This is a genomic window from candidate division KSB1 bacterium (genome assembly GCA_016214895.1).
GTDB lineage: Bacteria > Electryoneota > RPQS01 > RPQS01 > RPQS01 > JACRMR01.
Genome location: JACRMR010000012.1, coordinates 230,686 through 288,356, shown reverse-complemented (window position 1 = coordinate 288,356; position 57,671 = coordinate 230,686). Strand labels below are relative to the sequence as shown.

Here is a 57,671-nt window from a genome sequence, read left to right as displayed (position 1 = left end):
AGGACGGCGCCGCGTTGGTCGAGAAAGCGGAAGACATTCTGCAACTGCTGGACAGCCGCTTGAATTCACGGCAGTATCAAGTCGCGCAGCAGGAGCTGAATCTGGACTTGCCCGCTTCCGAGCGCGATCTGCTGACCGCGCTGCACGTCAGTGAAGCAACGCACATCGATGTGTTGTCTGACAAATTGAGTCTGCCGGTCGGCGAAACTCTCGGTCGGCTGTTAATGCTGGAACTGAAAGGCATCGTAAAGCAATTACCGGGGAAGTACTTTGTCCGCGCATGAAATCGCCGCCCGGGTCATTGCCCCGGATCTGATTCGCGACTGCAATGTCGTGCTGTTCGAGGACCCGGCCGTTGAAACCGACCTGTTTCCGCTCGCGGTCACACGTCCCGCCTGGGAAATTCGCTCGGGGATGGGCTGCCTGCGGGAATGGGTCGTTCAATCGCTGGACTTCGGCCTCGGGCTGCGGCTGGCCCCGCGCGCTCATCTGTCCGGTATGGCAACATATCTCGCCCCGTCTGACTCGGATGATTGGGGAGAGGATTCCGATGTGCTGTTTCTGAATGGCCGGGTCATTGCCATGTGGCCGGAGGGCGAGGCGCAGACCGGGCAACTTGGAACGGTGGTCGATGAAGCAGGCTGTGCATTGTGGTCGCGCCTGCCGGCAGTACAGGCGGCGAAGTTCTTGCGCCTGCCGGGAACCGAAATTGCGACTCGCCTCGTTCAAGATTCAAGGACGACGCCGGTGACCGGAGCGGGTTATGCCATTCGCTATGCTCGCTATAGTTGGGATTACATGCGGCATAATGCCGAGCTGCTCGGGCGCCAGCTGTTGTCTCAGGGCAAGACGGCCATCGAGCTGTGCGGCGCGCATCTCTTGCGGGAACCTCCGGCCGGTGTACAGGTCACGGACAAGGTGAACGGATTCCCGGTGTACGCCGGGGCTGGCGTCAAGCTGATGCCGGGGACCGTCTTCGGGAATCAGCATGGCCCGATCTGGATCGGCGCCGGAACCGAAGTCGAGCCGCATACGTACCTTGAAGGGCCACTCTATGTCGGGCCGAACTGTCGCATCAAAGCGGGCTGTCGGTTGTATCACGGCACCAGTCTCGGCCCGGTCTGTCGCGTGGCCGGCGAGATCACGGAGTCGATCATGCAGGGCTATTCCAACAAGCAGCATGACGGGTTTCTCGGCAACAGTCATCTCGGATCATGGGTAAATCTGGGCGCGGATACGCGCACGTCCAATCTGCGCAACGATTACGGGGAAGTGAAGGTTCAAATCGGTCCCTACCGGATTCCCACGGGCCAACGCTACATTGGTCTGTTGGCCGGAGACCATGTTAAGACCGGCATCAATACGATGTTCAACACGGCGACGGTCGTGGGGCCGGCGGCCAATGTGTATGGTGCCGGCTATCCGCCGCAGTACATTGAGAGTTTCATGTGGGGCGGCAAGGACGGTCTGAAACCTGGCGCGCTGGATCGCACGCTGGCGACGGCGCGGTTCGCGATGTCACGGCGCGGAATCGAATTGACGGACTTCGAAGTGGAGTTGCTATCACGGCATTACGCCGAACGGATCACGGAAGGAACACGCGCATGAAGCGGTTGTCAACGGTCGGGTTTCTGCTGGTATTCTCACTGGGGATCGTGACCTTCATCTGGGGGCCCGATTTGTTCGCCGAGGGCGAGAATGTCGGCATGCAGCTTCAAAAGCTGAACTACATTCTCCGCACCGTACGCGATAACTATGTCGAGGATCCGGAGGAATCCAAGATTCTCGAGGGTGCGATCCGCGGCATGCTCGAGGAGTTGGATCCGCACTCCGTGTATATACCCGCCGAAGAACAGAAAAAGATCGCCGAACAGTTCAAGGGCGAGTTCGAAGGCATCGGCATTACCTTCTCCATCCAGAACAAATGGCTCACGGTCATTTCGCCGATCCCCGGCACACCGTCGGATCGCCTCGGCATTCGCGCGGGGGACAAGATTGTGAAGATCGACGGGGTATCGGCCTACGGCATCTCCAACGACGAAGTCTTCTCCAAGCTGCGCGGCAAGAAGGGGACGACGGTCAATGTCACGATCAATCGACCGGGGATTGAAGTTCCGCTGGATTTCACGATTACTCGCGATACGATTCCGATTTTCAGTGTGGGCGCGGCCTTGATGATGCCCGACAAGGAAACGGGTTACGTCAAGATCAATCAGTTTACCGGGACGACGGACAAGGAAGTCATTCACGCGCTGGACAGTTTGCAGGGCTTGGGCATGCGCCAGCTCCTGCTCGACCTGCGCGGCAATCCCGGCGGCTATCTCGATCAGGCCTGGAAGGTGGCCGATCTATTTCTCCCCCGCGAGAACATGATGATCGTTTACACGAAGGGCCGCACCCCGCGCTCCAATGCGGAGTACCGTTCCACGGGGATTGGCGGGAAGTACGATGTCCCGGTGGTCGTGCTGATCAATCATGGGAGCGCGTCGGCCTCGGAAATTGTCTCCGGTGCGATTCAGGATCATGATCGCGGCTTGGTCGTCGGCGAGCGCAGCTTCGGCAAGGGCCTGGTGCAGACGCCGTATCCGATGCCGGACGGATCGGCGGTCCGGATCACGACGGCGAAGTACTACACGCCTACGGGCCGTTGCATTCAGCGTCCGTACGACGGCAAGAGCGACCAGGACTACGTCGCGGAAGCCTATGCGGACGACCTGCTCGACCCGACGCCGGCGCACGAAGACACGGTGAAGCGCGAGACTTATAAGACGGACGGCGGTCGAGTTGTCTTTGGCGGCGGCGGCATCACGCCGGATTCCACGATTCACTCGGGGAAACTGACCGGCACCACTGCTCGCCTGCTTTCCAAGCGCGTGTACTTCGATTATGCGACGGATTTTGCGGTCCATCATCCGGACCTCGGCCAGGACTTCGACAAGTTCTTGAATGACTTTGAAGTTACCGACGCCATGCTCGGCGAGTTCCGTGCCCATGCCGCGACGGACAGTATCGAGATCAAAGAAGACGAGTGGACGAAAGACCTTGAGTTCACGAAGAACAACCTCAAGGGCGAGCTGGCCGGAGTTCTGTTCAATGACCGCGACCTGTATGTGATGGTGCGCTTGCAGACCGACGATCAGGTGGCCGCGGCCCAGCGGATGTTCGGTGTGGCCAAGGACCTTGCGGCGGGCGCCGGCCTGATGCCCAAGTAGTCCTCTGCTCAAGTTTGGAATCGCACTGTACGATTGGACCCCAGAAGGGGCAGGCTTCGGGGCCTGCCCCTTCGTGATTGTGAGGGTTCGCCGGTGATTCCGCACAATTCGCCCCGATGCAAGCACTTAGAGCCGGGCGAATTGGGCTTGGCCGTGCAGATGTCGCGTTGAACATATGTATTCCGGGCCGGGGTTAAGCGGCTGTTAAGACAGTTTTAACTTGCTCTTTTACGAGCGGTTAGCTATATTCAAGCTTCCATTTGACGGATTTCCCAGATCATATCAGCTGCCTCAGGATCGGTGTTCCCGAGGCCTAAACTCCCGTCCTCAGTTCGGCGTCTAACGACTGAGACACTCCACTTTCGACAACTGAGCCTCGCGGTGTTTAAGTCTAATAGCAACCCATTCTCGATAATCGCCTCGTTGATCTGCCTGGCGCTCACTGCGTTTGCCGGACCGAGTCCTGAAGTCCAGCAGGCGGCCGAAGCGGCCAGTCATGGCGAATGGGACCAGGTCGTACAAATCCTTGAACCGTTCGTTCAGACCAACTCGAACGAGGCGGCGTTCTCGCTGCTCGGTGACGCCCGCATGGCGCTCGGCGATACGGCCAGAGCCGTGCAGGACTACACTCAAGCTCTCGCCGCGAATCCGAAATACCCGCAGGCGGTCCTCGCGCTCAGTGGCTACTACCTCCAATCCGGGGGCGTCGCCGATGCCGACCGGATAGTGGGCGCTGCCGAGGCGAAGGATCCGAAGGGCAAGATTGACGAAATCAAGGTTGCTCGCGGCCAGATACTTGCCGAACAGGGCAACATGGCCGAGGCCACGAAGGTTTTGTCCAGCGCGACTCAGAAGAATCCCAAGAATCCGCTCTATCCGCAGATTCTGGCTCGTATTTATGCAGACCAGAAAGTGTGGCAGCTCGCCGCGGATAATTACGCAAAGGCCTGGGATTTGGCTCCGGGCGACGCGAACATTGGTTTCGAGTATGCCCTCGCACTGCAAGAGCTGAAGCAATACGACGACGCGCTGAAGTTGTTCAAGGTCGTGCAGGAAAAGGACCCGAACAACAAGACGGTCGATTATTTAATCGGGCGTCTGTACTATGCGGGCAAGCAGTGGGCGGAAGCGGCGACGCAATTCCGACTGTCGGGCGCGAAGCGTCCGGATCACTTCCTCTCTTTCCTCTTGTTGGGCAAGAGCTACATCGAGTTCTCGAAAGCGGAGAAGAAGAATTTCTATCCCTCCGCAGTGGACGCCTTTCGACTGGCCTTGGCCTTAAAGCCGGATCGTGCCGATGTGCGCGGGCAGTTGGCGGACGCGCTCGCGAATATGGGCAAGATGATGTTTCTGGTCGCGAATCAGGACACGGCCAACAAAGCTCCGGCCAAATATGATTCCAGTCTCATCGTCCTGCACGAGGCGCTGCGGTTTGACACGTCGCTGGCCGGCGCCCACGGACAGATTGCCCGCGCGTTTGACAAACGCGGCGATCTCGATTCGGCGCTGATCTATTCGCGTATCGAGTACGATCGCAACCCGGCCGACCGCAACGAGCTGTCGCGGCTCGTGAGTTTGCTGCAACGCACGAAGCGGCAGAAGGAATTGACTGAACTGCTGGCACCGCTGATGTCGGATAGTGTGGTGCTCGACAAGTTCGGCGGGATTCTGGTCAATGCCTACATCGAAACGTCGCAGTGGGAGCAGGCGAAGGCGACCGCGGATCAGTTGACCGCGAGTTACCCGGACAAATGCGACGCGCATCAAATCCGCGCCTACATCTTTCTGCGTCGTGAGCAGTTCAGTCAGGCCATCGCCCCGCTGCTGGACGGGGTGAAGCACTGTCCGGACAACAAGGAACTTTGGGTCCAGCTTGGCGACTCCTACTATTTTGCGGACCCGAAGAACAAGGGCACGGTTTCCAAGGCGCTCGATGCCTATCGCCGGGCGGCTTCGCTGGGCAGCGGCGACGGTCGCGACAAGGCGAAGCAGATCGAGACGATTCTCACCCAGCTCAAGTAACAAATCACTTTCCCACTCTGGTTCTAAGGAACAAGGAAGATCGGCATGAAGCAAGGTACATTTACCGTCATCACGCTCCTGCTCGCGCTCGTGATCTCGTTTGGCCTCTACTACGGCGTGTTGCCGGCGATGGATAAGGGCGTCGAGGAGACCCCGCTGATTCACCAGATTCGCCTCGGGGGTATTCTGGTGCCCTTCTTGATTTGCATCACATTGATGTTGATCACCTTTATCGTCGAGCGTCTGATCACGCTGAAGAAGGCCGCCGGCACGGCGCCGTTGACCAAGTTCTTCTCCGATTTCATCAAGCATGTCCGTGACGGCAAATACAGCGACGCGGCCGGCCTCTGCGACAAGCAGCGCGGTTCGGCGGCGGCGGTACTGAAGGCGGGGGCGGAACAGTATCTGCGGATGGCGAGTGACAAGGGTATGGGGCAGGAGAAGCGGCTCGCGGAAACCCAGCGGGCCATCAACGAAGCTCGATTGCTGGAAGTGCCGTTCCTGGAGCGCAACCTGATCGCACTCTCGACGATCGCGTCGATTGCGACCATGGTCGGCTTGCTCGGCACGACGATCGGTATGATTCGCTCGTTTGCCGCCATGTCCACGCAGGGCGCGCCCAATGCCGCCGAGCTGGCCAAGGGTATTTCGGAAGCGCTCGTGAATACGGCGCTTGGTCTGTTCGCCGCCATTTTGGGGATCGTCGCGTACAACTTCTTCGTCAACAAGGTTGACCAGTTCAACTACTCGATCGACGAAGCGGCCTATCTGATGGTCGAAATCCTGAAAGAGAAGGACGCGGTCTAAATTCGTTCGGCCTTCGGGTCTCCCCCTGCTTTGTGGCGGGACCACGGGGGGCCGGAGTCGGAGTGTTTCACCCCCACGAATTAACCGCATCAACTCATGGCAGCACCCAAGAAAAGACGACTTCCCGTCCGCATCGACATGACGCCGATGGTGGACGTTGCGTTTCTGCTGCTGATCTTCTTCATGTCCACGACCGTGTTCAAGAAGCCATCGGAAGTGGAAGTGGAGACGCCGTTTTCGCATTCGGCGTTCACGCTTCCGGAAACCGGCGTCATCACGATCACGGTCCCGAAGGACAATCGCATCTTCATGACGCTCGGCGTCTCGACGCTCGACGTGCAGTTCGGTCTCGCCGCCATTGAGGGCCGCGCGGCGCACGGTGTGGTCTTCAAGCCCGAAGACCTGCCGGCCCGGATCAACGAGTTGCAGCTCGCCCGTCTGGTCAACCGCGTGGTGATCAAGGCCGACGCCGACGCGGAGTACGGAACGATCGAGCAGGTCATGAACGTCTTGCAGAAGAATCAGCTTAATATCCTGAATCTGGTGACCGAGCTGGAAGAAGAGTACGGCGGCGCCGGCGCACCCACGGACGGCGAAGCTGCGCCGGGTGCGACGAGCGCGGCGGTGGGAGGATAGATGGCAGGCGATGTAACTGAGAAAAAATCATCCGGCGGCGCCGGCCCCAGTTGGAAGCGCCCTCGCACTCCGATCCGCATCGACATGACGCCGATGGTGGATATCGCGTTTCTGTTACTGATCTTCTTCATGGTGACCACGGTGTTCCGCTTGCCGCAGGCCATGGAAATGGTCTTACCGGAAAACGATCCGAACAACCCGCCGCCGACCACGAAGGTTTACAAGAACAAGCTAATCACGTTCCTCGTGACGGAGCGGGATTCACTGGCCTATTTTATCGGCGACAGTCCGCCGCGCCCGTTGGTGTGGGACAGTCTGCGTCCCGTGCTGTTGGAGCGTCGCGAGATTATCGGCGATAGTCTGACCGTGCTCGCGCGCATTCACAAGAAGGCGAAGTACGAGTCGATGGTGAACTTGATCGACGAATTCAATGTCGCGAAGACCACGCGGTTTTCGATCGACCACTTTACGACCTTCGAAGATTCGCTGTTGCGGATGGCCGGTTTCCAGACCTCTGGCCCGGCGGACTTGCCGGAGCCTGAATACGCCACTGGACCGGCGGAAACTGAGTAGCGGTTGCCCGAATCCCGGCGCCAACCGCCGGGGAGGACTACGATGGACCTAATTACACAACTCGAACAAGGCCGCTACGGCTCGTTTGAGCTCAAGCATTTCGTGGGCAGGAATTTGTTCCGCGGATTGGTGGTGAGCTTCCTCATTCACAGCGTGGTCGTCGCGTCGCCCTATATCATGACGCTGTTCAAGAGCGACATTCCCGAGCCCGATCGCGTCATCGTGATCGATCCGTCGCAGCTCACCAAGCTCAAACGGCAGCAACAGGAGAATGTGGAGACGGTCAAGATCGAGCGTCCCAAGATCGCGCCGCCCAAGGCCGCGATTCCGGTTGCCGTCGAGGAAGATGAAGTGATCGAAGAGCCGCAGCTCATCGCATCACAGGAAGAGATCATTGCTGCCGTATCCGGTGACGATGAAGGCTTGGAGATCGATCCGAATGCGACGGTGGTGATTCAGGAAGAGAAGGACGAAGCGATTCCCGGCTCGGACGTCTTCACTCCCTATGAAGTTGCGCCGCAGCCGCTGCCCGACTTCATGCCGCAGCCGGCCTTCCCCGAAATGGCCAAGCTCGCGCAAGTTACCGGCAAGGTCGTCGCGCAGGTGTACGTCGATAAGAAGGGCGAGGTCAAGAAGTACAAGATCGTCAAAGTCGATCCGAAGGACCTCGGCTTCGAGGACGAGGTTGAGAAGATCATCATGAAATGGAAATTCACACCGGCCATTCAGCAGGGTAACCCGGTCGGCGTGTGGATTGCCATTCCCTTCAACTTCAAGTACAAGAAGTAGCGAGCGTAGCACCCACCTTGGTGGGTGCATCCGGGAAACGCGGATCGGAAACGGCCCGGCGCCTTGGCGTTGACACCGCCGCGCGTCATCAGCAACTGGAGATTCACCCCGGCGATGCAGCAGGGAACACCGGTCGGGGTCTGGGTGGTGGTTCCCTTCAAGTTCAGGCTCGGTAAATAAGCCGGGCGCCACAGCCGCAGCGCCAGCCGGTCGTTGTGCGAGTCAAGGAGTGCCTTCCGGACTTTGTTAGCGTATTAGCGTCTTGGTGGCACTTGTCTCCAAGTGCCCCTCGGAGCGTATCATCGCGAATGATTTTTTACGCACAGTTCGGACTGGGATCTGACCGCAACACACGGACCCGCGCGACAGCGCCGTGCATCACATGCAAGTGATTTCACGCTGGGTGTTGCCGATCGCAATGGTTGCGGTCGGCATTGCCATTTTATCGGGGTTGATCTTGCGCGAGCTCCCGGCGGGACTCGGAATCCGCCCGATGCTCGGAATCATCACCGTTCTGCTCGGAGTGCATCGCTTCGTGGCCGCAAGATCTGCTCCCCCGCGCGACAAACGCCGCTTCGGCGGAGAACGGAGACGCCCGTGGGAACGCTGACCGTGCTACCGTTCCGCGCCGGGTCTGCCGTCCCGGCCGGAGCACGCAGCTTCGCGCTGCTCTGCTTGCTTCTGCTGATCAGCTGCGGTCCGCGCCAACCCGCGGAGTCCATGACTGCCGGCCATGCGATCATCGGCGCATCGGACGCCGTCTTCGATGTCGCCTGGAAACTCTCGGCGGAATACCAGTCGATCAACAAGGGCGCCTTTGTGGATATCGTGCGCGGGCTGAACCGCGAACTCGTGGATTCGCTGGTCAACAAGGACACGGATCAGATCTTTCTCGACCGGCCGTTGACGTCCGCCGAGTCGCTGGCGATGGGCCGGCAGAATCTGAAGATCTACACTTATCCGGTGGCCTACTATCCGGTCTTTCTGCTCGTTGACACCGGGAACTCGGTTCGTTCACTCGACAGTGCGCAGCTACGCAGCATTCTGACCGGCGAGTTTCTGAACTGGAAATCAGTTGGCGGTCCCGATCTGCGGATCACGACCTACGCGCCTCCCGCGGGAGAAGGGGCCTGGCAAGCCGTGACCGCGTTCTACCGCAATCTCGATTCCGTGGTGGCGGTCGAGTGTCCGACCGCTCAGGGCATGCTGGACAGTTCCCGGGGCGATCCGGGAGCGCTGCTGATATATGCTCGCCCGCTTGAAAGCGCCCCCGTCCGTCGCCTGCTGTTTCGCCGGGACGGCGCGGAGATCCCGGCCAACGTCAAGCAGATTCTCGAATCACCCGTTTACCCGTTCCACATCGAACTGATCTACGTGACTTCGCGCAGCAAGCAGGATGTGGCCGCGGGCTACCTTACCTATGCGGTCAGTAATCTTGGTCAGCGCAGAGTGATGAACCTCGGCTATCGCCCCGCGTCCGTCCCGGTGCGCGTGGTCAAGATGCGCAGCAATTAACTCTCGTTGCAATTCGGAGTATTCCGCCTTGAAGAACACGGCACTCACGCACATTCACGAATCACTCGGCGCGAAGCTGGTACCGTTTGCCGGCTACCTGATGCCGATCCAATACAGTTCAATCCGTGCCGAACACGTTCGCGTGCGCACGACGGCCGGGGTGTTTGACGTCTCGCACATGGGCGAATTCATGGTTACCGGGAGTGACCGTGAAGCGTTCGTCGATCGCGTAACCGTCAACGATGTGAAAGCCATGAGCATCGGTCAGGTCAACTATTCCTGCATGTGCCTGCCGACCGGCGGCATCGTTGACGATCTGCTCGTCTATCGCTTTGCCGATCACATCATGCTCGTCGTCAACGCGGCGAATATCGACAAGGATTGGGACTGGCTGAAGTCCAATGTTTCGGGCGAGATGAAACTCACGAATCGCACGGACGAATTCTCGTTGCTGGCCATTCAGGGTCGTTCGGCCGCCACAATTGTCGGCAAGCTGGCCGACTGCGATGTATCCGGCATCAAGTACTACTGGTTCCGCGAGGGCCGTGTCGCCGGCGCTCCCGCGATCATCTCGCGCACGGGCTATACCGGCGAGGACGGTTTCGAACTCTATCTCGCGAATTCCGATGCGGAGTCGGTCTGGCACGCCCTTTTCGAGACGGGCAAGCCTTACGATCTCGAACCGATCGGCCTCGGCGCGCGCGACAGTCTTCGTCTCGAGATGAAGATGTGTCTCTACGGTCATGACATCAACGAGGAGACCAATCCGCTCGAAGCCGGCTTGGGTTGGATCACCAAGTTGAACAAGGGTGACTTCGTCGGTCGCGAGGCCCTGCTTAAGGTCAAGGACGCCGGTTTGACACGCAAGCTGGTCGGTCTGGAGCTCGAAGGCAGCGGCTTCCCGCGCGATGGTTACTCCGTACTCGACGCTTCCGGCGACGCCGTAATCGGGCACGTCACCTCCGGTACGGTCTCGCCGATGTCGAGCAAAGGCATCGCGATGGCCTACGTCCCCGTCGCGCAGAGTGCGATCGCATCCGCGCTGCGCGTGGATTGTCACGGCAAGTTGTTGCCGGCGCGCGTCGTGAAGACGCCTTTCTACCAGCGGCCCTATTAATTGCTGCGCCGCCCCGCGCCGGGTCGCCGGACCCTGCTGGAATCTGCATCCGTAGTGTCGTACCGCAATGCGCACCCGGCCGCGGCTCCGGTCTGCGGGATCCCGGTATCAGAGCATTGCCCTCCCGCCCAGTGATCGCCAGATCTGACGTCGGTCGCATATTTCGTATCCAGCAACTTCGGAACCAGCATGACAATGATTGAGATCAAAGTGTACGGCTCGCCGCGGGAAATTGTTGACGACGACTTGCGCGGTCATTCGGCGGTCGTGATCGATGTGCTGCGCTCGTCGGCGACGATCACGCATGCGCTGACCAACGGTGCGCGCGAGGTGATTCCGGTCGTGACGCCCGCTGAAGCCGGCGAGCTGGCCTCGCGGACCGGGCGCGGCGTGAGCTTGCTTGGCGGCGAGCGTGACGGCAAGAAGATCGAAGGCTTCGACCTGTCCAATTCGCCCGCGGAGTATTCCTTCGACCGCGTGAATGGCCGCATCATCGTCTTTGCTTCGACCAACGGCGCGCCGACGCTGGTTCGCGCCCGCGCCGCCGAACGCGTTTATCTCGGCGGTTACAACAACTACTCCGTAGTCTTGCAGCGGCTGATCGACGACGACCGCCCCGTGGTTCTGCTCTGTTCCGGCAAGCTCGAGCACTTCTCGATGGAGGACTTCGTCTGCGCCGGCATGTTTGTCGAAGGATTGCTCGACGGCCTCGGTGCTCGCGCGCAGCGTTCCGACAGCGCGCGCGCGGCGCAACTGCTTTATGAGAAGTACAGCTCCGATATTCCCGCGCTGCATCGCGAGTGCAGCCACGGTCAGTTCCTCGCCCGGATCGGTTACGACGAGGATCTGGAGATCTGCGCGCGCGTGGACACGCATCCGATCATTCCGACGTTTATTGAAGGCAAGATCAAAGCGTTTCGCCTGAATGGCACCCCGCTCACCGAAGTCGCAACCGTCCCGGCCTGACGCGTCGCCCGCGTCATTCCTCTGGGGGCTGGCACTCCTCGTGCTGGCCGCTCTCGTATTCCTGTCCGTCGTCAGTTTCTCCGAGCTGGACTCTCCGGTCTGGGGCGAAGCGCACGAGCACAACTGGATTGGCTATTCGGGAACGGTCATGAGTTACGGCCTCGTGACACTGGGACTGGGCCGCTGGGCGGCTTTTGGAATCGCCGGCTTGATCGGAATCTGGGGGTGGACCCTGCTGCGCCGACTCGATTGGCGCAAACCCCTTCAACATACGCTCTTCATCGCGGTCCTCACAATCTGGACGTCCGCCTTCATCGGCGTCATCGGCCAACTCTTTCCGCTTGAGGCGACGGCGACGTTCCAACATTGCGGCGCGTTTGGCTTTGAGTCAGCGGAACAACTCCGCGACTTCCTCGGCAGTTTCGGCGCCGTGGCGGTGCTCGTGGTCCTCGTGATCGCCACTTTCGCTCTCTACATCGCGGGTTTCGCGCACTGGTTCGAATCCAGAGTCAACACGGCGATTGAGAAAACGGCCGCGGTCAGAGTTCCTAAGCCCGGATGGTTTAGCCGTCGCGACTCCGACCGTGAGCATGATCCGGACTTGCGTGAACCGGACGAAGCACTTCCGCCACTTCCGCCGCTGCTCTCGAGCGACCGCGCGGATGGTCTCCCCGGACGGCTGATTCAGAATCTGGCCAAGCCCGGTGCCTCGAAGAAGGACAAGCCCGCCTCCCCGGCGCAGCTCGCGATTCAAATCGAGGACCGCACGGGCTACGTGTTCCCGCCGGTGGATCTATTCAATGCCTCCAAGAGTGGCACGGTCATTGGCATGCCGCCGGACGAGCAACAGCGCAATTCCGAACTTCTGGAGAAGACGCTGGCGACGTTCGGTGTGCAGGCGAAAGTCGTACGCGTCAATCCGGGTCCGGTGATTACGCGCTTTGATCTGGAGCCCGCGCCCGGCGTAAAAGTCTCGCGCATCGAAGCGCTCGCGGACGACATCGCCCTGGCGCTGCGCGCTCGCGGCCTGCGCATTCAGGCTCCGATTCCCGGCGTCGCCGCCGTCGGCGTCGAGTTGGCGAATGTCAAACCCGCGATCGTCACGTTCCGCGAAGTTGTCGAGTCGGAGCAGTATCAGCAGTCTGACACGAAACTGCAAATCGCGCTCGGCCGCACCGTGCAGGGAGAGATCTTCACGGCGGACCTTGGCGCCATGCCGCATCTCCTGATCGCGGGTACGACCGGCTCCGGCAAGTCGGTCTGCATCAATACGATCATCGCGTCCATTCTATTGCGCGCGACCCCCGATGACGTGCAGTTCGTGATGATTGATCCGAAGAAGCTTGAACTCTCGGCTTACAACGAACTGCGCAATCACCACGTCACGCATCGTCCGGACTTGTCCGAGTATGTGATCACGCGTCCCGACGAAGCCGTGAAGGCCCTGCGCAGTTGTTTGCTCGAAATGGAACGTCGCTATGATCTCCTGGCCGAGCGCGGTGCGCGTCAGCTCTCCGAGTACAACGAGATTGTGCGCGCCGATCCCGGCGAACTGGGTGACCAGCCGCTGCCGTTTATTGTCGTCGTGATCGACGAACTCGCGGACTTGATGGTGACGGCCCAGCGCGAAGTCGAGGAACCGATCGCGCGGCTGGCGCAGCTGGCGCGCGCGGTCGGTATTCATCTCGTTGTCGCCACGCAGCGCCCGTCCGTTGACGTGATCACCGGCGTGATCAAGGCGAACTTCCCCGCGCGCATCGCCTTCCGCGTGGCGATGAAGGTGGACTCCCGCACGATCCTGGACACCAATGGCGCGGAAATGTTGCTGGGACAGGGCGACATGCTCTTCCAGCATCCCGAAGAGCCTGCGCCAATCCGCGTGCAAGGTGCGTTGCTTACGTCACAGGAGATCTCTCGCGTCATCACCCACATTGTCAAGCAGCCGGCGCCGCGCGCGAAGCTGGTGCTCCCGGTGGAGGCGGACGAGGGGGGCGAGGGCGGCGGCATAACGCTGGACGCCGGGGACCGGGATCCGCTCTTCATGGAGGCGGCAAAAATCGTTGTGCGGACCGGGCAAGGTAGTGTTTCGATTCTTCAACGTCGGTTGAAGGTCGGTTACAGCCGCGCCGCCCGCCTCATTGACCAGCTTGAACGCGCGGGCATTGTCGGGCCCTACGACGGCTCGAAAGCGCGCGCCGTGCTCGTCGATGAGCACTTTTTTGACACTGAGTTCAATGATTAGAATCCTGCTAACCCTTGTCATCTCCGTTTCCAGCCTGTCCGTGGCGGCCGACGACGCTGCGCGGGTCTATCGGGACTTGGAACGGCATTTGCGCACGTTGTCGTCGCTGGATATCCACTATCAGGCCGCCGGTACGGCCTTCGCCGACGGTCCGGTCTCGGGCAGGATGCTCTGGCTGAAGCCGGACAAGTTCTATCACGATACGCCCGACTGGACACTGTGCGAACATGACGGTGAGCAGTGGCGGCACCTCAAGGCTCAGAACACGGTGATCCTCGAGTTTTCTGCCGAGCGCGAGTGGTTGCCGGAGACGATGCTCTTGAATCTGAGCAAGGATCTGGATGCCGCGGGACTGGATATCGAGCCTGATGGCCGCATGCTGTTGCGCTTGACATCGGATGACGCGACCGCGCCCACGAACATCGTGCTTGAATTCGCCGCCGGTTCCGCTCACCCCGACGTCATTCGCTACCTCCAGCCTGATGGCGCCGAAGTCAGCTATGCGATCAAATCATGGGACGAACGCGCGCAGCCTGCGGCAAGTCTCTTTGTGACTCCCGAGGTCCCCGCGGAGAATCTGATCGACTTCCGCCTCACCAAGCCCGAGCGCTGAGCGAGTAATCCTGAATATGCGCGGTTCGAAACTTCTCGTCAGCCTGGTCCTGAGTCTGTTCTTTCTCTATCTGACCGTTTTCAAGCCGCACCTGGGCGAGCTGTTCTCGGCTACGGCCGGGCCGGGCGCAGCACTCTTTTCCGATCCGCGTTTCGCGATTTCAGATCTGGGCCGCGTGCTGACGCAGGCCCGTTGGTCATGGATTCTCCTGACGGGAGTCGTATTCATGGCCAGCTTGTTCATTCGTGCCTGGCGCTGGCGCCTGATGCTGCGTCCGCTCGTGCGCATCAGCTTCTGGCGGACCTTTGGCGCGATGAGTATCGGCTACATGGCCAATAACGTGCTGCCGCTGCGCATGGGCGAGGTGTACAAGGCGCAGGTCGTGCACCAGCTTTCGGGATTGTCGCGCACCGCGGCCTTCGGCAGTATCGTGCTCGAGCGGCTGGTTGATCTGGTCTTCATGATTCCGTTCATTGGTCTCGCGGTCGTGTTGTATCCGCTGCCGGGCGTGGTGCAAAAGGCCGCGTATGCGAGTGCCATCGGCGCCTTCGCGGTGACCGGTTTCTTTGTCTGGCTTGCGCTGGATCGCGCGCCGGCCATGCGGTTCGCGGGGAAATGCCTGAAGCTCGTGCCATCGCGGTTGTCCGCGGGAATTCTGCAGGCGCTCGACCGCTTCACCGACGGCTTCGTCGTGTTGGGCAGGAAGGAGGCGCTGCTCGGACTGGCCGCCAGTTCCATCGTCATGTGGGTGATGTACGTGACGATGGTTTACTGGGTGATGCGCAGCGTGGGTCTCGTCGAGCCGGGTTTGCCGTTGATCTGGGACAATCCGCTCGGCGCGACGATTGTGATTCTGGTGATTACAACTTTCGGATTGGTCATGCCGGGCGCGCCCGGCGCGGTCGGGACGTATCACGGCGTGGCGGTCCTGGCGCTGAGTCTGTTTGGCGTGCCGGGTGATCGCGCCGTAGGCTTCGCGGTGCTCTTGCACGCGCTGAACTACATTCCGCTGACGGCGCTTGGCCTGTTCTTCTTCTGGAAACACGGGCTTTCGTTCAGTGGGTCGAAAACGTTGGCGGCGGAATTTGAGGTGGAGACGCACGCTCCGCATGCTCCGGTGGACGTGAGCAAGCGGAAACTGCCGATGTCCTAACGATCGGGTAACGGGATATGCAGCGAGACACACATCTGGATCATCGCGACACGTCACTCCAGATCTCCGAGTATTTGCGGATCTTGTTCCGCGGACGCTGGGTGATCATTCTGACGTTTCTCGCCGTGGTCGGCGCCGTCACGTTCATGACGTACCGCATGCAGCCCGTCTATGTGGCGACCGCCAGCCTGTTGATCCGCAATGCCGACCAGATGGAGTCGCGGTTGCTGGATGAGAAACCGGAGCCGGTTTACAAATCGCGCAACCTGAATGCGATGGAGGTGATACAGAGTCGCCGGATTGCCGAGGCGGTAATCAAGTCGCTGGAGAACTCCTCCTATAAGGGGTTGCTGGAGATTCTCAAGGACACGGACCAGAATGGCGATCCGATTACCTATGACGCCCGTGTCGCTTCGCTGCGCCTGAAGCTTTCGGTCGAACTGCTGAAGGACACGGATGTGCTGAAAGTCAGCGTCTCCGCGCACACGCCATTTGAAGCGGCCTTTCTCACCGACGAAGTCGCCAAGCAGTACTATCTCTATTCGCTGCAGGAGGCGCGCGGCGAGCTGTCGGACATCCGGCAGTTCCTGGAACAGCAATTGGCCACCGTCCGCGAGCAGCTATCGCAGTCGGAGAATCTGGAGAAGACCTACAAGGAAAGCCAAAGCGTCTCGTCGCTGACTGACGAAACGACGCAGTTGGTGCGGCAATCCGCCGATATTCACACGCTCTACAATTCGACGGAGACGGAGTTGAACTCTGAGTTGCGGCGCCAGGACTTCCTGCGCAAGCAATTGCAGGACATCAAAGGCAGTCTGGTCGCCGACTTTGCCAGCCTCCAGAATCCGTTGATCGCGACATTGCAGCAGCAGATCGCCGACAAGCAAACCCGCATCGCGTCGCTGCTGGCGAATCCCGGTCCGGGCACGGACGAAACGGTCGCGGCCTTCGAAAACGAAGTTGACAATATCAAGGCCAAGCTGATCGAAGAGGTCCGCCGGCTCGCCGGCACGGGTACCGGCTCGATCGATCCCCTGCACACGTCGCAGGATCTGTTCGACATGCTGCTCACCACGCAGATCGAAGTCAAGTCGCTGACGGCTAAAGCCGAGGCGTTGCGCGATGTCATGCAGAATCTCGACTATCAGCTCGATCAGCTGCCGGAGAAGCAATTGGTGCTGGCGCGCTTGAGTCGGGATCGGCAGTTGAACGAGAACCTCTACGTGATGCTGAATGAGAAGTACGAAGAGAGCCGCATCACCGAGGCCGGTAAGTCCGCCGGGGTCGAAATCGTTGACACCGCGAAGCCGCCGGCCGAGCCGGTTCGCCCCAAGAAGAAGCTGAACATCCTGCTCGGCATCTTGTTCGGATTTGGTCTGGGTGTGGCCATTGCTTTCTTCCTCGAGTTTCTCGACGACACGATTAAGACCGGCGACGATCTTGAGCGCATTGGCCTGACCGTACTGGGCACGATTCCCGTCGTGCATACGGAAGCCATTCTGCGACGCTTGAAGCGCGAGGGTCGTGAATTCACCGAGGCCGACCTGCATCGCGTCGAATCGAAGCTGATCACCCGCTTTTCGCCGAAGTCGCCGATCAGCGAAGCTTACCGCAGCCTGCGGACGAACATCCAGTTCAGCGATATCGATCACCCCAAGCGGCTGCTGTTGATTACGTCTTCCGCCTCGAAGGAAGGCAAATCGACCTCCGCCGTGAATCTCGCCATTACGCTGGCGCAGATGGGCTCGAAGGTGCTGTTGATCGACAGCGATCTGCGGCGCCCGTCGCTGCACAATTTCTTTGGCCTCGACAAGACCTACGGCCTGTCCAATCTGCTCGTCGGCTCGCTTTCGTTCGACGACGTGATCAAGCACACGGAAGTGGACAAACTGGATCTGATCACCTCCGGGGATATTCCGCCCAATCCGGCGGAGATGGTCGCCTCCGAGAGCATGAAGAAGTTCCTCGCGGATGCGCGTGCGCGCTATCAGTACGTGGTGGTGGACAGTCCGCCGGTGATTGCCGTGACGGACGCCGCTGTGTTGGCCACGCGGGTGGACGGCACGATTTTGGTCGTCAGTTCCGCCTATACCAACAAGCGCGATATTCAGCGTGCGGTGAGTCTGATCCGCAACGTGCGCGCGGGCGTGATGGGCACGATCCTGAACAATCTGGACATCAAGAAGATTTACGGGTCGTACTATTACTACTTCCATTATTACCAGTACTACTATTACTACGGATCGGACCGTTCGAAGGCGCGGCAGAAGCGACAACCGAGTTCGGTCGATACCGAGCAGATGACCTGAGATCGGGCGTGTGAACCGCAACGAATCGGGATGCTGAGGTCGGTCGTCGTCCGACCTCTTCGTTTTGAGTCTTCCAAGCCGCTGTAGTCCAGCCTCGCCCATCCGTAATCTTCGACTCTGATTCGCGTCGCGTCATGCTCCGCCGGCTCCGTTCTGCAGAATTCCCCGCTCCGCATTTCCGCCTTTCCGAATTTGCCTCTGCGCCCATACCCCGATACCTTCGAGCTTCCGCACGGCGGCTTCCGCCTTCACTCTCCCGCGAAGCTCAACCTCGGCCTGCATGTGATCGGCAAGCGGCCGGACGGCTATCACGAACTCGAGACGTTGTATCAGGAAATTGACTGGTTCGACGACATGGAGTTCCATCCGTCCTCGGGCTGGAGTCTTGAGGTCGTGGGCAGCTCCGAGGTCTCAGCCGGACCCGGCAACCTCATCACTAAGGCGGCACAACTCCTCGCCGAAACCGCCGGGACGGTTCCGCGGGGTCGGGTGGTGCTGCACAAGTCGCTGCCCGTCGGTGGCGGCGTCGGCGGCGGTTCGTCGAACGGAGCGCTGGCCCTGATTGGCCTCTCCCGGCTTTGGGGGCTGGACTGGCCGGTCTCCCGGCTCCATCCGCTCGCCGCTCGATTGGGCTCCGACTGCGCGTTCTTCCTCTATGGCGGCCTGGCGATCGGTCGAGGGCGAGGCGAACTCCTCGAACTTCTCCCTGCTAATTGCGACGGTGCTTTCCTGCTGGCCGTGCCTAACCTTGGCATCCGCACTCCGTGGGTCTTTGAAAATGCTCAATTTCCCTTGACAGACAGTGCGAAAAGTGTTATTTTACAATCTCGTATCAATCCCATACTCGCCTCGGAGAACTGGCCAGCGTTTGTTTTTAACGACCTGGAAAATATAGTTTTAGAGTCGTTTCCCGAGATTGCTGCACTTCGGCAACGTATCGCCGCTGCCGGAGCGGAGGCCGTATTGCTCTCGGGCAGCGGGTCATGTGTGTTTGGTATTTTTCGCGATCAGACTCAGGCAAGGCATGCCGCGCTGCAGCTTGGGTCGTCCGTGACCGTGCGTGTCTGTCTGGCCGTGGCTCGTCCGCGGTCCTGACCATTCCCGTCCCCGGTCCCGGTGTCGCGAGCAGAAACATCTCACGGAAGGGACAGGAAAGCGCACGTGAACATCACCGAGGTGAATATCAACCTTCGGGATGAGGACAAGCTCAAGGCATTCGTGAACATCACGTTCGACGATGTCTTTGTGGTCCGCGGGCTGAAGGTGATTGAGGGCAAGAACGGCTTGTTCGTTTGCATGCCCAGCCGGAAGCTCGAAGACGGCACCTACAAGGACATTGCGCATCCGATTTCGAACGAGTTCCGCCAACACCTTGAGGAGACCATCCTCGAAGAGTACCGGCGAATCGCGGCCGCCACCGAAGCGATTCCCAATGCGCCGGGCCACGGCGGATTCGGTACCATCGGCGGCATCGTAGATTAAGGCGGAATCGTCGGCTGGCCCGACGGCACTCCGTTGGGGCGTAGCCAAGTTGGTAAGGCACCAGGTTTTGGTCCTGGCATCCGGAGGTTCGAGTCCTTCCGCCCCAGCCATGGCGTCACAATATGTGGACGTCGTGCGCGAGCACCGGACGTGGCGATTACATCGGTGAGTAACACCGCCGCGCGGATCGCGGCATTTCAAACAGGATGAATCAGGTTTCCAGCGCGCCGCTGAAGCTGTTTACAGGGACGTCCCATCGCGGGCTGGGCGAAGCCGTTGCGCGTCACCTGGGCCTGACTCTCGGTCAGGCCGCGGTCAACCGCTTTTCGGACGGTGAAATCGGAGTTCAGTTTGAAGAGAACATCCGCGGCTGCGACGTCTTCCTTCTTCAGCCGACGTGTCCGCCCGCGGATAATCTGATGGAACTCCTGATCATGATTGACGCGGCCAAACGCGCGTCGGCGCGTCGCGTCACGGCGGTGCTGCCCTATTATGGCTACGCCCGGCAGGATCGCAAGGATGCTCCGCGAGTCTCGATCACCGCGCGCCTCGTCGCGGACTTGCTCGAAGCGGCGGGCACGCAGCGGGTCCTCACGATGGACCTGCACGCCGCGCAGATCCAGGGGTTCTTTAACATTCCGTTCGACCACCTTTACGCGTCCCGTCTGTTCGTCGAGCTGCTGCTCAAGCACCCGATCGAGAATCTGACGATCGTCGCTCCGGACGTCGGCTCCACGCGACTGGCCCGGTTCTACGCGAACTACCTAAAGACCGATTTTGTCATCGTGGATAAGATGCGCACAGCTCCCAACAAGGCCGTCGCGCTCAATCTCATCGGCGATGTTGACGGCAAGAACTGCCTGATCGTTGACGACATCATCGACACCGGCGGCACGTTTGCCGCGACCGTGGCGATGCTGCGCGAGAAGGGCGGGCGCGAGATTCACGCGGCGGTCACGCACCCCGTGCTCTCCGGCAAAGCGGTCGAGCGCGTGGAAGCCAGCGACATCAAGTGCCTTTGGGTTTGCGATACTTTGCCGACGCCGAAGGAATTTCTATTCCGCAAGATCCGCAAGTTGTCCACGGCCAAACTGTGGGCCGAGGCGATCAAGCGTATTCATCTCGAAGAGTCGATCAGCCACCTCTTTCTCGATACCTTCGTGACGGATAAGACGGCGGTGTCCCTGATCGACGAGACTCCGGATCTGTTCTCGGGCGTTACGGCCGCCGCCCACTGACCGAGTCGCCGAGCCGCTTTCCCGATACTCGATCTCATCTTCACAACCGATAAACCACCATGTCTGAAGTTCGTTTGCGCGCCGAAGTGCGCGATCTCAAGAAGACCACGAATGCCAAACTTCGCCGCGCCGGCATTGTCCCCGGGGTGTACTACACTCGCACCGGCGAGACCCGGACATTGCAGTTCGAGGCGCGGAATCTGAACAACCTGATGCGGCAGGAGATCGGTCTGCTGCACGTCGAGCTGAACGGCGAGACGCTCCCGTGCATCGTGCGCGAAGTCCAGCGCCATCCAACTCGTCGCGACGTGGTGCACATTGACCTGATGGGCATCGTCGTCGGTCAGAAGTTGCGAGTCCACGTTACGGTTCATCCGACCGGCACGGCGCGTGGCATCAAAGAGGGCGGCACCCTTGAGCTCGTCCTGCGCGAACTCGAGATCGAGTGTGAACCTGCCGATCTCCCCACGCACATCGATATTGATGTGACAAATCTTAGCGTGAACGAGGGCGTCCGCATCGAGGATTTGCGGCTCCCGGGAGTGACCGTTCACGGTGACCAGCACGCCACGGTCGTCCACGTGATTCCGCCGCGCGTCGTGGCGGAAGCGGCCGCGACGGTCGCCGCGCCGACGGAATCCAAGGAGCCTGAAGTCATCCGCGAGAAGAAAGTGGAAGAGGCTCCGAAGAAGGACGACAAGAAGAAGTAGGCCTTGCCGCTCATCGCGGGTTTGGGCAACCCCGGTGCGGAGTACGACGGTACGCCGCATAACGTGGGATTTGAGGTCGTGGATCTCCTGGCGGCGCGTGCCGGCCTGCGCTGGAAGCGTTCGCGCGCCGGCGACGCCAACGAGGTGGTATTGCCGACCGCTCCGCGAGTCGTCCTGCTCAAGCCGTTGACCTATATGAACCGGTCGGGCGGCGCCGTGAGCGCGGTGTTGCGTTACTATCAGTTGACCGCGGCCGAACTGCTCGTCGTTTGCGACGACGTCAATCTTCCGGAATCTCACCTGCGCTTTCGCGAGCAGGGCGGAGCCGGCGGTCAGAAAGGCCTGCTCTCGATCATTCACACTCTCGGTACCGATCGCATTGCCCGGCTGCGGATTGGGGTCGGCGGCGGGGCACCGGGAGCTGATGTCGCCGCCCATGTCCTCTCCCGGTTCCGCGGGGAGTCGCGAAAACGGATGGACGAGACGGTCGAGCGCGCCGCTGCCGCCGTAGAATGTTTTCTCCATGACGGTCTGGCCGCGGCCATGAACCGTTTTAATACAAGCAAGTCTGACAATTCACCCCCTTCCGGCGCACCCGAGTCGCCGGACCAATAAGTCCACAGGGAGTCCCAGAAACAAGATGCATACGTACGAACTGGTGCTGGTGTTCGATCCGAACCTCGAGAATGAGCAGATTGAGACCGAGTTGCGTCGATTTCAGGAGATTATTGCGGCGGACGGCACAACCCGTCGTTGGGAGCGTTGGGGCAAGCGTCGCTTGACCTACGAAATCCGTGGTCGTCAATACGGCTATTATGCGCTCGCGATGTTCGATCTGAACACCGCCGCCGTGGCGGAGCTTGATCGCCTGGTGCGCATCAGCCCCACGGTCATCCGTCATTTGATTACTCTGTTGCCCGCTGCTCGTGCGCCGGAAATCGACGCGGAGGCGGTTCGCACGCTGGGCGCTACCGCTCCGGCTTCGATTCCGGACGGCGAGGTCGCGCCGACCGGCGAGGCCGCGATTGTCGAAGAACTCCCGGTGGACGATATCGTTCCGGAGCCGACTCCGGAAGTCGAAACAGAGTAGACAGCTCCCGGCTGCCGGCCGCATTCGAGGCACCTTTCCGAACCTACCAGAACCTCATAAGCGATTGACCCGGATAAGCAATGGGAGAGAACCATGGCTGACTTGCGCATGCCGGACATTAACAGCGTGATCATTGTCGGAAACCTGATCAAGGATCCCAGTTTTCGGACGACGACGAGCGGCGTGCCGGTGGCGAACTTTACGATTGCCAGCAATCGGAAGTTCAAAGACAACAGTGGGCAGATCAAAGAGGATGTGTGTTTCATCGGCGTCGTCGCGTGGTACAAGTTGGCGGAAAGCTGCTATGAGAATCTGCGGAAGGGGAGTGCAGTCCTCGTCGAAGGGGAATTGCAGAGCCGCAGTTGGAAGACGGAAGACGGGTTTAATCGTAACACGATTGAGATCAAGGCGCGTCGGATTCAGTTCCTGAATCGCCGCGAGGCGCATCATGATGACATCGAGTTCTACGAGAATCATCATGAAGGAACGGAGCACGTTGATGCCTCCGAACTCCCGCCGCCGGATCACGAACCGGAGCCGGCCCGCGCGGAGGGCGACTTCGGCTTCGGTTACAAGGGCATTAAGATCTGACCCGTCGCGGCGGATCGGTATCCTCCGCCGAGGCACCCGTCTTCGGGCGCCCGGAATCGGAGCGTCGGGTCCTTCCCCGGATTCCGGGGAAGTTGGATGGGTCGGTTTGTCTGACTGAATCCCTGTCGTCGCCGTCCGCGCTTCACGTTTGCATTTTTCAACATCAACATAGTCTGGAAAAGGAACGATGCAGGTTATCTTACGTAAAGAGTATCAGTCGCTTGGAAATGTAGGCGATGTGGTCAGTGTCAAACCCGGTTACGCGCGCAATTACTTGATCCCGCGCGGCATCGCGTTCGCGGCGACCACGGCCAGCCTCTCCAAGCTTGATCATGAAAAGAAGATGCTGCAGCTCGCGGATATGAAGGAGCGCCGCAAGGCCGGCGACTTGCGCGCGAAGCTGGACGGCCTGCGCCTGTTGAAAGGCGTGCAGACCGGTGAAGAAGATCGCATGTTCGGTTCGGTCACGTCATCCGATATCGCCGAACTGATCAAGGAACGCGGTATAGAGATCGATCGCCGCAAGATTCAGCTCGAAGAACCGATCAAGCACTTGGGTGAATTCGACATTCCGATCAAGCTGCATCGCGAAGTTGTAGTGACGATTAAGCTCGACGTCGTGAAGAGCTGATCGCGCTTTCGCGCGAGGCGAGTAAGTATGAACGAGGCGGCCATCACGGTCGCCTCGTCTTTGCTCTCGGGATCACCCCCTGCTTCAGCGGGGGGGCCGGGGGGGGTCTCGGAGTTTCCGCGCGCCGGAATCGGAGTGTCGCCCCCCCCAAATTCCGATTTGGGGGGGCAGGGGGGGTCTCGGAGTTTCCGCCGAGCCGTGCGTCACCACACGGCCGGAATAGGAGAGTCACCCCGAGTGAAGCGTCGGCCCTCCCCCCACATCGAACGGTGCCGGGGGGTCGCGCCTTCGCGCACCAGCCGTCTCCGTCCACGGAGACCACTCTGCCCATAGGGAACTCAGATGGGGCCGGACCGATCCACTGGCCCCAGAGACAACTACTTGCCCATAAAATCAATCAATTACGCAAATATTAAAAATAAAGCTTGATATCTAAGAGAATTTTTCTTATATTGTACACATGAAACATGAACTGCGCATAATAGGAGGAGGTCGGTCGGCAAGAGCTATCCAAACCGGCAGAAACCCACCACGAGAAATCCCGGCTAACTTCAGCCGGGATTTGTAGTAAGGTAGTTCGTTCGGTCAAAAAATATTTCCGCCATGCCTGCCATATCTAAGTAGATCATCGTCGCCTATCCGAGAATCTTGGTGTACTTCCTCAAAAACCTGCCGACCATCCACAAGACGAGCGATATCGCCAGGACCGTACTCCACATCGTGCTAAACCCCGTCCAGTTGCCGGCAAATCCGCTTCGCAGCATCTCCAACGCGAAGAACGAAGCCCCCAATGCCGCCAGTCCGTACACCTCTCCGCGAAACGCCGCCCGAAAACTGAACCGATACTGCGGTCGTCGCCAACGAGCAAGCCGCGGCACCATGAACGACGTCTGCTCCCCCCACTTCACATACACCTCGCCGAACTTATCCGTGAGATATCGCTCCTCGGCCGCGGCGATCCGCTCGTAGTACATCCAATAAGCAAACACCGCGAACAGGATGAAAAAAACGGACTGCGTGAACATCACGAGTCCGGTAAACATCACCACGTTGCCAAGATAGAGCGGATGCCGGCACACGGAGTACAAGCCGCTCGTATTCAGATGGTCCGCGATCTGCTCTCGCGTATTTCGTCCGGAGGTTCCGGGTTGCGCGTAGCCAATCGCGATCGCGCGGATCACGACCCCGCTCAGCGCGATCAGCAAGCACGACATCTGATACACCGTGTCCGCGGTTCCCTGCAACCGGCCCAGCTTCTGCTGAGACCACATGGCCGCCGCCGCCGGCGGCAGCAACAACAGCGGCAAGTAGCTTCGCCAGCGAAACAACCAACGACCACGCCGCTCAAACTCCCGCGACAGCGGAGTGCTCACACTCATGCGTGAGCGGCTTCGAGCTTCCGCCGGATCAACTCCGGCAACTGCGACGCCGTAACCCGAATTTGCTCGAGCGAATCGCGGTCGCGCAGCGTCACGGTCTGATCTTCCTTCGTCTGATAATCCACGGTGATCCCCCACGGCGTGCCAATCTCGTCCATCCGGCGATAGCGGCGTCCGATCGAGCCCTGCTGGTCTGTGAACACCGTGCATGTTCTACGCAAATCGCTGGCGATATTCTCCGCGATCTCCGCCAATCCATCCTTCTTCACCAGCGAAAACACGCCGACCTTAATCGGTGCAATCGCCGGCGACAGATGCAGCACCGTCCGCGCCTCGCCCTCTTGCACATCTTCTTCATACGCATCGAGCAGCGTGACGAGCAGCGTGCGGTTCAATCCCGCCGAGGTCTCCACGATGTACGGCACATAGCGCTCTTTGGACTCTTCCTCGAAATAGTTCAAGTCCTTTCCCGAAAACTCGGCATGCCGCTTCAAGTCGAAGTCCGTACGATTGTGGATACCTTCCAGTTCTTGCCAGCCGAACGGAAACTCATATTCGATATCGTATGCGTCAGCCGCATAATGCGCCAGCTCCTCTTTCGTGTGCTGATGCAGCCGCAGCTTTTCCTTGCGAATTCCGAGTTTCAGATAGTAGTTGAAGCGCTCGTCGCGCCAGCTCTGCAGCCACTTCGAGTCGTCGCCCGGCTTCACGAAGAACTGCATCTCCATCTGCTCGAATTCGCGCGTGCGGAAAATGAAATTCCCCGGCGTGATCTCATTGCGGAACGCCTTTCCGATCTGCGCGATCCCGAACGGAATCTTCACGCGCGCGGTGTTCGTCACGTTCATATAGTTGACGTAGATGCCCTGCGCCGTCTCCGGTCGCAAGTACACCTGCGCCGAGGTCTCTTCCACGGGGCCCAGCCACGTGCGCAGCATCAGATTGAACAATCGCGGCTCCGTCAGCGTGCCTTTCGTTCCGCAGGACGGGCAGAGCGCCTCGCTCCAGCGCAGCTGCTTCAGGTGTTCGATATCCCCCTCGCCGCCCTCCGGAATATCCCCGCCGTCCATCAGCGCCGCCAGCTTCCGCTTCACCCGCCAGTTCTTCACCAGATCCTGTGCCTTGAACCGTGCCTTGCACTGCTTGCAATCGACCAGCGGATCGACAAATCCGGCAACGTGTCCTGATGCTTCCCACACCCGCGGGTGCATCAGAATCGCAGCGTCGATGCCGACGATGTTGTCGTGCAACTGCGTCATCTCGCGCCACCAGAACGCGGCGATATTGTTTTTCAGCGCAATCCCGTACGGGCCATAATCCCAGGTTGAGGACAAGCCGCCATAGATTTCCGAGGACTGAAAGACAAAGCCGCGCCGCTTGCAGAGGCTGACGACCTTATCCATGAGATTCTGTTGTGCCATGCTTTCGGTTACAATCTGAGGGGAGGAGCGATCCGGTAGGCGGCGTTCGCCGCCGCTACCAGTTAAGCGCGTCGAGCGACCGCAAGTGACCCTTCACCGGCAGGTGCGCCTCGACATACTGTGCGAGAAAGTGATTTAGTTCGGCTGTAACACGCGAATTGACGGTGATCCTCGCCGCGAACTCGGCGGAGGCCTCCGGTAAACGCGCCAGTAGCGCGAAGGCTTCGGGCGACAACTCGCCGTCACGATTCGCGCGCGGATCGACGGTCGGATGCAGGAACGCGCCGTCCTGGATTCGGTAGCGCAGGCCGCCGGAAAACGGCGGAATTAGCGTGCGACCAGATTCGCCGCAGGTCGCGAGCTGCAATTGAAACCCGAGCACACGATGCAATTCGAGTTCGAATCTCCAGAGCAGCGGCAGGGGATTCGCGGGGCGAATGTCCAGCGCCGCCAGTACGGATGCGGCCGCGTCGTACAGCGCGGGCAATGCGTCATTCTCGCGCGTCGATCTGGTCAGCAGCTCGATCACCGAGCTTGCCACGGCGAGCAATGTGAAATCTGTACGCAGTCCGAGCCGCGGGCGATCGATGGACCATTCCTTGACGAGCTGCAACTCGCGCGTGCTTTTCACGTAGGCGACGAATTGAGCCTCGGTGAAGACCTCCAGCCCCGCGTTCGACCCGGTCTTCTTCTTTGCCCGGGCGCCCTTGACCATCAGACCGAGTTTTCCGTATTCGCGCGTGAAGACGGTCAAGATGACCGAGGTTTCACCGTGCGGAATATTCCGCAGCACGATTCCGGTTGTGCGGAGCAGCGTCGGCATAACCTGTTAGCGCGCGGCCGCCGCGCTGACGACATCGCTCAGGCGCACCCACTCCTGCGGTGTCAGCGTTTCCGGCCGGCGCGTGAAGTCGAGTTCGCACTTCTGCCAGTGCGGATGCACCCCGGCCAGTTCCGACAGCGTACTCTTGAGCATCTTCCGCCGCTGATGAAAGCACCACCGCACGATCCGCTCCAGTAGTGGCATGTCGTACGGCAGCGCGGGCGGAATTCGCAGGAAATCGAGGCGGATCACGCCGCCGTCCACCTGCGGTTCCGGTCGAAAGGCGCTGGCCGGCACGGTCAGCACGGGATAGCAATTCGCCTCAAGCTGCGCGAACACCGACAGCTTTCCCCAGGCCTTGGTCCCGGGGCGCGCCGTCACGCGGTCCGCGACTTCCCGCTGCATCATAAGCACGGCGCAGTCGATCCACGGCAGCGACGGATCGGTGCGCGCCCTGCGGACATGCACCATCAACTTGTACAACACCTCGGCCGCGAGATGATACGGCAGATTGCCCACGACCTTGTTTTGATCACCGGACTTGAGCACCGCCGCAAAGTCGGTGTCCAGAAAATCTTCGTGACGCAGTTCGAAGTTCGCGTGACTGGCGAATTGTGCCGCCAGCGGAGCGATCAACCGGTTATCGATCTCGACCGCGACCACCTGGCACGGTTTGCGGACCAGCTCGTGGGAAAGTACTCCGCGCCCCGGTCCGATTTCCAGTACAGTATCACCGCTCGCAAGATTCAGCGCATCGACAATCTGCGCCGCGTACCCGGTCTCGACCAGAAAGCACTGGCCGAGGCTTTTCTTGGCGGGTGCTGCTCGCGCCGCCGCCTGCGGCGGCTTTCGCCTGTCCCTCGCGCGTCCGTGAATCAAAACAGATAATCGACTTGAATGCGGAACGCGAGTGAACTCTTCACCACATTATCCGCGGCGTAATTATGCCCCGGCACCGGCGCCGGCGGATATTCGTTGCTGTCGCGCGCCTGCACCCAGGTGTGTGGCCAGCCGGTGTCGCCGGTGAGTTTGAAGCGGAACGACATTGCGTCGGAAACTCGGCTCGAAATTGCCAGCCACCAGCGTGCGGACTTGCCGTCCAGCACGGTGAAATCGGTGTCCTCGAAATTCCAGAAGAAGCCGTCGTACATGATCCAGGCGGCGCGCGCGCGGAGATTGCTCGAGAAATTGTGCGTAACCTGCGCGCCCATCGCTTCGGCGGGCGAAGCCGCCTGCGCATCGATCGGCGACTGGCCGGTCGGATCGACCTCGCCGACGAGTCGCGGACGCGGCGTAAAGCGCGTGTAGCCGTTGGTGTACAGCAACTGCAAATTGTCGAAGCGGGACAGTCGGTATTCGAGCGTCAGGCGGCTCTCATAAGTCTGGAATCCCGTCTCCCGCGCGGGCTCGAAGTTCCAGCGACCTTGCAGCTTCTGGCGCACGCGCAGGACAATCGGCCAGACCGGGCGATAGGCGATCTTTGCCACCCATCGGTAATAGTCCGCCTGGTCGGCGACGCGCGTCCAGTTGTCCATCTCCGCATCGACCACCAGCGGCCGCGCCACCTGATAGCGGCTCTCCAGAAAGACCCCGCGCTCCGCTTGCGGCACGGCGGAATTACGTTGCAGCTGCGCGAAGACCGGATTCGACAGGTAGAACTCATCCTCGTAAGTCGTGCCCTTGTAGCGGGAGTAGTTGGCGAATCCGCGCGAGTACGGATTGTCGTATCCGATATCGTAATCGCGATAGAGCGCGAGCACGCTCAGTGAATTCCACTGCGCGTGCAACAGCGTGACGAGTGCATGCGGGTCATCGCCGGCGGCAAACGCAGCACCCGTGTGCTCGAGTTCGGCGTACTCGAATTGCCAGGTATAGTTCTTGATGACGGACATTACGTCCAGCCCGAACACGCGGCGTACGGAGCGCGAATTCAACCACAGCGCGGAGCCGTTCGTGGATCGAAAACCGTTCGTGACTTCGGGATTGACCTCGTTATCGACGATCTCATCGCGCTCTTGCGGATCGATCACCGGATACACCTCGACGACGGTATCAATGCCCATATCGGTGACGGCATTGAAGAAATAGCCCTGACCGAATTCCGGTTTCAACGGCCGATCATACATGAACTGCGTCGCGATCAGGCCCAGCGATGTGCCGGGCCACGGCCGAACGGCCAACTCACCCCCGACGGCGACTTCGCGGACGGAGTTGATCATGGACTGCGTTCCTTCGAACGCCGGAATCGTGACCGTATCTCCGTTTTCAAGTTTGTACCGCATCGGGTACGCATCTTCATCCGTTCGCGGATTCAGCGAGATCAACCGGTTCAGGGAGCCGTCGGGATTGAGAATCGCGTCTTTGCGCCGGTTTGAGGCGAAGCCGACGGCTTTGAGCTTGCCCAGGGTGGACTCGAACGCAATGCCATGCAAGGTAAACTCGCGCGCGCGCGACAGATCGGGTGCGACGCCGGTAATGCGTTTGTCGAAACCGAATCCCGAATAGCGCGGCGAGAAGTAATCGCCGCTCTCCATCGACACGCCCTGGCCGAAGGAGACTTGATAGTCACCTGCGTAAATGCGATCGAGGCGGAGCGGACCGAGCTTGCGTTTCTCCGTTCCGACAAACCACTTGGCCTCGGGAACACGGAAGCCTTCCTCGCTCGCGTAATGCGTGCGTTCGCCCAGGCCGCGATGCCAGAGCATGCCGCCCTTGAATTGATGATTATAGTTGAGGCGGAGCTTATGGCTCACATCCGGCTTGGGATCGACGAGCTCCGCCGGATCGATCGCCAACTCTTCGTCGGCGAAGTACGGCGTGTTATAGGCGCGAAACGTATAGTTGCCGTGGAGCCTGCGTTGCAGCCGCGTCTCCTCATAACCGATGTAGTTGCGTGCATTGCGATAGCCCCAATCCGAGAGACCGGGCACGGCACGCAGGTCGCGGCTTCCGCGAATCGCTCCCTGTCGCTGGACCTGATTGTAGATCGCCACGGCATCCGCGGGCGAGACATTCTGCAAATCCATCAATTCATCGAGCGTCGCCTCATTCACATTCATGGGTTCCAGCAGCCGATCGATCCACTCATCGACCAGACCCACGTTGGTGCCCTCTTCGGTCCCGAGATTCTCGATGCGATAATAGGCATCCTCGATCCGCTGGCCGCGATCCTCACCCGGTCGCGGCGGATTTACGCGCACCCGCTCCTTGAGTTCCTTGAGCGTGGCCGGATCGATCGTGGACAGCTCTTCGACCTCGAAGATCGACTTGAACGGCCCCTCATAGAGCAGCCGTTGCCAGATTTGATCGACCTGCTCCGCGCTCAACGGCAGCGACTGAAGCTGCTGGAGTGTAGCCGCGTTCAGATCGAGCTGCTCGGCCGCGAGGCCCCTGGCGGCGAACGCGATCAGCAGCGCGGCGGTTAGGCAAAAGAGTCTCATTCGCCGCGCCACAGCTCGAAGACGGACTTGTCCAGGTCGAAGCCGATCCCGATCAAGTGCGACGGCGCGAGCACGGGATGGTAGATGAACGCATAGTCAACAACCAGTTCGCGCCAATGCAGTCCGAAGCCGCCGGTGAACGAATTAGGATTCGTGATGATTCCGAAGCGCAGGTCGAACGGTTTGGCGACCGCCGCTTGAATGCCGCCCTTGAATTGCGCCTCGCCGGAGAGAATTCGTTCCAGATCGAACGTGGTACGCACGCCGTAATAGGGTGTGTAGGCCAGACCGCCGCTGAAGATGCGCGGCAGTTGGCGTTTGAGGCCTGTGCCCAGCTCGGGATTGTTGATATTCTTCATCGAACCCGCGAGCCGGAACCGATCCCAGAGTTGCGCGGTCGCGCCGACATCCAGTCCGAGCGTTGCCGCGCTACCCAGCTCTTCCGACCCGCTCGTGCCGGAAACGGATTCCCCGAGATTGTAGCCGATGATTTTGGCGGTGTAGCCGAACGCGAGCGAGGAGTGGATGTCCTCTTGCAGCAGCAGTCCGTGCGACACGCTGATCTCATTTTCTGCTGCGAGGGTGTAGCCGCCGTCGCGCGTCCCCAACGTTTGGAAGACGATGGCAATGCCACCGGCCTTCCCGGGGAGTTGGGTGGATCCCGCGGCGGACATGTGGGAAAGAAAACTCAGCCCCCAGATGTTCTGATAGGCAAACCGGCCTTGCGTTCCTTTGGAGTAGGCCAGCCCGGCGGGATTCCAGAACGGCGCCTCGGCGCCGGAAGCCGCCGCGGTGTAGGCTCCGCCAACGGCCTGCGCTGCGGGGACGGGCGGATTGGGATTCGAGACCAACTGTGCTTCAGCGGCGAACGAAAAAACGCAGAGCGAAGCGCCAAAGGAAAGTAGTTTTAGCATGAATTTCACAGCTTGGTCCCCACGACGACGGGTTTGACTTCAGATTTCGAGTCGCCGTTGCGCACAGACTCCAAATGCAGGATGTAAGTGCCAAGCGGAACCAGTTCGCGCAAATCGTTACGGCCGTTCCACACGACAGTATTCGGTCCGCCGGCGCCTTTATCGACAAGCGTGGTCACGAGATGTCCGCGCAGGTCGAAAATACGCAGCCGCACGGAACCACTTGCCGGAGCGTTATAGAAGATCGACAGTGACTGACCGATGTCGGGGGCGAACGGTCGATTCCTGCCGAACGGCTCATTGGCGATTTCCAATTTCAGCGCTTCGCTCGGCAGGATGTCCGGCAGATCGGTCGTAAAATCTTGCGCGTAGCCCGCGAGCATTTGAAAATCGCCGTTGTATGTCGAACTCGGTCCGGCGATGGAGCACGTGACACCGGGCAGGTCGCGCAGCTTGTACCATCGTCCATTCAACCTGACGCTGTCGAGCAGCATTGAATCCCAGATGCGGATGACGATATTTCCCGTGCCGTCGTCGAAGTACATATTCGTGCCGCCGCCGACATTCTCATCCACCCGATAGACCGTCCCGCTGACTTCTACCCAGGTCCCAGCGCCATAGTATCCCTCGTGCGAAGTGCGGACGATTTGCGCCTGTCGGCGGTAGTCTCCGGTCCGGACTTCGATGGGTGCGGGCAGCGGAACATTTTCCGCCAGCACGCGTACATCAGACGTGCCGTTGAACGAACCGAGCTGAATGGTGCCGCCGAATTGATTGACGATTCCGGTGATTTCGATAAAGTTGCCGCGGCGGATACCGGGAAAGGTCGCCGCCGCTCCGGTTTGCGACAGGCTGAAGCCATAGCCGCTGTTGTCCTGCATGTAAGCGGAGATGCGGCGCGAACCCGAGGTGGTGGTGACGTCCTGCATGAAATTTACGACACCGCGCAGCGTGACGATCACGCCGTCATAGACGTCGAAGCTGTCATAGAGGACGGAGATCGGCGTGAACGGTGTCTCTTCATAGCCGCCGAAGAAGACGACACCGTTTTGCAGGATATTGTCCGACGCATCATAGACGATGCCGATTTCCAAACGGTAGCCATGGTCCGGGATCAGCGGCTGCGCGAGGTCGAGATGCAAGGTCTTTCCGGTGGAGAAGACATATCCGCCGCTGACGGCAATTTCGGGATGCTCGGGATCGCTCTGGTCGATGACTTGGTAGTTGGTTGGGTCGTTGAGACCGAGGCCGGAGATCCGCTCGTTGAACTCGATGTTCACGCCATAATCCGAGACGGCGGTTGCTCCCGTGACTTCGGGCGGGCGATGATCGATATAATCGAGGTCGGCATCGAATCGCGGCGCGATGATATGACCGAGAAACGACGCCGGCGGGATGAAGGAGACATTGCCGCGAATAAAGCGGAAGCTGTCGCCCTCAATTGGTGTGTACTCGAAACCGTAGTCGTTAATGATGGTGCACGATCCCTCGGGTCCGGAGACATCGAATTGCTGGAAGGTCGAGTAGTCATCGGTATTCGTGACCACGCACACGCCGATTTCAACGAGCACGCCTTCGTACGCTTCGCCCGAGTCCGGCGAGCTTGAGTTGGGCGGCGACAATTGAGCCGGTCGCACTCGCAACGGCGGAATCTCCTGGCCCGTTCCCAGTACGGTGACCTGTCCGCCGCTGGTGAACTCGGTCAGCGATCCGCTGTAATCCACGATTTGTCCGGTAATGGTCACGCTGTCCCAGAGTGCCGGAGTCAGATTGGCTCCATAGACGAGCACACCGGACCAGCGACCGGAATCGGGCAGCATGCTCAGTGGATCGCTGATGAAGAAATCGCTGGCGTTGCTGCCATAGTTTGTGCCGGTGACGATGCCGGTGACCGTAACGGTCTGGCCATCATACGGTGTTATGCCTCCGGTTGGGTCGCCGGTGTACTGCAAATCGAAGATCGTGAGCGAGGCGCCGCGAACGCGGTAAGAATACGTAATGTCCGGCGCGCCGGCGGGGCTGTAAGACTCTCCGGCATCGTTATCTGTCGCGTGCACGAAATACTGGCAGACGGCGCGCGCAGGTCCGGCGGGAATGACGCCCGAGTAAACATGATCTCCGGCCAACCTGTCGGCGCGTGTGCCGTCATCGGTGAGTTCGACATCCAGAAATTCACCGGCGCCGAACCGATAGTGCAGATGCGCATCGGCGACGAATCCGTCGTCCGTGATCAGCGCGGTGACCGTATCCGATTGCAGTTCGGTGGGATCGCTGGGGGTGTTTACCACGTTCAAGATGATCGGTGGGCGATTACCGAAAAATCCGAGGTCCGCATCGCTGCGCGGATTGACCGCGAACTGGTTAGCATAACTTACGATACCGCGTAGAAATCGCAGCGTGTCGCCGACGATGGGGAAGTAAGTGGAATACCAGCCGCGAGCAATAGTGGCGTTGCCGGTTCCGTCCGTGACGACAAAGGTGGAATCGCTGTTGGCGCTGACGACGACGGCATCGGTGAGTTCGATCAAGACGCCCTCGGTTGATTCCGCGACATCCGCGCAGGCGACGCCGATCGACGGCACGGCCGCTTGAGCCGGAACCAGTGCGAAGGATCCGACTACAATATTGCGCAGGCGAGTTTGTCCGCTGGATTCCTGAACTTCGGCGGTGAAGCTCACGGAATCTCCGATTTCAACTTGCCGGTCCTGATTGTCATTCACGAGCACACCGGACCATAGTCCACCGCCGCGATCGGAAACAAAATAGCGAATGGGCTGGCCGGTAAAGTCCACGCCGGTGACGATGCCCCCGGTACCGACCTGTTGTCCGGCGTACGGGGAGTTACCTGCAGGGTCCGTGGTGAACTGGATGTCGTGAACAGTGACGGCCTGTGTGACGAGCGAGCAGGCGCAAATCGCGAGCGCGACTGGCAAGATCAGAAATCGGGGCATGATACAGTGGCTTAGACGGAGCGGGACGGAGGCTGGCTACGAGCGGATCACAATGACCGAGGTAACGCAAAAGATAGCCATTTTCGCCACGAATAACAAGCACTCGTCGCGGTTCATCCGTTCAAATCACCTCTGTTGATGGAGGGTGTTGGTAACAAATTCTCTCGTTGCAAATCTGCGCAGAGAGTGCTAAGTTATTCACAATGAATAGTGCTCCGGTCAGGGACTTCACGATGCCGCTGGTGATCCGCTTGCTGCCCCTCTTGCTGCTCGCATCGCCATGCGTCGCGGAAGAGCTTGAACTGACAGCGGATTCAACGCAGTTCGCGGCGTATTGGTCGCTGCTGGAGTCTGGTCAGGCCGACAGCGCGCACGAGTATCTGCTTGGCCTGGGCGACGTCGGCTCCCCGCGACTGGCGGGGATGGCCAATTTCCTGCTGGCGCACGTGGCTTATGACGAGGAGAATTATGCCTCGGTCCCCGTCCTCCTCGACCTCGGAGTTCCGGCGGAGCTATCGGACCATGCATGGGCGCTACGGGCGCGAGCTCTGACGGAGGCCGGGCAGCCGTCGCTGGCGGCGAGCTATTGGCGACAGGTCCTGGGATGGCGCGGCAGCGTTTTGACCGTCGAAGCGGCGGCTTCATTAGGGGAATATTACCGCTCGGTCGGTCAGCCGGATTCGGCGCTGGCAGTTATCCACATTGGCGAGCCGCGGGCGTCGGCGGATGAACGTCGAGCACTCATGATGGAAGAGGCAGGGATTCTGTCCGCGTTGGGTCGCCACGGTGAGGCTGTGGATCGTTATTGGGAAGTTTACTCCTCCGCGCCGCGATCCGCCGAAGGTCGTGAGGCCCTCGCCGCGATCCGTTCCTATGCAGAGACACACGGAGTCGGGCCGCGCCCGCAGCATGCGGACGAGTTAGCTCGGGAGTTGGGCTCGCTGGAGGGACTCGGCGCGTTTGAAACGGGGCTGAACCGGATTCGCGAGGCCTCGCCGCCCGGCGTCCCCGTGGACCGCGAGTTGCTGGACTTCTATCGAGCTTTGTTCACGGCGGGTCTGAAGCGTCATCGCGACGCGCTCCCGCTCTTGACGGATTTTGTCGCGCAGTACCCGCGCAGCGAGTTCCGTCCGCGCGCCTTAGTGCGGCTGGGTCGCTCGGCGTACTTGATTGACCGGGATTCGCTGGCGATCGCCGCGCTGGAGTCGCTCGCCGTCTGCGGTGACGACTCGGCGGCGATTTGCGCGGGGATGAAATACCTTAGCGAGCTGCACATGGATCGCGGCCGTCCGGGGCCGGCCATCCGCGCTTGTGAAAGGTGGCTGGAATTTGCATCTCGACCGGCTGAGCGTGCCGACGCGCTGTGGAAGCTCGGCTGGGCCTGCTGGGAGCACGGCGAGTTCGAGCGCGCGGCGGAAGTCTGGGGAGGACTGTCGGAGGCCGACGACGACTCCGAGTATGGACCGGCGAGTCTCTATTGGCAAGCGCGGGCCTGCACGAAGTCCGGGCGAGTCGCCGCTGCCAACGCGCTCCTGCATGTGCTCGCCGCGCGCTACCCGTATTCATACTATTCGGTGATCCTGTCCCCGGCGGCTCTTCCCGTGGACCTTGCGGAACAGCCGTTGATCGCGCCGACGATGCAGATGATGTGGGACAGCGACCGGCCGCACAGTCGAGCATTCGCCTTGCTGGCGGCCATGCGCTTGATTGACGCGGCGCTCGAAGAATGGCCAGCGGCGGCGGCCGAGGGGGACACGTCGGACGGTTGGTTCTGGTGGAAGGCTCAGCTCTATCTCTGGCAGGGCGACAAAATGACGGCGTGGCGGATCACGCGGGCGGAATTGGGAGCGTATATTCGCAGCGCGGGCTGGCGGCCGCCGCAGTTCTACCGGGTCGTGTATCCGCTCGATTTCGATCCGACGGTGCTGGAACTCAGCCGCGCGCACAAGGTCGATCCGTACTTCAGCTTCGGCTTGATCTGCCAGGAGAGTCACTTTGCGGAGCAGATCGTGTCTTCTGCCGGAGCCATCGGTCTCATGCAATTGATGCCGGCCACCGCTCGCACGCAGGCCAGAAAGCTGGGAATTCCGTTTGCAACGGACAAGTTGTACCAGGGCGAGTACAATCTTCAACTTGGGATCGCGCACGTGGCGGAGTTGTGGCAGGAGTTCTCCGGCGATAGCCTGCTCGTGCTGGCGGCTTACAATGCCGGGAAGTCCGCCGCACAGATGTGGTACGAGGAGTTCGGTGATCGAGATCGCGACGTCTTTGTGGAGAAGATTCCGTATCGCGAGACCCGGATGTTTGTGAAACGAATTGTCGAGCACATTGCGGCCTATCGCCGGTTGTATCCCGATCTTGAGCGTCAAGCCCGGGGCGGCGAGCGCGCCGAGTCACCACGGCCCTGACCGATGGCATTTACCAAAGCCGAACTTACGAAATTGACGCATTTGGTTCGCTGCGCGGGTTGAGCCTCGAAGATGGATCCGGCGGTGCTGGATCTCATGCTTGCGGGTCTGCCGCGCGTGACGGACGCGAATGTTCTGCTCGGGTTTTCTCACAAAGATGACGCCGCTGTCTATCGTTTGCCCTCCGGTGAACAGATAGTGCAGACGGTGGACTTCTTCACGCCGGTGGTGGACGATCCCTTCGATTATGGCCAGATTGCCGCGGCGAATTCGCTCAGTGATATCTACGCGATGAATGCGCGGCCGCTGTTCGCGCTGAATATTGCCTGTTTTCCGAAATCGCAGCCGCCGGAACTCTGGCGCGAGGTCTTGCGCGGCGGCGCGGCGAAGGCGGCCGAGGCGGGAATCGCGATCGTAGGCGGACACACGGTGGATGATACCGAACCGAAGTACGGGCTGGTGGTGACCGGCATCGTGGAACCCGGACGCGTGTGGGCGAATGAAGGTGCGCGGGCCGGGGACACGTTGATCCTCACGAAGCGCATCGGCACGGGCCTGCTGACAACGCTACTGAAGGATGGTGCCGTCACGGAGGCGCAGCTCGCGGATGCCGTGGCCTCCATGAAAGAACTGAATCGCGTCGCGGCGGCGGTGCTCGCGCGATTCGATGTGCATGCGTGCACCGACATCACCGGATTTGGCTTGCTCGGTCACGCGGGGGAACTCTGTGCGGCATCGGGCGTTGGAATGCGGTTCCGGGCGTCGCAAGTTCCGCTGTTTCCGCTCGCACGGACCCTCGCGGTGAGCAGGAAATTTCCGGGCGGAACCAAGGTGAACCGGCTTTACCTCGGTGATCGCGTCACGGCGGCAGCGGACGTGGACGAGGGACTGCTCTGGCTGCTGTTCGATGCGCAGACCTCGGGCGGACTGCTCGCGTCGCTCTCGCCCGCTCAGGCGGAGGCAGCGCTGGCCGCGTTGCAGGAAGCGGGAGTCGAGGCGGCGGCGATTGTCGGCGAGGTCACGGAAAGCGCCGGGATTCTCGTCGAAGCATAGCGGGCTGAATCCACCTGTAACGGATCTCACTACCCTGAATCTAAGAGGCAAACATGAGTGAAGAACTGCTGGCGAAGATCGAGTTCGAGTTATCGCAGCTGCAGCGAAAGCTCGATGATGCTACCGCGAAGATCGACGCGTCGGTAGCGAAACTCGATACCAAACTGAAAGCGAAGCCGGAGAAACGCGGAACGGATCGCATTTTCTGGGGCATTTTCCTCGTTTTGCTCGGCGGACTCTGGCTGGCAAACTCGGCAGGTTGGCTCAACTTCTCCGTGAGCTGGTGGCCGATCATTGTGATTGCATTCGGAATCTACTTGATGTTGGGCGGCCGGTGAAACCGCTTGCACTGGCCGTGGTCGGGGCCACGGGGTTAGTCGGGCGGACGACGCTGGACGTTTTGCGCGAGTGGCAGCTTCCGGTGGCATCGTTGCGGCTGTTTGCTTCCGGGGCCTCCAGCGGCAAGTCGCTGAGTTGGTGCGAACGCGGACTCGCGCTGGAAGAACTGCGCGAAGTTCCGGACGGGCTTGATGCGGCGATCTTCTGCACGAATCGCGAGATTAGTCGCGCATGGATTCCGCGGTTTCGCGAGCGCCGCGTGCCGTGCATCGATCACTCCTCGGAGTATCGCATGGATCCGGACGTCCCGCTGGTGATTCCGGAGATCAATTCATACGCGCTGCGGGGCCATCGCAATCTCATCTCGAATCCGAATTGCAGCGCGAGCGTCGTGCTGCTGCCGCTGGCTGCATTGGACCGCGCGGTTGGACTGAAGCGCGTGATTGTGTCCACGTATCAATCCGTCTCCGGAACGGGGCAGGATGCCATGGCGGAGCTGGCCGCCGAACTCATGGACCATGCGATTCAGCCAAGGGTCTATCCGCGTCAGATCGCGCACAACGTGTTTCCGCAGGTCGGGCCGTTTGGCGACGACGGAAATTGCGAAGAAGAGCGGAAAGTGATAGAAGAGATTCGCAAGATCCTGGAGCGGCCGGGTCTGGAGGTCATGGCGACGACGGTGCGCGTGCCGGTGCGCGTCGGGCACTCGGCTTCGGTTGCCGTGGAACTGACTCATCCGGCGAATCGTGCGGACATCGAGTGCGCATTTGGGGAGATGGCCGGCATGATCTACGAAACCGCGGACTATCGCTCGCCGCTGGAGATCGTCGGCAAGCAGGAGATGTTCGTGAGTCGACTGCGCGCGGGGGATGCGGGAGGAGTATGGTGGAATTTCTGGGTCGTGGGGGACAATCTGCGCAAGGGAGCGGCCTCGAATGCCATTCAGATTCTGCGGGAACTCTTCAAGTAGATCACGAACGCGCCCGGGAGCATTCCGGGCGTGCTTGTACCTGACCATGGTCATGTGTGCCGCAAGCGCTCCGGCTCAGCCATTGGATTGGTGGACCGACGCGGCGATTTTCGCGACGACAGCGAATGAAGCCACTCCGCTGCTGGCGAGTTCCGCTGACGGACGTTCGTTGATGTCCATCTGCCGCAGCGATCCCGGCGGGATGGCATTGCGGTTTGCGAATAACGCCGGTGTGAATTGGCGAGGTATCTCGACGAACGCGACGGGCAGCACGTTCTTCGCGTCCTGCCGGCACGCCGGCTACGTCTATGTCTGCGCGCAGGGATTCGACGGGGTCGTGGATTGGTATCGGTTCTTGTGGAGCGATTCCGACTGGGAGGCTGCCGTCCACGATTCGCTGGCGGCCCGTCCGCAGCCGCTGACTCCGGCGGCCATTGCGATGTACAGCGACGCCGAGTTTCATTCGCCGGATGCTCGCGTCAACACCGTGTGGATTGAATATCAGGCCGATCCGCCGCGCGGGTGGTTGCGCTTCGCGCAAGGCTATGACGACGAAGCTCCGAACAGCTTTGGTCGGGACATTGCACCTCCATTCGGCCCGTCGCCCGAGTCGGGCGTGGCGATCTGCGACGCGTGGAGCGGGGCGGAAGAGCGGTTGCTTGTCGCCGCCACGATTGATCGTCCGGGCAGCTCAGGACCATCCCTGCGGCTGTACCGGAGCGAGAACCGAGGGCTGGACTGGAGCGCCGAGGAAGTTCTCGACTCCTCAAGCAGCCTGATGTCCGACCCCGTGCTGTGCGCGTGGGAGCAAGCGGTAGTCCTGTGTTACGCGCGTCGCGCGTCTGCATCGTCACCGTCGCGGCTCTACTACACCTATTCACCCGACGGAGGTCTGAGCTTCGCGCCGGTGGATTCGTTGCCGATAACGTTTGACCACGCCGTCGCTCCGCAGCTTGCGGTCGAAAATGACCATGAACATTTCTCGTTGGCGTTCATCGCCGGCGAAATCGACTCGGCCGCCGGCTCGGTGTATGTGGTGGCCGGAAGTCTCGCGGAGCCCTGGACGATGGAGGCTCCACTGCAAGTCAGCGCGACGAATTCGGCAAGATTCGACGGCGGCTTGAGCTTGACATCCAACGAACTTGGGGCTGCCGTTGCCTGGAGCAGTCGTTGGCAGCCGGGCGATTACGATGTGAAGTGGGACGCGAGCTGGCGCACGGAGCACGCTCCGTCGCGGGCGAACCTGACCTCGGCGCGGATGATGCAGGCCTTTCCGAATCCGTTCAACGGGCAGTTGACGATTTCGCTCGAATTGCCGCGGAGTCAGGATGTGCGAATCGACATTCTGAATGAATTGGGTCAACGCGTACGCGCGGTCACACTGGGGTCACTTTCACGCGGGAACCATTTGCGGAATCTGGACTTCGCCGGTCTTGCCAGTGGCCGCTACTATGTGCAATCGGGCGTCGCTTCCGCACCGCTGCGCGTGACGCTGATTCGCTGAGTCAAGGCGAGCACCCGGGAACAAACGAGGGCCTGCGCGTGCAGGCCCTCGTCGTGTGTGATGGATTCCAGTGCTACTTGAGTAGCAGCATCTTGTTCGCGTCGGAGAATATGCCCGCTTCCAGTGTGTAGAAATACACGCCGCTGGGTGCGGCGACGCCGTTGGCGTCCATTCCATTCCACGAGACACGATGGTCACCGGCCTGCTGCGGTCCGTTGACCAGTGTCGCGACCAGTCGCCCGGTCAAGTCAAAGACTTGGAGTCGCACAGACTGCGGAGCATTCAGCACGTAGAGAATCGTGGTTGACGGATTGAAAGGATTCGGGTAGTTTCCCAGGAGTTCTGCATCGTGCGCAACCATCGGCGGTTCGTCCGCCGCGGAAACACCCGGATAGTAGTAGCCGAACAGAATCATCATCTCGTCTTCACTGGTCAACCCGAAGTGCACGGCAATCTCCCGCCAGTTATTGTAGGTGACGTCGCAGCGGATCCCCTGTCCCGCCTCGAAGACGACGGGCGGATCGAGATTGAGAATCGGCGGGTGCTCCCAATCCTGCGTCAGGTAGATGAGTTCGCCGTCTCGCGGTCCGCCGACAATCGTCGCGCGGAACTCGGTCATGAGTTGATGCGCGTGCGAAAATAGCTGGAAGACGCTGAGCTGCTCATGGAATGTGTACGTACGCGAAATTGTCGTGACCTCGTGCGGCGGCAGCGTGAGATTCGTATTTTGCAGGTTGAGCACTTCGGCGACATGCTCGATCCCGGCGGGTTCGGCGTAGTAGAGGTTCGTGTACACCTCGCCCTGGCGCAGCGTGTCGGTGTAATTGACATTGTGCGAGTTTTGATCGATTCCGGTTCCCGCGGGCAGGCGCAAGGCGATGCCGGGGGGAAAGCGATAGTCCACGCGCGGCCACTGCGTTCCGGCAAAGAAGTCATGGAACTGCATGGCGATCAGATTCTGCGGGATGTAATTCCCATTTTCGTCGCGAATATCGCGGATCACCTCGGGTTGCGGGATCACCCAGCCGGGCGTGTTCGGGGCGAAGGTGTAGCAGATGAAATGGTGACTGCCCGGCCGCATGACGATTTGCACGCGATTGATATAGCGCTCGGGCTGGTCGGCGCGCGCATTGTAGTAGAAGAACTCGCGCTCGTAGTTCGACGCGACATCAAACGGTCCGACGCGGAGTTGCTCGCCGAAGGCGGGCGGCTCAAGCGGTGCGAAGAGCGGCTGTACGAAGCGAGACGTGTCGGCAAACACCGCGGTATCGGCGACGTCGCCCTGCTGCGGCGCCCCGGCGACAATCCACTGCCTCACGTACTCCAGTTCACCGTTGGTTAGGAACGGCAATCCGAGCGGCATGATCTCGCCATAGTAGGGATGCGCTTCGTAAAAATGCTCCAGATGCGGAGCATTGATTTTTTCCCAGAGGAAACTCTGATCCAATCCGGTCACTCCGATGCTGCTGACCCGGACCAAACCGTCCTCCAGCGCGGCGGAATTGTGCGGGCTGACATCGACCAGATTCTCGTAGGCGACGTCGTCGGTCAGCACGAGTCCGGACTGCACCGCAAAGGATGATCCGGCGACATGACAAACGGCGCACTGCGGTGTGAAAATACGATCCTGCAGGGTTTGCCAGGTGGACGCGCAAGTCGGCGGCGGGCCGGCAAACGCGAGCAGCAGCGCGAGCATCGACACGGCGAGCAAAGTTCTCATCGGGACGCCTCGGTTGTGGATGGGAGTCAGACGGCAATCGCTTCGCGTTTGCCGACTCTCCCCAGCAGCATCTCAGCGATGAGCGCGGCCAGCGCGATGATCAGGCAAAGCTTCCAAAGTTCTCGGCCATATCGACCTTCTTGAATTGCGGGCTGCGCAGCCTCGCGGGCCGCGAGCGTGGTTAATTGGCCACCGAGCCAGGACTTGAATTCCTGCGCATCTTGCGGCTGAAGTTCTGATTCTCGGGGGGGGAGATTGACGGCCAGGGCGGCGACACGGCGGTTGCCATGCCAGAGTTCGGCGGCATCGGGCTGCGCGATGGCGGGGACCTTCAATGCGAAACCGAAGGCGGAGGTCTCCACCGTTGGCGCGAGCGCGCCGTGGGCGCTGCGGATTTCGAAGGCCGCGTCGCCGGGCGTACCGGTCATTTCGATTTGCGCGGGAACACCGACGGTAAGCTGATATTCCGCGCCAGACGTGCCGATGCCGGCGAGATAGGCGGCGCTGCTGACGACCAGCGGCGGAAAGATCCCGGTGCGAAAGAGCGTGGACCATTCCGGATCGGGCGATGAAGTCAACATGAGCGCGTGGCCCTTGCCCACCCGCGACTCCCAGAGGAAGGGGATCTCGTTTGACGCGCTGATGATCTTGACGGCGGTACCTGTGCTGCTCGTGCGAACCATGCGGCGAATTTCCGGCGAGATGTCGGCCGGTCGCTCCTCAAAGACGCCCTCGAAGAGTGGATGCGCGAGATCGAGCTGTGACCACTTGACCGGATTGGATTCGGCCTGCCAGGGGTCGGCGGGCACCGGAAGACCGATCGCGGGCAGCCAGGCGGAATAGGAGCGCAGGTCAGCCTGATTTCCAAACATGACAAAGACGCCGCGACCGGCCTCGACATAGCTGTGCAGTCGCGCGCCGAAGCCGCCGCTGAAGCCCGCGGCATCGAGCAGGAAGACGGCGTCGAAGTCCGCCCAGTCATTGTTCTCGAATTCGCCGGGTGTCAGCCGCGTGGTTTCGACGAATCCACCGGGTTGACCGCCGGGATTCAGCGCGAGCGCGGTCAGCTCGCGCGCCGGGCCATCGCTGCCGACCACGGCGACGCGGAGGCGCGCGGGCACCCGCAGCACAAAATAACGCTGGTTGTCGGATGAGAAGTCGTCGGCTTCCTCGACGGTCACGTAGCCGACTTGATCGCCGGGATCTTCGGGCACAAACTTAACGCGGGAGGTTTTCAATTCGCCGGGGGCGAGCGTGACGCGGGTCTGCGTGACTCTGCGGCCGCCAAGATAGACGCTGACGATCCGGTCCGCCGCCTCGGTGTTGCCGGTATTGCGCGCACTGAAGGTAACTTCGACGGCGCGACCGGGCGTGATGATGCGGGAGGTGACGTTCGCCTCGACGATGCCGACGTTACTGGCCTTGTCCGTGCCGACGGGGCAGAGAAACAGTCGCACGTCGTCGGGTAGGATTGCGGACTGGGGGAGCGGTTCGGGCCAGGCACTTGCGGAGAAGTCGGAGAGCAGATAGACTTCCTTGTGCAGATTCTGGGATTGTCCGAGAATCGCGCGGGCGGCTTGCAGCGCGCTGACGAGGTTTCCGCCGCGCTCGGAGACGCGCGCATCGCCGATCGTCTCGCGGAGCAGACCAATATTGCCGGTGGCCTGTTCGGGGAAGCGCTCCGGGGTTTCATCGGCCCAGACGATTTGCGCGTCATCGCCGTCGCCGAGCATGGCGAGGATTTCCTGCGCGCGGCTCTGTACTTGGCGGAAGCGCGAGCCGTCGGGCGTCTCGGTTTGCATGGAGGCCGAGCGGTCCACGATCACGACGGCGCTGGTGCGCGCGTCGGCGCCGGGCAGGATTCCGGCGGCGCTCTTGAGGACCGGGCGAGTCAGAGCGAAGACGAGGAAGATCACGGCGAGCGTGCGCAGAATCAGGAGCAGAATCTGGCGAATCTTGACCTGGCGCATTTTCTGGCGCTGGAGTTCGCGCAGAAAGCGCAACGTGGGAAAGTCCACGTCTTTATAGCGCTGCCGGTTCAACAGGTGAATCAGGATCGGCAGCAGTCCGAGCGTGAGCGCGGCGAGCAGTGCGCTGTTGAGAAAGGTCATTTGGTGTGCTTGGAGACTGCGCGATCCGCTTCGGCGGGAGTGTACTGTTCAAACAAAAGGTCTTCGATCAATTCGACGAGCATGTGCCCGCACAGCAGGTGGGCTTCCTGCACGCGCTGGCCGGCGGCGGCGGGAATGTGCAGCGCGTGATGCACATGGTCATCGAGCGGCGAACGCGGCTGACCGAGAAAGGCGACGTTGACGCCGCCGAGCGCTTGCGAGAGTTGCGCGGCTTCGATCAGATTCGGTGACTGGCCGGAGGTCGAGAGCAGGAAGAGCACATCGCCGTGTTTCAGGAAGGCTTCAACTTGACGCGCGAAAACTCTCTCGAAACCGAAGTCGTTGGCGCAGGCCGACAGCAGCGTGGTATCGGCGGTCAGGGCATAAGCGGGGAGCGCGCGGCGGTTGCGTTTCGCGGTCAGGCGGACTACAAATTCCGTGGCGATATGCTGCGCCTGCGCGGCGGAGCCGCCGTTGCCGCAGAACAGCAGTTTGCCGTCACCCTTGAGCGTCTTGGCACAGAGCGTGGCGATGGCGACGAGTTCAGTGAAGCACGACGGCAATTGGCTGTGCATGGCCGCGGCATCGCTGATCGCGTTCTGTAGTTTATCGAGTCCGGTAATGAGCTTGGTTTCGTTCATGGGAATTCAATTCGCCCGCTTGCAAGTCAAGTTCGCATGCAGCGCGACGACTCTCACGTTCTCCCGTCATGGGATGCAGATGCCTATTGTGTGAACAACTTCAAAGCTGTCGTGCATCGCGAAATCCGCCGGGCAGCTATCTTCCACGTATTGCCGTCCCAGCGGACCGGGATAGCCTTCGCCGCTGGCTTTGTATGCTTTCAACAGAATCGTGTGACAGGCAACCGAACAGACCTTTTGCCGGCGACCGAGGTCGAAGATCGACAACTTTTTCAAGAACGGAAAGCCGAGCACCTGACGCAGCATGATGTCCACCAATTGCCCGTAGTCGTAATCCGTGCCGTCGATGGCGCGCACGGCCTGGTCGAAGGCCGCCCACGCCGGGGAGTTGACGGGACCGAAGCGGTCGATGTGCTTGTAGCGATGAAAACTGTAGCGGCGGTCCGGCAAGAGTTCCAGCGTGATTCGCTTCGCCTTGGGCGCCTGGCAGGAGAGCCACTGATTTCCGCCGAGATGGATGATGCTGTGAACGGCCTTCAGCGCGGGAATGTCACCCGCCGCGGGATATTTTCGCCGCTGATAGTGCTGAATTTTCGGGTAAATGATCTTCTTGAGATAGAACGCGTGGGATCCGTCCCCGTACGTATTGCAAATCGTTCCTTTGGGCAGATCGGCGGGGTTGAAATCTGGCATGACAGGCCCCTCGGCGTTTCGGCAGTTAGCGCACGTCCGAACGGATTCTCAGGTGCTATTTCACGAAGCTCTTCACGACGCTTTCGGCGTCAACGATCGCGGTCTTGATCCCGTCGAGGTGCTTGCCGCCGGCGGTGGCGAGATGCGGTTTGCCGCCGCCGCCGCCCTGCAGCCGTTTGCCGAGCTCTTTCACGATGGCGACGGCATCGACGCCGCGCTTGACGAGGTCAGGCGTAACGACGACCACCATTTGCGGCTTGCCGTCGACGGCACCGGCGAGCACGCCGACGCCGGAGCCGAGCGCATCGCGCAGCGCGTCGCCCATCTCTTTCATGATGTCGAGATTGGGCGCGCTGACTTCGGCGGCGACGAGGCGGGAACTGTTGATGGAAACGGCCTGTGCGGTGAGCGCCTTCATGGCGGCGACGGCGGACTGACCGCGCAAGTGGTCGAGTTCCTTTTGCAGCCGCTTTTTCTCGTCAAGGAATTTCTTGAGTTTGTCGAGGGGATCGGAGCCTTCGCTGCCAAGTTCGAGCGTGAACTCATCGACCTTGTTGCGGCGCTCGATCAGATATCTGTACGCGGCTTCGCCCGTGAGCGCATCGATGCGGCGGATTCCGGCGGCGGCGGAGGTTTCCGCGCGGATCACGAACACGCCGATATCGCCGGTGCGCTTGACGTGGCAGCCGCCGCAGAGTTCGCGCGAGATGACCATATCCGAATCGGCGATTTCGATCATGCGCACCTCGTCACCGTACTTTTCGCCGAACAGCGCCATGGCGCCGAGCGCCTGCGCCTCTTTGATCGGCATGATCTTGGGCGTGACGGGGAAGTTGCCGCGAATGCTCTCGTTGACGAGCAGCTCGATTTGCGCGAGTTCGTCGGCGGAGGGCTTCTCGAAATGCGTGTAGTCGAAGCGCAGGTAATCCGGACCGACATAGCTTCCGGCCTGATGCACATGCTCGCCGAGCGTCTTGCGCAGCGCGGCGTGGAGCAGGTGCGTGGCGGTGTGGTTGTACTGGGTGGGGATGCGGTGCTGGGGGGAGACGCGGAGAATTGCGCGCTCAATCCGTCCCTCGAACAATCCGGCGGAACCTGCATCGATAGAATGGACGATCGTATCGCCGATCTTCGTGGTGCCGGTGACGTGGTACTTGTGATCATCACCGTCCGCGGTGACCAGTTCGATGCTGCCGACATCCGAGACTTGACCGCCGGATTCAACATAGAATGGTGTGACTTCGGTCGCGACATAGCTTGCAGACCTGCCGACCTCAGCGGCAGCGCCGACGATGATCTGATGAGATTCGGCATCGAGTGAATCGTAACCGACAAAGCGCGTGGGAAGTGTGCCATCGACGGCCATTCCGTGCTGCTTTCCGGCTTTGAACTTCCCGGCGGCTCGCGCGGTATCCTTCTGCTGCTGCATCGCGCTATCGAACCCGGCCTGATCGACACTGAGGCCCTCTTCTCTGGCCATGAGTTGAGTCAGATCGAGCGGGAAGCCGAAGGAGTCGTAGAGCTTGAACACTTCCTCGCCGGGAATTTCGGACGCGCCGCGCTTCCTGACTTCGCTGACCACGCCGCCGAAGATCGTGAGGCCGCGGTCCAGTGTCTTGCCGAAATGTTCTTCTTCGGCATGCAGCACACGCGCGACGTGCACGTGACGCTCTTTCAGTTCAGGGAACTGCTCGCCCATGGTATCGACGAGCACGGGCACGAGCTTGTGCAGAAACGGCTCGTGCAGTTCGAGCTTGCGGCCGAAGCGCGCGGCGCGGCGGAGGATGCGGCGTAGCACGTAGCCGCGACCCTCGTTGCCGGGCATCGCGCCGTCGGTGATGGCGAACGTCAGACAGCGCAGATGATCGGCGATCACGCGATGCGGAATCGACGGCGGCAACGCCGTGTACGGGTGACCGGAGAGTTCGGCGACGGCCTGAATGATCGGCTGAAACAGATCGGTGTCGTAATTCGAGGTGACGCCGGAGAGCACATTCGTGATGCGCTCAAGACCCGCGCCGGTATCGACATGCTGGGCCGGCAGCGGCACGAGCTTGCCGTCGGGCTGCGCGTCGTACTGAATGAAAACGAGATTCCAGAGTTCGAGATAGCGCGGCGAGCCGCTGTTGACAAACGCCTTCGGATCGCTGTCGAATTGGGGACCGCGATCGATGTGAATTTCGCTGCACGGTCCGCACGGTCCGGTATCGCCCATCGACCAGAAATTGTCTTTCTTGCCGAATTTCAGGACGTGCGTGGGATCGATGTCGGTGACGCTCTTCCAGAGCTCGCCGGCTTCGTCGTCGGTCTCGTAAATGGTGGCGTAGAGCTTGTCCTTGGGCAGCTTGTAAACCTGCGTCATCAATTCCCAGGCCCAGCTAATGGCGTCGCGCTTAAAATAGTCGCCGAAGCTCCAGTTGCCGAGCATCTCGAAGAACGTATGATGATAGTTCGACGGTCCGACTTCTTCGAGGTCGTTGTGTTTGCCGGAGACGCGGATGCACTTCTGCGTATCGGCGATGCGCGTGGCTTCCGGTTTCTGCTGGCCCAAAAAATAGGGCTTGAATTGATTCATGCCCGCGTTGGTGAAGAGCAGAGTGGGGTCACCCTGTGGAATCACGGGCGCGGAGGGCACGATCAAGTGCCCGCGTTGTTTGAAGAAGTCGAGAAAGGCCGAACGAATTTCTGTGGAGGTCTTCATCGGAAGAAAAGACTGAAATGCTGACGCGTTGAGAATAGCAAGAAAACCGATACCCCCCTGTTGTCCCCCCTTGAAAGGGGGGACGGACTGCGATCACGAATAGCTGAAGCGGGTATTAACCGCACGTCGATCCGGTCCGAGCAGAACTCATCACCCCGAACCCCATCCCCCCTTTCAAGAGGGGATCATAGGGGGGTGCTGCGATTCGTGAGGAGCGCTCAATCAGCTGAGAGCAGAACTCATCACGTTGAACCCCATCCCCCCTTTCAAGGGGGGATCATAGGGGGGTGCAAGATTTATTACCGTCGTGAGCGCGGCATGGCGAAGCCAATACCCTTGAAAGGCGTGGATGGGTTTCTGAGCAGTGGATGCGATTCGTGAGGAGCGCTCAATCAGCTGAGAGCAGAACTCATCACGTTGAACCCCATCCCCCCTTTCAAGGGGGGATCATAGGGGGGTGCAAGATTTGTTACCGTCGTGAGAGCGGCATGGCGAAGCCGATTCCCGCGCCGACGTATCCCGCCGCGGATCCGCCTGAGGATGGAGCATCACTGACGGGAACTGCCACAATGCCGCGAACGAATGCTCCGGCGATCGCCGGATTGCGGAGGTCCCAGCGCAGGATGCCGCGTGCGAGCAGGTCCTGTCCGCGCCCGAGGCGGCGGTCGTCATGGTGTGTGGAGTACGGATGCGCGCTGATGACCGCCGCGGTCCACCATGCGGAAGCGATGCCGGCGCCGAGCGCGATTCGCGGTGCGCCGGGGAGCGGGTGCATCAGATCAATGGCGACTTCGGCCTGCTGCAATACCGCATCGTCCGTGCGCGGATTGTCAGCATCGAGATCGCGCGAACGTCCGGGCGAACGCACGAACCAAGCGGACGGACTCCACATCAGCCTTCCCCACACCGGAAAACGGCCGGAAATCGCCATCGCGGTCCCCGCATCGCCACGGCTGATGAGCGATTCGTTCACCTGTTGATAGTCGTGCGAGCCGGTGGTTCCGGCGACTCCGGCCATCAACTCAGCCCAGCTATCGGCCCGCGCCTCCGCAAAATCACAGCATAAAACCGCCAGTGCAAGCAGCCACAGAGCAACCATTGGTTCCCTCACTTCCAAGCGTGATGAGACGGGTCAACAGAATCGTTGCAATGTCGGCTGTGCACTTCTCCTATTCCGCGGGGTCGGCCTTCAGGGCCTCGCGCAAAACTTTGCGGATCGTATCGGGGCTGAAGCCGCGGCGGGCGAGCAGACCCGCAAGCCGGCGCCAGCGCACGCGTTCGTCGAGATCGTGATAATGATCCAGTTTACGGCGGACGAGTTCCATGGCCAGCGCCGCCTCGTCAGTGGACTCGGTAGTCACCTTGACGACCTTACGGGCGATATCCATCGGAATCCCCCGTGCGAGCAGATCGCGAATCAGCGCGGTGGCCGCGCGCGGTCGCGAATTCAGCCGGGCGTGGACGAAATCCATGGCGAATTTTTCGTCGTCAAGCAACCGCTCTTGCTTCAGCCTGTCGAGCGCGCCGCGAATCTCGGCAGTCTGGAATTCGCGGTCGTACAGCTTTTCCTTCAGCTTGCGCTCGGAGTAGGGCCGCGCGGCGAGCAGTTTGACCGCATGCTGCAACGCGGTGGCGGCGGGCTTGCGGCGAGGTTTCTCCGGCGGGTCGCTGTTCACGGTTGACCGCCGGCGCGAATGCCGAAGGCGAGACCGATTTGAATCAGGAAGGCGCGGGCCGGGCCGACCGTGCGTCGGCCGCTGGGATCATCGAGGCCGAAGTGATAAGAGAACTCGCCGACCAAACCGAGGTTATCGTTGGCGGTCGGAGTCTTGAACCCGGCATGCACGCTCGCGGTCGGGAAGTCGCCGTCATATTCCTGCTTGGGCAGGGGATCGAAGACCTTCTGTTTCAGTTCGCCGTGCGCGAACGTGTAGCCCGCGCCGACGCCCGCGTACAGACACGGATACGCGCGCGTGCGGGCGGAAAATCTGCCGCCGAACTCGATCTGCATGTAGCTCGCGTTGGCGTTGGGGTCGGGGTCGCCGGTCAGGTTGTTCCAGAACAGAAAGGACGGGCCGAACATGAAATTGCGTTGCTGCGATTCGATGTCCGCGCGCGCCCCGACTGCATACCCCCCACCGGCGCGAAACGGCTTGTTCCGTTGACTGACACCGCTGCCCACCCGCGGCGTGCCGGAGTTTGCGTAACCCGTCGAGAGCACGAGGTCGTGTGCGGAGGCGAGCTCGACGCAAAGCAGCGCGACCAGAACGATGAACGACGAACGATGAACGATGAATACCGGAAGGGATTTCATGTTTCGGCGGGGTGCGGTCACCCCGCTCGGCGTGTCCATACTAAACGCTGGCTTTCTTGCCTTTGGTCTTGGTCTCGACCGGTTCGGCGCCGTTCGTGGCGGCGGGCTTCGCCTCGGGTTCGAATCCGAGTTCGCGCTGCGTGCCGAGTTCGATCTTCTCGAGCAGGTCCGTGTGCTCATTGAGATACTCGACCACGCGGTCGCGGCCCTGACCAAGCCGCTCGTCGCCGTAGCTGTACCAGGTGCCGCTCTTCGTGACGACTCCGACCTGCGAGGCGAGGTCGAGCACGTCGCCGACGCGGTCGATGCCCCTGCCGTAGATGATATCGAATTCGGATTCGCGGAAGGGCGCGGAGAGCTTATTCTTGACGACCTTGACCCGGGTGCGGTTGCCGACGATCTTGTCGCCGTCCTTGATGGACTGCACGCGGCGGATTTCGAGGCGGACCGAGCTGTAGAACTTTAACGCATTACCCCCCGTGGTCGTTTCCGGGTTTCCAAACATGACACCGATCTTCATGCGGAGCTGATTGATGAAGATCAGTGTGGTATTGGACCGGGCCACGACGGCGGTGAGCTTGCGCAGCGCCTGGCTCATGAGGCGGGCTTGCAGGCCGGGCAGCGAATCGCCCATTTCGCCTTCGATTTCGGCTTTCGGCACGAGGGCGGCCACCGAGTCGATCACGACGACATCGACGGCGCTGGAGCGGATCAGCATTTCGCAGATTTCGAGCGCTTGCTCACCGGTGTCGGGCTGGCTGACGAGCAGTTGATCGATGTCAACGTTGAGCGCCTTGGCATAGGTCGGGTCGAGCGCGTGCTCGGCGTCGATGATCGCGGCATTGCCGCCGTTCTTCTGCGCATTGGCGATAATGGTGAGGGCGAGCGTGGTCTTGCCGGAAGCTTCCGGTCCGTAGATCTCGACCACGCGTCCGCGCGGGACGCCGCCGACGCCGAGCGCCCAGTCCAGCGAGAGCGCGCCGGTGGAGATCACATCGACACGCTGGATCGGTCCGCTGTCACCGAGGCGCATGATCGAGCCTTTGCCGTACTGCTTGTCGATCTGTTGCAGCGTGACTTCGAGATTCTTCTGCTTTTCTTTATCCATGGCGGCGGCTCCTGAAGAGAAATTGAAAACTGAAAATTGAAAATTGAAAATTGGAACTCAGGCTCCGCACCCCCCTGTGATCCCCCCTTGAAAGGGGGGACGGGCTGCTGTCTTGAGCAGCTGCGGCTGAACTTGCGATAGCTCGATCCGTGCGGATCAGAACATATCATTGCGGAACCCCATCCCCCCTTTCAAGGGGGGATCACAGGGGGGTGTCGGAGATTCCGCAAGCGGGCGCTACACGGGTCGTCCCGTCTCGGCGTAGGTCTTGAGTCGCTCGAACCAGATTTTGAGCTGCGAGGTGAAGGTGCCCATGATGACTTTCTCGAGCATCTTGTTCATGAAGCCCTTCATCTCGTAGTCGAACGTGAAACGCAGGGTGCAGGTTTTCGCATCGACGGATTCGACGCGGTAGATCATCTTCAGGTGTTCGACTTTCTCGTGGAGCTTGAGCGAGCCGCCGCAGGGCGACTCGGCATAGGTCTCGCCGTCCGTGCAGTGCGTAATCGTGGTTTCGAGGGTTTCGATCTTGCCCTGAATGTCCAGTCGGAAGCGGCGCGTAACACCGACGTTGAGCTCGCCCTTGGGTTCGTACTCCAGATCGCGCACGTTGGGCGCCCACAATTGGAACTCCTTGGGATCCGTAATAAGGAACCAGACTTTGTCAGCGGGTGCGAGGATCTCGATGTACTGAACGGATTTGGGCATGGGGAGAACGGCTGAATGGCTAAGAATTGAAAAGCGAGGATTCTGAATAGATGATTGATAGTAGATGATAGATGATGGCAGATCGTCGGCTCGGTTCATCTATCATCGATCATCTATCATCGTTCAGCGTGGCCCGTCCCACCACTTCATACCGTGCGCCCTCTTTTGCGAGGTGGCTCCGCATGAGCAGGACGTCGCGGACGAGAACGGGTTCGCTCTCGACGTGATAGGAGAGCAGCGCATCGGTCTGGCGCGCTTTGCCGATGGGATCCTTGATCCGTGCGACGGTGAGATGCGGTTTGAACGGATTCTCTTCGGGCGGATAACCAATCGCCTGCATCGCCGTCTCGATCTTCTGATTCAGCGTGATCAAAGCGTCGCCGGATTTCAGTCCGACCCAATAGACTCTGGGCCGGTTCGGCGCGGGAAAGGCGCCGGTACCGCGCATCTGCATGGTGAAGGCGGGAACGTCGCTGCACGCTGCAGTCAGTTGATCGCGCACAATCTGTAGATCGCGGTCGTCCGTCTCGCCGAGAAATTTAAGTGTGAGATGCATGGACTGCGGGTCCACCCACTTCACTCCGCGACCCAACCAGCCGATGGCGCGCTCGATTTCGGCCAGGTCGGTTTTCCACGCCGCGGGGATGTCAACCGCGACAAACAGCCTCACGCCAACTCGTCCATCAGTCGTTTCCAGAGCATGTACATCGCACCGTGCACGGCGCGCAAGCGAATCAGGCTGCGCTCTCCGGCCAGCCGGTACAGTCGGGAGTTGGTATCGCGCGCGTTGCTGATGGCGATCCAGACCGTGCCGACGGGCTTATCGTCGCTGCCACCGTCAGGTCCGGCGACGCCCGTGATGCCGACGCCCCACTCGGTCTTTGACACATTGCGCACGCCTTCGGCCATCGCGCGTACCACAGGTTCAGAGACCGCGCCGTGCGCTTCGATCAACGCGCGATCGATGCCGAGTTGCTCCTGTTTCGCCTCGTTGGAATAGGTGACGACGCCGCGCTCGAACCAGCGCGACGAGCCGGGAATCTCGGTCAGCATATTCATCAGCAACCCGCCCGTGCAACTCTCGGCGACCGCGAGTCGTTGGGAGCGGTTCATGAGAATATTGCCGAGTACCGCCGCGAGCGGAGCATCCCCCACGGCATAAACCTTGTGGTCCGCGGCTTCGCGCAGGATCGCTTCGGCGGTGGCGATCTGCATGTCGGCTTCGTAGGGATCAGACGCGCGGGCGATCATTCGCAAATCGAGCAGTCCGTGATGCGGCAGAAACGCGAGCTTCACGTTCTGCTCGACGGTGGCCAAGTCCGTGATGCGCGCGAGCAGTTGCGATTCGCCGGTATCCGCCAGGCGCAGTTGCTTAGCCCTGACCATCGCGGACGGAAACGCCTCTCGCACATGCGGGACCACCGACTCGGCGAGCATCCGTTTAGTTTCGGCGTGCACACCCGGCAGCGAGAAGACAAGTCGGCCTTCCTGTTCGATCAGAATTCCGGTGGCCGTGCCCATGGGGTTGGGAACCTGTATCGCGCCGACGGGAAAGCGGGCCTGATTGCGGGACGTGACCGGCATCTTGATCCCGCGCGCCTGAAAGAACGCTTCGACGTGCGCGAGCAGCACCGGGTCTTCGCGAATCTCAAGACCAAAGAGATCGGCCAGCGCGTCCATCGTCAGATCGTCAGGCGTGGGTCCGAGACCGCCGGTCAGAATGATGACATGCGCGCGCGTCAGCGCACGGCGCACGGCGTCCTGGATTTCGCCTTGCTCATCCGCGACTACGTCGCCCCATTTGGCGGGAACGCCGATGTCGGCCAGTGCGCGGCCGATCACGGCGGCATTGCCGTTGACGACTTCACCGCGCAGGATTTCATCGCCGATGGTGATGATCTCGGAGAGGATCTGCAAACAGGATTACGGTATCATGGATGAAACGGCCGTTTCGTCTCCGGGAGTGGAGCTCCCACCCCCCTGTAGTCCCCCCTTGAAAGGGGGGACGGGCTGCGAGAATAACTTGCTGCGGCTGAACCAGTGGTCGCTGAATGAGTTCAGACCAGAGCTCATCGCACCAGTACCCCATCCCCCCTTTCAAGGGGGGATCATAGGGGGGTGGCGGCAACCCTCCGCGCGCTCTGCGGTGCGGCACTACATTCCCGTGTACCAACCCGGCAAATAGTCCCGCGCAACAAATTGAATAATGAACAGTGAGATGGCTCCGTAGATTCCCGCGACGACATCATCGAGCACGACACCCCAGCCGTTGGGGAGCCGCTCAAACGAGCGAATACCGAGCGGCTTCAGGATGTCGAACCCGCGAAAGGCGAAGAAGGCGAGAGCGTATCCCGCCATCGTGTGCGGTGCAGCGATCAGGGTGATCCACTGACCGATGAACTCATCGAATACGAACTGATCGGGATCGCCCTTGTGCGGATTCGGACGGCGCAGCGCGGCAAACTGCTCCGCGTGCACGACGTCAAACGCATCGATGGACTTACGGGCCAGCGCCGCCCCCCACCACGTCAGCGGGACGATCAGCAAGATCCACGGCCACGTAGTCAAGAGCGGAACGAACCAGAAGCTCACACAAACCGCCAGCGAGGCGACGGTGGCGGGGGCGATCGGCGAATGCCCGATTCCGCACAGGGTGACTGCCAGCCAGTCCGCGAGCACGAGTCGTTTCACTTGCCGCGCTGCCGGATTTCTTTGAGCAGTTCGCGATTGCCGACCATGTACTCAACGAACGTAAACGCGGTGTAGAGCGTGATCCCGACGAGTAACCAGTAGATAATGCGCGGCAGATAGGGGATCGCGAGGAAGTTGTCACTGACAATCTGTAATCCGAGCACGGTGAGCGCGGTGGCGCCTTGCAGGATGCCCTTCCACTTCCCGCTGGTCCTGCGGCCCATGGCGGTTCCGGTGAGCGCGGAGAACACGCGCAGATAGGCCACGACGACATCGCGATAAACGAGCACGGCGATCATCCACGACTGTGCGAGTCCCATCACCAGGAAGCCGATGTAATAGGAGAGCCGCGAGATCGTGTCGCTCATGGGATCGAGCAACTTGCCGACATCGGAGACCTGATTCCGGGAGCGGGCGGCCATGCCGTCGGCGACGTCCGTGGCCTCGATGACCACGGCCACGGCGAAGGCGGCTTCGAGCGCGTACTTCCAATTCGTCAGATAGGCGACGAGGAACAGCGGTCCGAGCGCAAGCCGGGACAGCGTAAGTTGGTTGGGCAGACTGAAGCCGGGGATCAAGGGTGGAAAACTTGAAGTTTGAGATTTGAAGCTTGAAGCGACGGTCGAAAACTTGAAACTTCAAACGTGAAACTTGACCGACTCAGCGGGTGGCTTTCACGTTTCAAGTTTGAAGTTTCAAGTTTGTCTTAGCTGACTCGGACGCGGCCTTCGAGGGCGCTGGCGAGCGTGACTTCATCGACCTGTTCGATTTCGGAACCGACGGGCACCCCGCGGGCAATGCGCGAGACCATCAGGCCGAGAGCTTTCAGTTCGCGCGTGAGATAGAGCGCGGTGGCGTCGCCGTCGGTGTTGGCGTTGGTGGCGAGAATGACTTCGCGCACCTGGCCGCTGCGGAGGCGTTCATAGAGTTCGGCAATGCGCAGGCTGTCGGGGCCGACGCCGTCGAGCGGTGAGAGCGCGCCGCCGAGGACATGATACAAGCCGCGATACGCCCCGAGCTTCTCCAGCCGCAGCACGTCGCCGGGCGTTTCCACGACACAGATCAACCCCGCGTCACGCTTGTGGTCGGAGCAGATCGCGCAGAGTTCGTCTTCGGTGAAGTTGGAGCACTGCTGGCAAAGACGAATGCGCGCTTTGACGTCGAGAATCGCCTGCGCGAGCGCGTGCGCGTCGGTCTCCGGTTGGCGAAGGATGAACAGCGCAAGCCGCGCGGCGGACTTGCGGCCGAGTCCGGGGAGTTTGGCGATCTGATCGACGAGGCGCTCAAGGGACGGCGCGAATTGCGAGATATCCATGACTACTTCGGTTCGCGCACGGTTTTGGGATCGACCTCGACGCCGCCGATGCGGTTGACGAAATTGGAGAACAGATCGCCGCCTTCCGCGGGGGGAACAGGGGGCAGCGGCGGAGTCTGGGCCACCAGTTTCTCCGCCGATTCGGGCAGCGGTCTTCCCATGGCGACGGTGAGCGCGGTTCCGAATAGCTCGCTCAGAATTCTGGCCAGATTGGGGAGCTGCTCTTTGAGCTGCGCCTGCGCCATCTCGCGCGGATTGTGACAGCGAACGGTGAGCTTCGTACCGTTCAGCTCAACGGCTTGCCAGCCTCCGGCACTGGCACCGGCAACGGGGCTGAGTTTGGTGAGACGGATTGCGAGCTCAGGCCAGGCGGATTGGATGGCGGAGAGGGAGAGTGGCTCGCTTGCCGCCGCGGCAGGTGTCTCCACCTGCCCGGAATCGGGGATCTCCGACACCCCCCTGTTATCCCCCCTTGAAAGGGGGGATGGCCCTGTGGCAGGAGCGGGAGCGCTCTTCGCCGCGGCAGGTGTCTTCACCTGCCCGGAATCGGTGCTCTCCGACACCCCCCTGTTATCCCCCCTTGAAAGGGGGGATGGCCCTGTGGCAGGAGCGGGAGCGCTCTTCGCCGCGGCAGGTGTCTCCACCTGCCCGGAATCGGGTATTCCTGGTGCCCGCGATGCGCCGCCTCGATCGGCCGCGACGGCCTCGATCAGCTCGCGCAGCGTGACGACGTTTTCGAGAGTGGTCCAGCGCAGGAAGGAGACTTCGAAG

52 protein-coding genes and 1 tRNA gene (2 of these 53 only partly in view) are annotated in these 57,671 nt (G+C 60.7%); 30 read left to right on the top strand and 23 right to left on the bottom strand.

Features of this window, described 5'->3' with window-relative positions:
• From dprA to HZB60_07345, 25 genes are all read left to right on the top strand, one after another.
• A protein-coding gene (dprA, locus tag HZB60_07465) for a DNA-protecting protein DprA (GenBank protein ID MBI5059598.1) crosses the window boundary here: on the top strand, nt 1-284 show its final stretch. Its footprint begins 826 nt before the window's first position; the window shows 284 of its 1,110 coding nt (coding positions 827-1,110); its start codon lies off the left edge, out of view; it ends in the stop codon at nt 282-284.
• Nucleotides 271-1,608: a hypothetical protein gene (locus HZB60_07460; GenBank protein MBI5059597.1), complete on the top strand. Its 1,338-nt coding sequence runs from the start codon at nt 271-273 to the stop codon at nt 1,606-1,608. The genes dprA and HZB60_07460 overlap by 14 nt, the downstream gene beginning before the upstream one ends.
• Entirely contained in the window at nt 1,605-3,212 is a 1,608-nt protein-coding gene (locus HZB60_07455) for a S41 family peptidase (GenBank protein MBI5059596.1), read from the top strand. Before HZB60_07460 ends, HZB60_07455 begins: the two co-directional genes overlap by 4 nt.
• A gap of 381 nt (nt 3,213-3,593) precedes the next feature.
• Nucleotides 3,594-5,234: a tetratricopeptide repeat protein gene (locus HZB60_07450; protein MBI5059595.1), complete on the top strand. Its 1,641-nt coding sequence runs from the start codon at nt 3,594-3,596 to the stop codon at nt 5,232-5,234.
• A 45-nt stretch (nt 5,235-5,279) separates the two neighbouring features.
• The gene (locus HZB60_07445) at nt 5,280-6,041 is read left to right on the top strand and encodes a MotA/TolQ/ExbB proton channel family protein (protein ID MBI5059594.1); all 762 of its coding nucleotides are present in this window, start codon (nt 5,280-5,282) and stop codon (nt 6,039-6,041) included.
• 96 nt (nt 6,042-6,137) lie between these two features.
• The gene (locus HZB60_07440) at nt 6,138-6,677 is read left to right on the top strand and encodes a biopolymer transporter ExbD (GenBank protein ID MBI5059593.1); all 540 of its coding nucleotides are present in this window, start codon (nt 6,138-6,140) and stop codon (nt 6,675-6,677) included.
• The gene (locus HZB60_07435; GenBank protein ID MBI5059592.1) at nt 6,678-7,250 is read left to right on the top strand and encodes a biopolymer transporter ExbD; all 573 of its coding nucleotides are present in this window, start codon (nt 6,678-6,680) and stop codon (nt 7,248-7,250) included.
• Nucleotides 7,251-7,292: 42 nt separating this feature from the next.
• Nucleotides 7,293-8,039, top strand: coding sequence for a TonB family protein (locus HZB60_07430; GenBank protein ID MBI5059591.1), 747 nt, complete (start codon nt 7,293-7,295; stop codon nt 8,037-8,039).
• Nucleotides 8,040-8,063: 24 nt separating this feature from the next.
• The gene (locus tag HZB60_07425; protein ID MBI5059590.1) at nt 8,064-8,219 is read left to right on the top strand and encodes an energy transducer TonB; all 156 of its coding nucleotides are present in this window, start codon (nt 8,064-8,066) and stop codon (nt 8,217-8,219) included.
• Nucleotides 8,220-8,651: 432 nt separating this feature from the next.
• A complete protein-coding gene (locus HZB60_07420; GenBank protein MBI5059589.1) occupies nt 8,652-9,554 on the top strand; it encodes a substrate-binding domain-containing protein in 903 nt (300 codons plus the stop codon).
• Nucleotides 9,555-9,582: 28 nt separating this feature from the next.
• Nucleotides 9,583-10,671 carry a glycine cleavage system aminomethyltransferase GcvT gene (gene gcvT / locus HZB60_07415; protein MBI5059588.1) on the top strand — a complete coding sequence of 363 codons (1,089 nt, stop codon included), beginning with the start codon at nt 9,583-9,585 and terminating at the stop codon, nt 10,669-10,671.
• Between the two features lie 195 nt (nt 10,672-10,866).
• The gene (locus tag HZB60_07410) at nt 10,867-11,637 is read left to right on the top strand and encodes a 2-phosphosulfolactate phosphatase (protein MBI5059587.1); all 771 of its coding nucleotides are present in this window, start codon (nt 10,867-10,869) and stop codon (nt 11,635-11,637) included.
• Nucleotides 11,597-13,879 (top strand): DNA translocase FtsK 4TM domain-containing protein, encoded by a 2,283-nt coding sequence (locus HZB60_07405; GenBank protein ID MBI5059586.1) that lies wholly within the window; start codon nt 11,597-11,599, stop codon nt 13,877-13,879. Before HZB60_07410 ends, HZB60_07405 begins: the two co-directional genes overlap by 41 nt.
• A complete protein-coding gene (locus tag HZB60_07400) occupies nt 13,872-14,492 on the top strand; it encodes a hypothetical protein (protein MBI5059585.1) in 621 nt (206 codons plus the stop codon). The genes HZB60_07405 and HZB60_07400 overlap by 8 nt, the downstream gene beginning before the upstream one ends.
• Before the next feature lie 16 nt (nt 14,493-14,508).
• Nucleotides 14,509-15,645 (top strand): flippase-like domain-containing protein, encoded by a 1,137-nt coding sequence (locus HZB60_07395; GenBank protein ID MBI5059584.1) that lies wholly within the window; start codon nt 14,509-14,511, stop codon nt 15,643-15,645.
• A 17-nt stretch (nt 15,646-15,662) separates the two neighbouring features.
• Nucleotides 15,663-17,954, top strand: a complete 2,292-nt coding sequence (locus HZB60_07390) for a polysaccharide biosynthesis tyrosine autokinase (GenBank protein ID MBI5059583.1) — start codon at nt 15,663-15,665, stop codon at nt 17,952-17,954.
• A 192-nt stretch (nt 17,955-18,146) separates the two neighbouring features.
• Nucleotides 18,147-19,049: a 4-(cytidine 5'-diphospho)-2-C-methyl-D-erythritol kinase gene (gene ispE, locus HZB60_07385; protein ID MBI5059582.1), complete on the top strand. Its 903-nt coding sequence runs from the start codon at nt 18,147-18,149 to the stop codon at nt 19,047-19,049.
• A 66-nt stretch (nt 19,050-19,115) separates the two neighbouring features.
• A complete protein-coding gene (spoVG, locus tag HZB60_07380) occupies nt 19,116-19,436 on the top strand; it encodes a septation regulator SpoVG (protein ID MBI5059581.1) in 321 nt (106 codons plus the stop codon).
• Between the two features lie 34 nt (nt 19,437-19,470).
• A tRNA-Gln gene (locus HZB60_07375) sits at nt 19,471-19,546 on the top strand.
• 96 nt (nt 19,547-19,642) lie between these two features.
• Nucleotides 19,643-20,674 carry a ribose-phosphate pyrophosphokinase gene (locus HZB60_07370; GenBank protein ID MBI5059580.1) on the top strand — a complete coding sequence of 344 codons (1,032 nt, stop codon included), beginning with the start codon at nt 19,643-19,645 and terminating at the stop codon, nt 20,672-20,674.
• Between the two features lie 59 nt (nt 20,675-20,733).
• Complete coding sequence (locus HZB60_07365; GenBank protein ID MBI5059579.1) at nt 20,734-21,384, top strand: 50S ribosomal protein L25; 651 nt, start codon at nt 20,734-20,736, stop codon at nt 21,382-21,384.
• 3 nt (nt 21,385-21,387) lie between these two features.
• On the top strand, nt 21,388-21,999 hold the full coding sequence (locus tag HZB60_07360) for an aminoacyl-tRNA hydrolase (GenBank protein ID MBI5059578.1): 612 nt from the start codon (nt 21,388-21,390) through the stop codon (nt 21,997-21,999).
• A 25-nt stretch (nt 22,000-22,024) separates the two neighbouring features.
• On the top strand, nt 22,025-22,474 hold the full coding sequence (gene rpsF, locus HZB60_07355) for a 30S ribosomal protein S6 (GenBank protein ID MBI5059577.1): 450 nt from the start codon (nt 22,025-22,027) through the stop codon (nt 22,472-22,474).
• Between the two features lie 93 nt (nt 22,475-22,567).
• Nucleotides 22,568-23,065: a single-stranded DNA-binding protein gene (gene ssb / locus HZB60_07350; protein MBI5059576.1), complete on the top strand. Its 498-nt coding sequence runs from the start codon at nt 22,568-22,570 to the stop codon at nt 23,063-23,065.
• Nucleotides 23,066-23,252: 187 nt separating this feature from the next.
• Complete coding sequence (locus HZB60_07345) at nt 23,253-23,696, top strand: 50S ribosomal protein L9 (protein ID MBI5059575.1); 444 nt, start codon at nt 23,253-23,255, stop codon at nt 23,694-23,696.
• 635 nt (nt 23,697-24,331) lie between these two features.
• On the opposite strand, the gene HZB60_07340 is transcribed toward HZB60_07345, so the two are convergent.
• Genes HZB60_07340 through HZB60_07310 form a run of 7 tightly spaced genes read right to left on the bottom strand, consistent with a single transcriptional unit; the run spans nt 24,332 to nt 34,624 of the window.
• Nucleotides 24,332-25,075: a DUF1295 domain-containing protein gene (locus HZB60_07340; protein ID MBI5059574.1), complete on the bottom strand. Its 744-nt coding sequence runs from the start codon at nt 25,073-25,075 to the stop codon at nt 24,332-24,334.
• Nucleotides 25,072-26,496, bottom strand: coding sequence for a glycine--tRNA ligase (locus HZB60_07335; protein MBI5059573.1), 1,425 nt, complete (start codon nt 26,494-26,496; stop codon nt 25,072-25,074). Before HZB60_07335 ends, HZB60_07340 begins: the two co-directional genes overlap by 4 nt.
• Nucleotides 26,497-26,551: 55 nt before the next feature.
• Nucleotides 26,552-27,319, bottom strand: a complete 768-nt coding sequence (gene recO / locus HZB60_07330) for a DNA repair protein RecO (GenBank protein MBI5059572.1) — start codon at nt 27,317-27,319, stop codon at nt 26,552-26,554.
• Nucleotides 27,320-27,325: 6 nt separating this feature from the next.
• On the bottom strand, nt 27,326-28,198 hold the full coding sequence (rsmA, locus tag HZB60_07325; GenBank protein MBI5059571.1) for a ribosomal RNA small subunit methyltransferase A: 873 nt from the start codon (nt 28,196-28,198) through the stop codon (nt 27,326-27,328).
• A complete protein-coding gene (locus HZB60_07320; GenBank protein MBI5059570.1) occupies nt 28,195-30,759 on the bottom strand; it encodes a hypothetical protein in 2,565 nt (854 codons plus the stop codon). The genes rsmA and HZB60_07320 overlap by 4 nt, the downstream gene beginning before the upstream one ends.
• Complete coding sequence (locus HZB60_07315) at nt 30,756-31,673, bottom strand: hypothetical protein (protein MBI5059569.1); 918 nt, start codon at nt 31,671-31,673, stop codon at nt 30,756-30,758. Before HZB60_07315 ends, HZB60_07320 begins: the two co-directional genes overlap by 4 nt.
• A gap of 5 nt (nt 31,674-31,678) precedes the next feature.
• Nucleotides 31,679-34,624 (bottom strand): hypothetical protein, encoded by a 2,946-nt coding sequence (locus HZB60_07310; protein ID MBI5059568.1) that lies wholly within the window; start codon nt 34,622-34,624, stop codon nt 31,679-31,681.
• Between the two features lie 203 nt (nt 34,625-34,827).
• Here HZB60_07310 and HZB60_07305 point away from each other — a divergent pair, with 203 nt between their 5' ends.
• The 5 genes from HZB60_07305 (at nt 34,828) to HZB60_07285 (ending at nt 40,898) form a co-directional block, all read left to right on the top strand.
• Nucleotides 34,828-37,032, top strand: coding sequence for a lytic transglycosylase domain-containing protein (locus tag HZB60_07305; GenBank protein ID MBI5059567.1), 2,205 nt, complete (start codon nt 34,828-34,830; stop codon nt 37,030-37,032).
• Between the two features lie 72 nt (nt 37,033-37,104).
• Nucleotides 37,105-38,085 carry a selenide, water dikinase SelD gene (gene selD, locus HZB60_07300; protein MBI5059566.1) on the top strand — a complete coding sequence of 327 codons (981 nt, stop codon included), beginning with the start codon at nt 37,105-37,107 and terminating at the stop codon, nt 38,083-38,085.
• A gap of 53 nt (nt 38,086-38,138) precedes the next feature.
• The gene (locus HZB60_07295) at nt 38,139-38,423 is read left to right on the top strand and encodes a hypothetical protein (GenBank protein MBI5059565.1); all 285 of its coding nucleotides are present in this window, start codon (nt 38,139-38,141) and stop codon (nt 38,421-38,423) included.
• Entirely contained in the window at nt 38,420-39,394 is a 975-nt protein-coding gene (locus tag HZB60_07290) for an aspartate-semialdehyde dehydrogenase (GenBank protein MBI5059564.1), read from the top strand. Before HZB60_07295 ends, HZB60_07290 begins: the two co-directional genes overlap by 4 nt.
• Before the next feature lie 52 nt (nt 39,395-39,446).
• On the top strand, nt 39,447-40,898 hold the full coding sequence (locus tag HZB60_07285) for a T9SS type A sorting domain-containing protein (GenBank protein ID MBI5059563.1): 1,452 nt from the start codon (nt 39,447-39,449) through the stop codon (nt 40,896-40,898).
• Between the two features lie 73 nt (nt 40,899-40,971).
• Here the strand turns inward: HZB60_07285 and HZB60_07280 are convergent, their stop codons facing one another.
• From HZB60_07280 to dnaX, 16 genes are all read right to left on the bottom strand, one after another.
• Complete coding sequence (locus HZB60_07280) at nt 40,972-42,618, bottom strand: T9SS type A sorting domain-containing protein (GenBank protein ID MBI5059562.1); 1,647 nt, start codon at nt 42,616-42,618, stop codon at nt 40,972-40,974.
• Nucleotides 42,619-42,644: 26 nt separating this feature from the next.
• On the bottom strand, nt 42,645-44,729 hold the full coding sequence (locus tag HZB60_07275; protein MBI5059561.1) for a BatA domain-containing protein: 2,085 nt from the start codon (nt 44,727-44,729) through the stop codon (nt 42,645-42,647).
• Nucleotides 44,726-45,370: an SIS domain-containing protein gene (locus HZB60_07270; GenBank protein ID MBI5059560.1), complete on the bottom strand. Its 645-nt coding sequence runs from the start codon at nt 45,368-45,370 to the stop codon at nt 44,726-44,728. Before HZB60_07270 ends, HZB60_07275 begins: the two co-directional genes overlap by 4 nt.
• Before the next feature lie 66 nt (nt 45,371-45,436).
• On the bottom strand, nt 45,437-46,063 hold the full coding sequence (locus tag HZB60_07265) for a hypothetical protein (protein MBI5059559.1): 627 nt from the start codon (nt 46,061-46,063) through the stop codon (nt 45,437-45,439).
• Nucleotides 46,064-46,118: 55 nt separating this feature from the next.
• A complete protein-coding gene (gene alaS, locus HZB60_07260) occupies nt 46,119-48,764 on the bottom strand; it encodes an alanine--tRNA ligase (protein MBI5059558.1) in 2,646 nt (881 codons plus the stop codon).
• 469 nt (nt 48,765-49,233) lie between these two features.
• Nucleotides 49,234-49,863 (bottom strand): hypothetical protein, encoded by a 630-nt coding sequence (locus HZB60_07255; protein ID MBI5059557.1) that lies wholly within the window; start codon nt 49,861-49,863, stop codon nt 49,234-49,236.
• 70 nt (nt 49,864-49,933) lie between these two features.
• A complete protein-coding gene (locus HZB60_07250) occupies nt 49,934-50,440 on the bottom strand; it encodes a regulatory protein RecX (GenBank protein MBI5059556.1) in 507 nt (168 codons plus the stop codon).
• Nucleotides 50,437-51,078 carry a hypothetical protein gene (locus HZB60_07245; protein MBI5059555.1) on the bottom strand — a complete coding sequence of 214 codons (642 nt, stop codon included), beginning with the start codon at nt 51,076-51,078 and terminating at the stop codon, nt 50,437-50,439. Before HZB60_07245 ends, HZB60_07250 begins: the two co-directional genes overlap by 4 nt.
• A 40-nt stretch (nt 51,079-51,118) precedes the next feature.
• Nucleotides 51,119-52,186, bottom strand: a complete 1,068-nt coding sequence (gene recA / locus HZB60_07240) for a recombinase RecA (GenBank protein MBI5059554.1) — start codon at nt 52,184-52,186, stop codon at nt 51,119-51,121.
• Nucleotides 52,187-52,423: 237 nt separating this feature from the next.
• Entirely contained in the window at nt 52,424-52,894 is a 471-nt protein-coding gene (locus tag HZB60_07235; protein ID MBI5059553.1) for an SRPBCC family protein, read from the bottom strand.
• 109 nt (nt 52,895-53,003) lie between these two features.
• Entirely contained in the window at nt 53,004-53,564 is a 561-nt protein-coding gene (thpR, locus tag HZB60_07230; GenBank protein MBI5059552.1) for an RNA 2',3'-cyclic phosphodiesterase, read from the bottom strand.
• Nucleotides 53,561-54,811, bottom strand: a complete 1,251-nt coding sequence (locus HZB60_07225; GenBank protein MBI5059551.1) for a competence/damage-inducible protein A — start codon at nt 54,809-54,811, stop codon at nt 53,561-53,563. The genes thpR and HZB60_07225 overlap by 4 nt, the downstream gene beginning before the upstream one ends.
• 237 nt (nt 54,812-55,048) lie before the next feature.
• On the bottom strand, nt 55,049-55,585 hold the full coding sequence (locus tag HZB60_07220) for a phosphatidylglycerophosphatase A (protein MBI5059550.1): 537 nt from the start codon (nt 55,583-55,585) through the stop codon (nt 55,049-55,051).
• Entirely contained in the window at nt 55,582-56,163 is a 582-nt protein-coding gene (locus HZB60_07215) for a CDP-alcohol phosphatidyltransferase family protein (protein MBI5059549.1), read from the bottom strand. Before HZB60_07215 ends, HZB60_07220 begins: the two co-directional genes overlap by 4 nt.
• A gap of 128 nt (nt 56,164-56,291) precedes the next feature.
• The gene (recR, locus tag HZB60_07210) at nt 56,292-56,894 is read right to left on the bottom strand and encodes a recombination protein RecR (GenBank protein ID MBI5059548.1); all 603 of its coding nucleotides are present in this window, start codon (nt 56,892-56,894) and stop codon (nt 56,292-56,294) included.
• 8 nt (nt 56,895-56,902) lie between these two features.
• Nucleotides 56,903-57,671, bottom strand: the final stretch of a protein-coding gene (gene dnaX, locus HZB60_07205) for a DNA polymerase III subunit gamma/tau (protein MBI5059547.1). Its footprint extends 1,049 nt past the window's final position; 769 of the gene's 1,818 nt are visible here — the last part of the coding sequence; its start codon lies beyond the right edge, outside the window — the gene reads right to left on this strand; it ends in the stop codon at nt 56,903-56,905.

Bases quoted from the DNA above. Each gene is read 5' to 3' on its own strand.
- HZB60_07410 (MBI5059587.1), top strand. From the start codon at position 10,867: ATGATTGAGATCAAAGTGTACGGCTCGCCGCGGGAAATTGTTGACGAC.
- HZB60_07320 (MBI5059570.1), bottom strand. From the start codon at position 30,759: ATGAGACTCTTTTGCCTAACCGCCGCGCTGCTGATCGCGTTCGCCGCC.
- rpsF (MBI5059577.1), top strand. From the start codon at position 22,025: ATGCATACGTACGAACTGGTGCTGGTGTTCGATCCGAACCTCGAGAAT.
- HZB60_07245 (MBI5059555.1), bottom strand. From the start codon at position 51,078: ATGAAATCCCTTCCGGTATTCATCGTTCATCGTTCGTCGTTCATCGTT.
- selD (MBI5059566.1), top strand. From the start codon at position 37,105: ATGGATCCGGCGGTGCTGGATCTCATGCTTGCGGGTCTGCCGCGCGTG.
- HZB60_07270 (MBI5059560.1), bottom strand. From the start codon at position 45,370: ATGAACGAAACCAAGCTCATTACCGGACTCGATAAACTACAGAACGCG.
- HZB60_07275 (MBI5059561.1), bottom strand. From the start codon at position 44,729: ATGACCTTTCTCAACAGCGCACTGCTCGCCGCGCTCACGCTCGGACTG.
- HZB60_07315 (MBI5059569.1), bottom strand. From the start codon at position 31,673: ATGCTAAAACTACTTTCCTTTGGCGCTTCGCTCTGCGTTTTTTCGTTC.
- ssb (MBI5059576.1), top strand. From the start codon at position 22,568: ATGGCTGACTTGCGCATGCCGGACATTAACAGCGTGATCATTGTCGGA.
- HZB60_07280 (MBI5059562.1), bottom strand. From the start codon at position 42,618: ATGAGAACTTTGCTCGCCGTGTCGATGCTCGCGCTGCTGCTCGCGTTT.
- HZB60_07395 (MBI5059584.1), top strand. From the start codon at position 14,509: ATGCGCGGTTCGAAACTTCTCGTCAGCCTGGTCCTGAGTCTGTTCTTT.
- HZB60_07295 (MBI5059565.1), top strand. From the start codon at position 38,139: ATGAGTGAAGAACTGCTGGCGAAGATCGAGTTCGAGTTATCGCAGCTG.
- alaS (MBI5059558.1), bottom strand. From the start codon at position 48,764: ATGAAGACCTCCACAGAAATTCGTTCGGCCTTTCTCGACTTCTTCAAA.
- HZB60_07400 (MBI5059585.1), top strand. From the start codon at position 13,872: ATGATTAGAATCCTGCTAACCCTTGTCATCTCCGTTTCCAGCCTGTCC.
- HZB60_07305 (MBI5059567.1), top strand. From the start codon at position 34,828: ATGAATAGTGCTCCGGTCAGGGACTTCACGATGCCGCTGGTGATCCGC.
- HZB60_07335 (MBI5059573.1), bottom strand. From the start codon at position 26,496: ATGGCACAACAGAATCTCATGGATAAGGTCGTCAGCCTCTGCAAGCGG.
- HZB60_07265 (MBI5059559.1), bottom strand. From the start codon at position 46,063: ATGCCAGATTTCAACCCCGCCGATCTGCCCAAAGGAACGATTTGCAAT.
- HZB60_07440 (MBI5059593.1), top strand. From the start codon at position 6,138: ATGGCAGCACCCAAGAAAAGACGACTTCCCGTCCGCATCGACATGACG.
- HZB60_07445 (MBI5059594.1), top strand. From the start codon at position 5,280: ATGAAGCAAGGTACATTTACCGTCATCACGCTCCTGCTCGCGCTCGTG.
- HZB60_07255 (MBI5059557.1), bottom strand. From the start codon at position 49,863: ATGGTTGCTCTGTGGCTGCTTGCACTGGCGGTTTTATGCTGTGATTTT.
- HZB60_07430 (MBI5059591.1), top strand. From the start codon at position 7,293: ATGGACCTAATTACACAACTCGAACAAGGCCGCTACGGCTCGTTTGAG.
- HZB60_07455 (MBI5059596.1), top strand. From the start codon at position 1,605: ATGAAGCGGTTGTCAACGGTCGGGTTTCTGCTGGTATTCTCACTGGGG.
- recA (MBI5059554.1), bottom strand. From the start codon at position 52,186: ATGGATAAAGAAAAGCAGAAGAATCTCGAAGTCACGCTGCAACAGATC.
- HZB60_07310 (MBI5059568.1), bottom strand. From the start codon at position 34,624: ATGCCCCGATTTCTGATCTTGCCAGTCGCGCTCGCGATTTGCGCCTGC.
- recO (MBI5059572.1), bottom strand. From the start codon at position 27,319: ATGCCGACGCTGCTCCGCACAACCGGAATCGTGCTGCGGAATATTCCG.
- HZB60_07285 (MBI5059563.1), top strand. From the start codon at position 39,447: ATGTGTGCCGCAAGCGCTCCGGCTCAGCCATTGGATTGGTGGACCGAC.
- HZB60_07365 (MBI5059579.1), top strand. From the start codon at position 20,734: ATGTCTGAAGTTCGTTTGCGCGCCGAAGTGCGCGATCTCAAGAAGACC.
- HZB60_07345 (MBI5059575.1), top strand. From the start codon at position 23,253: ATGCAGGTTATCTTACGTAAAGAGTATCAGTCGCTTGGAAATGTAGGC.
- HZB60_07390 (MBI5059583.1), top strand. From the start codon at position 15,663: ATGCAGCGAGACACACATCTGGATCATCGCGACACGTCACTCCAGATC.
- HZB60_07405 (MBI5059586.1), top strand. From the start codon at position 11,597: ATGGCACCCCGCTCACCGAAGTCGCAACCGTCCCGGCCTGACGCGTCG.
- HZB60_07435 (MBI5059592.1), top strand. From the start codon at position 6,678: ATGGCAGGCGATGTAACTGAGAAAAAATCATCCGGCGGCGCCGGCCCC.
- HZB60_07340 (MBI5059574.1), bottom strand. From the start codon at position 25,075: ATGAGTGTGAGCACTCCGCTGTCGCGGGAGTTTGAGCGGCGTGGTCGT.
- HZB60_07235 (MBI5059553.1), bottom strand. From the start codon at position 52,894: ATGCCCAAATCCGTTCAGTACATCGAGATCCTCGCACCCGCTGACAAA.
- HZB60_07370 (MBI5059580.1), top strand. From the start codon at position 19,643: ATGAATCAGGTTTCCAGCGCGCCGCTGAAGCTGTTTACAGGGACGTCC.